A 57671-nucleotide genomic window follows, 5' to 3' on the forward strand; every position below is an offset into this window, starting at 1 on the left:
ATATTTATTCAGAAACAGGCTCCGGCATTTCACAAATTGACAAACCAATCAGGCGTGGGTGGAACTCTGGGAGCGCCTGTGCATAAGGGCTTGAAAGCCCGCACTGAAGCGAGCAGAGTTGTACCCATGCCTGATACAGCGAAAGATCAAAGATTTACGAAAAAGCGTCAAAAAAACGCAATTTAATTTGTGATAAAGTATCCAAAATACCGGAAGAACCTTTTTTTAGACTAAACCCAGGTTCCGTTTTTTTTCATTCTGGCAAATCAGCGGGTCACGCCCAGGCCGCGTAAATACTCCGCGAGCGGTAAGTGCTTTTCAGGGAACAGGGTCTCGTTCCATTGATTGGTGATGTTGATTTTTGCGCCTGCGTTGATGAGCGCCTTCGCGACCGCCAGATAATCGCCTTTCGGGTTCTGGCAATTGTCGGCGCCATGCGCCGTCCATCCAAACGGCGAACAACCATACGCAATGCATTTCGCTTCAAGCGGCGAATTGTGCTGGAGAAGCAACTCCACTAGATTGACCAATCCAAACCAACACGCCCAATGCAGCGCGGTCGCGCCATGTTCGCCGCGCGCGTTTAAGTCGAAGCCGATTTCCGTCATCAATGCGAGCGCGTCCCAATTACATTTCCAGCCCGCGTCCGATACGGCGCGCATTTCACGGGCGGGCAGGTCGCGCACGTAGTGTGGATTGTCTTTCATCATTACAAGCGCCGCGTCCCGGTCGCCGCGCATACAGGCGGCGATAAAGTGGTCTTGTTGGGCCATCGCGTCTACGGCGCCGCGTTGCAATAAATATTCCGCCGTCGTGGTCGCTCCCATGCGCCGCGCAAAAATATACGCTGTTTGTCCGCTGTGATTTTTGGCTTCGAGTTTTACGCCGTGTTTGAGCAACAGCTCGACCAGGTCGCTGCTGCATCCACGTTTGACCGCCCAATGCAACGCTGTTTCATTCTCGCCCAAGGTTTCGTTTGGATCCGCGCCGTGTTCTAACAGCAGGCGTACGCCCGCCGCGTCGTTGCGGTCGATCATGTGGGGCAGGGCGTTTGTGCCTTTGATCGTCGCCTTGTGTTCCAATAATAATTGTAAGCAGGCGAGGTCTTCGAACTCGGTCGCGTGATAGAGCGATTCGTTGTCGTTCGGGTTCGCGCCGGATTCTAACAAGAGTTTCGCCAAGGCGGCGTTGTTGGCTAGGCCGCAGGCGCCGTATAACGCAGTCGGCGTCCAGTTGGCTTCTGCTTTGACGGAGGCGTTGGGGTTGGCGCCGTGTTGCAACAGCATTCGGGCGATATCTAAAATGCCCTGCGCCTGCGCTTCGCTCTCGCGGTGAAAGCGCGAGTAGCATAAATAAAACAGCGCTTCAGCATTGCGCGGCCCTAAGGGTTTCACGGCGAGAGACGCATCTTGTTGCAGCATTCGGGCGACGAGGTCTGTTTCTCCTAGAATACAAGCGCAAATAAAATCAGATTGGATCGTATCGCTGTATTCATTCGCAATTTGCCGCGCGGTTTTCATATCGCCGTGAATTGCGGTGGATAAAAACATAGCAATGGGATCATTGATAATTTCGATTCGGTGTTTGAGTTTTGGCCAACTCGAATAGCCGTACTCACGCGCCAAAATAAAATAGGCGTCGTTAAGCGAATAGTTCCAGGCTGCGTTTGGCTGGTGAGAAGGCGCATGTTCCGGTTTCGCATCAGAAAAGCGTTGCAGCGCATCGGCGTCGCCTCTTTTCAGGGCGCGGTGAAGTTCTTTGGCTTGTTTTTTGAGTTGGTCTAAATTGGGGCGCGATGGCAATTGCTTGAAAGACATAACGATCCTCCTTGGGTTGCGCCTGCCGTCCGCAATTTCAGGCGGGAAGAATCGTGTATGGTCGTCATTCCATTCGGTGGGACTCAGCCCCTTTCCGCGGACAGGACGCGCCCGAACAGCGCAGGCGTATTGTAACGGCGCTGCGTCGCGAAGCAAGTAAGTTATTCAAAACGGAAAAGCCAGATCGAGCCGCCGACCTCGCCGATGGGTTGATATTTTTCTAGCCAGTCGAAATAGGCGGGTGAACGAGGGCTGATGCGATGACGGATCGCCCAGTGTTTTCCGACCGCGATAATGCCCGAAGGCGGGGCCGCGATTTGCTCATCGAGCAGGCGTTGCGCACTGAAGCCATAGGCCGCCGGGTCGAACATCCAATTGGTTGCAATATATAACGTTTCGTCAGCGTGCGCCTCGGCGATGGTTCGCAAGCGTCCCAGGTCTTGCCCCCAATCCAGGTTCGAGTCGTCGAGAATGGCGTGTCCGTTTTTTGTACCGCCCGCGAATTCATTAAAGTAGGGCAGGTAGTCGGGAAACGTAAAACAAGATGAGAGAACAAACCATCCCAGCAAAATCAACAACCCGCCTTTTTGCCATTTCTGTTGAGGCGCCAAAGCCAGTCGGCCTAGATACAAAAATAGCAGTGGATAGACCGGCAATATGTGGCGCAGGCCAATGTCGACGCGATTGAAGACCGACGCGATGAACAATAGCGCGATGGTTCCAAGCAGCAGTCCGTCCGTCCAACTGTTCCAGCGGCGTTTGCATGCAAACGCGACAATCAGCGCGAGCAGAATGGCGGCGGGGGTTTTGGTCATAAATGCGACCAGTGAATAGTAGGGCCAGCCTTGGGTTGAATAGTCGCCAAGTAAATAGAAGGCGTAATTTAAGTGAGGCATCCCCGGGACGTCGACCGCGCCTTCGCCGCTGTGCAGTGATTTATAAAACACGTTTTGTAATGTATCCCAGTAGTAGACGGGTTTGAGTGGGAACCCATACGTTAACAATAAAACGATGATCGCTGTTGCAATCATCATGAGTCCGCTTTGCAACGCAGAGCGGACCCGTTGCGCGTGGTTTAAACTTGAAAGCCTCGGGTGGAATGCAAGGCCCGCGAAGAAAACGGGCAGCAACAGAACCCCTGTCGCTTTGGCGGATAGCGCCAACCCCAACGCGGCGCCGACCGCCGCCGTCCATCGCCAGGGTAACGACGTGCGCTGGAGGCTAAACAGATATAACGCCAGCATAATGAAGAAACAGGCGCCCAGGTCAAGCGTCGCCAGCCGCGCATGGGTCAGCATATTTGGCGAAAAGCAATAGAGCGCGAGCGTGAGTAATCCGCCGCCGTTTCCATACAGGCGTAGGCCCCAACAAAACAGCAGAAACGCGAGTCCGCATGAAAGCAACATCACTGGCAGCCGCGCCCAAAACAAGATGCGTTGCGGATCATTCGAGCCGTCGAGCAGCATCTTCCAGCCAAGGTCATACCCCAATCGCTGGCTGACCGGGTCGCCCCAGCGGTCTTGTTGCAGCGGCGGCGTGTTGATGTCAAGCCATTGCAGTGGGGTGCCAATCAACAGCCTCACCAACGGCGGGTGAGTGTGGTCGAGGCGAAAGTCGCCGGTTTTTACATAGAGATAGGCGGTAGAGACATAGGTGTATTCATCCGCCGTGGGAGATTTGAGCCGGGCGCTGGCGAGCGCAAGGGCGAGATGAACGGCGATCAGCGCCGCCGCTGTGAGTAGTAGCCAACGCGGCGCGGCGCTTAACTCAGTCATAGTCGCATACGGTTTGGCGGTTGTAGTAAATTACGCGCTGTGAGAAGCCTTTGAGAGCAATGAGACAAAACCAAGAATGACGCCAACAATCGCGCCGTAAAAAATATTGGTCATAAATAACACAAAGGCCCCAGGCAGCATTAACCCGATCATTTGACCGCCGTTGTTTAGAACCGGGACGTTATAGAGTGCGCTAAACGACGACGATATCGAGGCGAACAAAAACATGAATACAATTAACACCGCCGCGTGCATCCCGCTAAATAGCGTTGAGAAAAAGATCGCGCTGTCGCGTGATTGTGCGCGTTTGGGTAAAAAATAAAAATAAAAGAACGAACAGCCTGCGGCGATGACGAGAAATGGGATCCAAACCAATACGCCTAAATAACCGGATTGAAACTCAAGCGACCAGTGAAACGCGTTGGTGATGGTGTAAATGTAAAAACCGGTTCCAAGCACGCCGATGTCTTTTAGATAATTGGTTTCGGAGGCGAAGTGGTCGTCTTGGGTCACATAACTAAAGCGCCTCATCCCGGTATACTGCGCGCCAAAATACTGGTTGCCTTCATTGTCGGTTTGGACGGAGCCTTTGTTGGGCAGTGCGCGAAACTGCTTGGTTTCTGTGACAATGGTTGTCAGCAAAAACCCGATGAACAACATTCCTGCCAGGGTGATGGAAATCGAAGCAGCCAGTTGGCGCAGCGGCGGCAGGTCGAGCGGTTTGTCTTCAGCGCTTTGAGCGGCTGCGTTCTCAGCCACTTCATTCAGCGGGGCCGCTTGGTTGGGTGCGTCGTTCGTTTCGGTTTCTATCGTATTCCGCGCCACGTTGGTTCCTCAGAGAATAGAATTATTTTCGACGTGCTAAGGATAAAAGAGTTCTCCTTCAAAACGAAGAGCCAGGGCAAAAGGTAATCCTGCAACTGCGGTTGAAGGTGTTTTCTTTATGGAGTTTCAATGGTTGCGACCAGCGCCAGACCTACGCCCGGCGTAGTTTGAATTAAGTTCTCGGGTTTACGCCCCAGTGCGCGTTCGACGCGTTTATAAATCTCATTTTTTTGGCGGGATATCTGTTTTCGTTCGCCGATGCTCTCCGGCCACACGTCGCTTAGCAGCGTTTCATAATCAACGCAGACGTTCGCTTCGCTCGCTAAACGCTTGAGCAGTTGCGCTTGTAAGCGAGTCAGTTTCACGTCAACGCCGTTAATGCAAACGCAATTGGGTTTCGCTGCGTCAAAACGGATGCGGAAGGCGCCAGTCGCATTCTGCTGAGGCGCGGGGGCGGACGGCGTCTTGAACAATGATTGAATCACCGCTTCGGGCAGCATAGGTTTAAGCGCGTCCGCGCCGTGTTGCTGCGCAGATTCTGGCGAGGCTATGTCCATCCCGGTCAGCTGCAACGCCTGGGTTCGAGTTACGTCTTGCCGTTGAATCGAGTCGGCCCAGCGCAGCGAAGCCGAAGGGAGGCCGTGTTGAATCTGTTCTTGGAACGCGCGAAGCGCTTGTACGCTCTCGACAGAACACGCATGGCTGGCGGCGATATCGGCCAGACATCCTAACAGCCACGCCGCTTCTTCGCCCAAGCGCTGGATCGCGCCTGAATGCGCGTGGAAACGGCTTTCGAGTTGCGCCGTCGGTTCGCCCCGGCTCCATTGCCAAAGCAGCAGCGCTTTTTTGCAGGCGCGGTGGTGCGCGTCGCGCATGCGTTGGGGTTGGCCCGCCCATTCTTGAATCAACGGGTGGAGCCACACGCCTTCTTCTTCACACAAATCCAGCATCGCCTTGGGCCAGACGTGCGCGGCAATCTCGCGTCGCGGGACGGACAGATAGGCGTCGTCCATTTCTTGCAATTTCACAATGCGCCATAACAGAATGAGCGCTTCGGGGCCGTCGCTCCAATGCTCTTGGATGAACGCGCTCATTTGCAAAACGGAATGCAGCGACAACCCGCCGCTGGCGGCGGCGCGTCCCAATGGGGTGAGATAGTCGCGACCGTTCTCCGTAATCAACAAGCCGTCGCGGCGCAGTTGCGCAAAGGCGCGTTCGAGTTGCTCCGGCAAATCATCCGGCATTAGCCCCCAGCGCGCGGTCAGAGTGCGCGATAGTTCGTCCAACACGTCCTCTGGCGACAACGCGCGTTCGCCGCTGGCGCATTGCAGCACCAGGTTCGCCGCTGGCAGATGATGCAGCAACGGCGCGGCGGGTTGGGGCTTGGCGCGGGCGTAGAGGTTTAGCAGTCCCTCGGCGTCGCCTTCGTTGACGCACAACACCATGCCGCGTCCAAATTCGCTCAGTCCCAGGCGCCCGGCGCGGCCTAGCATGTTCCATAAACGGTCGGGCGGGATCGGCGCAGGGGAGGGCGGCTTACCGCTGCGCGCGTCTTCGGGCGTGGTGGCGTACATGCGGCGGGTGGTAAGCGCATTCACCACCGGAAAGTTGAGGCCTTCCGCCAGGGTGCTGGTGGCGCAGACGATCACCGCGTCGCCGCGCAACACCGACGCTTCGACCCAGGCGCGTTCGGCGGGATTCAGGTCACTGGTGTGCACCGCCACCCGGCGCGGTAACAAGAAGCGCAGCAGGTCCGACATCGCGGTCGCTTCCAGATGCTCTGCGTCGGGCATGGAAATGGTTTCGTCGGGTTCGTAGCCCTCCGCCAGCTTGCGCGCGGCGGTATAACACAAGTCGCGGCGCGGCCAAAACAGCAGCGTGGTCTCGCCGCGTTCGGCAAAGCAACGCGCCGCCTCCAACATAGCCTCGCCTTCATCCTCCAACGGCGGCAGCGGGAACTCCTCCGTCCCCTCGTCGCCGGAGTTGCATTCCTGATAAATAAAACGCCCGTTGCACAACACCCCTTGGCGCAGTTCAACCGGGCGCGATTCTTCGACGATCAGTTGCCCGCCCAGCCATTCGGCGGCGATGGGGTCGTTGACCATCGCTGACAGCCCCAGCATTTGCAACTTCGGGTTGGAGCGCAGCCTGTTGAGTAGTAGTTCGAGCATCGGCCCGCGCTGGGCGTCATAAAGGTAATGGAGTTCATCAATCAGACACGCCCCCAGCGACGCCAGCGCCCCGGCGTCGGTCGCCAGCAGCGAGCGCATTTTTTCGTAGATGACGATCGCCAGGTGAAAGTCGCCCCGGCGGACGTCGTCGTCGTCGAAGCGGTGGTCGCGGGTGGAGAGCGTAATCTTGTAGCCTAGCGGTTCGTAGCGGGCTTTCCACTCGGCGTAGCGTTGATTGGCGAGCGCTTTGGTGGGAACCAACAGCGCGGCGTTTCGGCCTTGCAGCGCGTGATGAAGAAACAGCGTCTCAGCCAGGAAGGTCTTGCCCGACGAGGTGGGGCCGCACAGCACCAGATTGGCGCCGTCGAATAGTTTGCCTTCGCTGACCGCCCGTTCTTGCAGCGGCAGCAACTGCGGGCCATAGGCGGCTTGCAGCGTCTGGATGTGTTCGGGCTTGAAGCCAAAGTGGCGGAGAAATTCGATTTCCATGATTGCTTTATTGACAGAGTATAGTGGGGCGCCTTAAGCAAAGCGACGCCCGCCGGTAAAAAGGCCCCGCCTTCTCTCTCCTAAAGATAGAGAGTGATGTATTCGCGCTGCCTGCCGAATAGATTGTACCGCCTGAAAAACGTACCGTGAGCGAGTTCTCTCATCATTCAATGGAGAATTTGATCGACAATGTAAAAGAGATCATCTCAACAATACAAGAGAGGTACATCCGGTAATTGTGTACCTAACATTGATGGATGGTCATGGTTTAGATTACGAAAACGTATTCCTGTATATCAAAAATAGACATACTAAATCAGGTATGGGTGTAACTCTGGAAGCGCCTGTGCATAAGGGCCTGAAAGCCCGCACTGAAGCGAGCAGAGTTGTACCCATGCCTGATACAGCGAAAGATCAAGAATTCACGAAAAAGCGTCAAAAAACGCAATCCAATTTGTGATAAAGTACCCAAATACCGGAAGAACAACAATAGATAACGCACCTCACCCGCCGCGGACGCGGTAGCCGATGTCTTTGCGGTAGTAGGCGCCCTCGAACGAAATCGCTTCAACCGCCGCGTAGGCATTAGCGCAGGCTTCGTCGAAATTCGCGCCGAGTCCCGTCACTGCGAGTACGCGCCCGCCGGAGGTGACGATCTGGTTGTCTTTCATCTCCGTCCCCGCATGAAACACAATCGCGCGGCCTTGAAACTCGTTCTCCACCACGTCGAGGCCTTCGATGACTTTGCCTTTTTCATAGGAACCGGGATACCCGCCCGACGACATCACCACCGTCACCGTACTCCGCGCCGCAGGGATAATTCGGTCTTCGCCCATCTTGCCCTCAGCGGAAGCGAGCAACAACGCATACAGGTCTTCGTCAATGGCAGGCAGCACCGCTTGGGTTTCAGGGTCGCCGAAGCGGCAGTTGAACTCGATGACGTATGGCTTGCCGTCGACTAACATGATTCCCGCATAGAGCAGGCCTGAATACGGGCAGCCTTCTTTTTCCATGCCCTCCAGCGTGGGGCGCAGAATGGTATCTTGAATTTCTTTCATCAGTTCATCGGTGGCGATGGGGACGGGGCTATACGCGCCCATGCCGCCAGTGTTGGGGCCCGTGTCGCCTTCGCCGATGGGTTTGTGGTCTTGAGACGGCGGCAAGATCGCCATGTGCTTGCCGTCGGTGATCGCGAAGATCGAGAGTTCCGGCCCGCTGATGCGCTCTTCGATGAGCACCTTCGCCCCGGCGGAACCGAAAGCCTTCTCTACCATGCACTGGTCGATAGCGGCGTCGGCCTCTTCGGGCGACGAGGTGACGATGGCGCCCTTGCCTGCGGCGAGGCCGTCGGCTTTGACGACGCACTGCTTGCCTTTCTCCGCTAAGGCGCGGACGTATGCTTTGGCGGCGGCGGGGTCGTCAAACGAACCGAATTCCGGTGAGGGAATGTTGTATTTCTTCATCAAGTTGCGCGCGAAGATTTTCGAACTCTCGATGCGCGCAGCGTATTGGGTGGGGCCGAAAACGGGTACGCCTTCGACCGTGCAGGCGTCGGCGAGGCCGAGCGCAAGCGGTTGCTCGGGGCCGACGACAACCAGAGCAAGCCGTTCAATCAGAGAGAAGGACGCCAGGTTGCTGACCGCGTCCGCCGCCATGGGCATGCGCCTCGCCAGCGCAGCGGTTCCTGCATTACCAGGGACGCCCCAGAACGAATCAATTGCTTCGCTTTGGTTGAGTTTCCACAACAAGGCGTGTTCGCGGCCTCCAGAGCCGACCACCATTACGTTTTTTCCCCGCTTTTTGCGCATCTTGCTCTCCTCAATTACGAATTAGAGCCTATCTCATAAACTTTTGTGTCATCGCGAGAAGCCTGCCTGACGCAGGCAGGGCCGAAGGTCAATTCGGCGACTTATTAATTGGGGAGGGCGAACCTCCTGGTGAGCCACTATGACGTAAAACCATATCGCACATTCGCGGCTCGTCGGGAGGCTCGCCCTCCCCGTATTTCATTCGTTACGCTTCATTCGCAATTACACAGAAGGAGATTTATGAGATAGAACCTTGTATCAACAGAAATGAAACACGCGGCGCAAGTCTTGTGCAAGCCGTGGGATTCTTGATGAATAGTAAAAGAGAATTGCGTTAATGTATTTCAGAATGCCGCACTGAAGCGAAGAGAGATGCACCCGCGCCTGAACTATGTGTTTATATTAATGGCATTGTTGTTACATTCCCTCCTCGCCCTAGTTGAATTTTGCTTATGCGGCTACAAATGAAGTCACTCTGATTGACCTTTTTGATAAAGATACGCATGAACCAACGCCGCACGCTGTTTCTCGTCTTTTTTACCGTATTTCTTGATCTGCTTGGCTTCGGCATTCTGATCCCGCTATTGCCCTATGTGGCGGTCGATTATGGCGCGACTTCGTTTGAAGTCGGCCTGTTGATGGCGATCTATTCGCTGGCGCAGTTCATCTTTTCGCCCATCTGGGGGCGCTTGTCCGACCGTATCGGGCGTCGGCCCATTATGATCCTCAGCCTGGTTGGCTCGGTGGTCGGCTACTTGATGTTCGCTTTTTCACACACGCTGGCGTGGTTGTTTGTTTCGCGCTTGTTGTCCGGCATTGCGGCGGCGAACATTTCGACCGCCAACGCGATCGTCGCGGATGTAATGCCGCCCGAAAAACGCACCAAAGGCATGGGGCTGGTCGGCGCCGCGATTGGCCTGGGCTTCGTCTTCGGCCCTGCGCTGGCCGGGCTGTTCGTCGGCAAAGACGACTACATGCTGCCATTTTTGATTGCGGCGGGGCTTTCGGCGCTTGATCTGGTTCTTGTCATATTCTTCTTGCCTGAAACCCGCAAAGTCACCGGTGCAGACGTACCGGGACGTCGGCGCTTTTCCATCAAACTTCTACGCGACGCCATGCAGGCGCCGTTTATTCCTTCTTTGTTGATTATTTCGCTGTGTTATTACACCGCGTTCTCAGCGATGGAGAGCACTTTCGCGTTGTTTGTATTTAGCGAATACGGCTGGTCGGCGCGCACCAACGGCTTGGTGTTGTTTTGCGTCGGGCTGGTGTTGGCGTTTGTGCAAGGCGGACTGGTGGGCCGGGTCGCCAAATGGCTGGGCGACTTTAATGTGCTGACCTATGGTCTGGCGGGACTCACCGTCGGGCTGTTTTTGATGTGCCTCTCCTATTCACCGACGCTGTTCTTGCCTGCGGTGTTTATCCTGTCGGTTTCGGCAGGCTTCGCCACCCCCTCAATGACCAGCCTGATCTCGCAACTCAGCGCCGACGATTTTCAGGGCGGGATGTTGGGCATGCAGCAGTCGATGGCCAGCATGGGACGCATCATCGGCCCGTTGTTGGGCACATTCGCCTTCGGCGCTTTGGGCCATCATTCGCCATTCGCCATCAGCGCGGTTATCGTACTGGCGGCGTTTCTACTGATGTTGCCGATGCGCTTTCGCGGCGCAACCGCCCTGGTTCGGCCTGCCAATTTGGCCCAGCCAGAAGAGGCTGAATAACTCCCTGTAATATTTGATCCGCTGATTCGTATAGAGTTATTGAATATCCGCAAAAAAAAGCTCTTTTTGCATGGATATTGCGTTAAATTGTTGGGTAAGTTTTTCGTTTTTATCCGTTCAACGGTATAATGATTTCAACACGGATACACTCAACAAAACGAAACCAAATTTATTGATTGAGGTATAAAAAAATGAATGGATTACTACTCATGTTAGGCGTGATGGCATTGATGGCCTTCGCGAGCCGGGGCGTACAGGCGTCGTTTCGCAAATATAGCCAGGTACCCATCCGCAGCCGCATGACTGGCGCACAGGCGGCGCGTCAAATTCTTGACGCAAACGGGCTGCAAGACGTCGCCATTGAGCGCGTCGCGGGTGAATTGACAGACCATTACGACCCGCAGAAGCGCGTCTTGCGGCTGTCGAGCGTGGTTTACGATCAACCCAGCGTGGCTTCGGTCGGCGTCGCCGCCCACGAAGCGGGCCACGCGCTGCAACATCAAAATGGCTATGCGCCGTTGATGATTCGGCAAGGCATGATTCCAATCGTCAACTTTGGTTCAGCGTTTGGCATGAACATGATTATGGTCGGCATGTTGGCGTTATTTTTCCTGAGTCAACAACTGGGATTTATGATTGGCATCATCGGGCTGGCGCTCTATTCTCTCGCAGTTCTGTGCAGCATCATCACCTTACCGGTTGAATTTAACGCCAGCAGCCGCGCACTGGCTTGCTTGAACCAGTACGGTATCGTTTCGTCAGAAGAGCATAGCGGTACCAAAAAAGTGCTCAACGCAGCGGCCTTAACCTACGTCGCAGCCGCTGTCGGTTCAGTTCTGACTCTTCTGTATTACGCATCGTTTTTCTTGGGTGGAAGCCGCGACTAACACCGTCCGCATCACTTCAATATTTCACGGGGGATTCGTAAACCACGAATCCCCCTTTATTATGTGTTGAGATAAGAGTTTTACTCTCCCCAAAAATTACGGGAGGCCGAGGCTCCCGCCGAGCCGCAAAAAGAGAAAGGCAATCGGTTTTATCCGGCTCACCAGGAGGTTCGCCCTCCCCGTGAATGTACAAAATAAAACGCAATCCCCTCTCTCAAATGGAGAGGGGATGAATTGTGCAATGATTGATAGATGAATCCTATGTCGAAAACTTCACAACCATCGCCCGCCCGTAGCGCAGCCCTGCAATTGCTGGACGCCTGCCTCACCCATGATGAGACCATGATGGACGCGCTCGATGAGATCGAAGACCCCGACATCGACAAGCGCGACGCCGCATTGGCGCGGGAAATTGCGCTAGGAACCTGCCGCCGCCTGGGCGCGGTGCGGTTCGCAATTCGGCGGCTGGCGAAGAACTTTGAGAATTTTCCCGGCGCGGTGCAACGCATTCTTGAACTGTCGGCCTATCAATTATTGTTTCTTGACCGCACCCCGGCCTACGCGGTCGTCTCTGATGCGGTCGAACTGACCCGCGCGGCAAAATGCGGCGGGCTATCGAAAGCCGTGAATGGAATTCTACGCAACCTCGACCGCCAAAAAGATGAGATCGAGTTTCCACAGCCGACGCCCGATTTGCAGTCGTATCTCTCCATCACAGAATCGCACCCGGCCTGGCTGATCGAACAATGGCGCGCCCAACTCGGCGAATCCAAGACCCGCGAACTCTGTGAATATAACAATACCCGCGCTCCGTTGTCGCTGCGCTTGCGCGACCGGGAGGCGGCGTTGAAGGCGCTCGATAAACTCGGCGTTGCGTATTCGCTTGACGAGCGCTTTGGCGACCGCGTCGAGATTGAATCCAACCCGGACGCTTCGCTGTTTGATGAAACCTTTTGGACCGCCCAGGACGGCGCCGCCCAACTGGCCGCCGCCTGCGTAGGCGCTGCGCCGGGTATGCGTATCTGGGACGTATGTTCTGCGCCGGGCGGCAAGACGTTTTACATGGCGGATCGTTTAAAGAATGAAGGCAAAATCATCGCCGGGGACCGCAGCCGCAGACGCTTGAGCCGATTGACGCGCTTGCAGGCGCATTTGGGGTTGCATTGCGTCGAAACCCATTTGCTCGACGTATTGAGCAAGCCTGTCAAATTTGACGAGCCGTTTGATGCGGTCTTGTTGGACGCGCCTTGTACGGGTTGGGGCGCATTTCGCCGACGTCCTGATTTGCGCTGGCGGTTGCACCCCGCCGACGCGCAGCGCCTGGCGGAAACGTCGCTGGAAATGATGGAACGCGCATGCGTCGCGGTGAAGAAAGGCGGCGTGTTGGTGTATTCTACTTGTACGCTGTCGCGTGAAGAAAACGCGGGCGTGGTGCAGACGTTTTTGCAGCGGCATCCACAATTTGAACGGGATTCGGTCGCGCCGTTTCTGCCGCCTGCGTTTGAGACGGCGGTTAATCCTGACGGCGCGTTGGAGTTGTTCCCGCCCCAATGGGGGCTTGACGGCGCCTTCGCCGCGCGGCTAAAGAAAAAAGCATGAACCCTTTATCTGAAGTTTTTGGTTTCCCGCCCTCGGACTGTAGTCCAAAAGCCATTCGCTACAGAAAGAACAAACTTTGCCCTTACAACAATATCATTCCAAATTGTACCAAAGATAAAGCGAATGACCCGCTTGGCGTATGTAGTATAAATCACGAGGGGGCGCCAGTCATAACATGCCCGGTACGGTTTCGAGAAGATTGGCTTATCACAGATGATGCGGCCGATTTTTTCTTCCCTGATTGCACGGATTGGACGTCATTAACAGAAGTCCGTTTAGTTGATTATTATGAAAAGTCAGCGGGCAATATTGATGTCGTCCTCGCAGCATATAATAGCGATGGCCATGTTTATGATTTTTGTTCGCTTGAGATACAAGCGGTTTATATTTCAGGCAATATTCGCGATCCGTTTAAGGCTTATATGGCCGATTATAAGAACCAGTCAAATTTTGACTGGTCGGGCCAGCCAAAATATCCAAGACCTGATTATTTGTCGTCTTCCAGAAAAAGGCTTGCTCCTCAATTACTATTCAAAGGGGGCATACTACACGCGTGGAACAAGAAAATGGCCGTCGCACTCAATAAAGGTTTTTTTGAAACATTGCCAACTTTAAAGCCTGTAAGTAAAGAGGAAGCGGAAATTGCCTGGCTGATTTATGATTTAGAACCCGATCAAACGAAACTTATACTTAAAAAAGTTGACATTATCTACACCAAATTTAAAAATGCTCTCGATTCAATCACAAAGTCCAAGCCGGGCAACATTGATGCGTTTATGAATATATTGCAAAACAAAGTTGATAAAAAACTTGAAACGCCGCCGGTCAATAAAACAATTGAAAACCCAATTGAGTCGGAATGATGCAAACCTATCTTTTTCAAGACGCCGAAAACCAGCTGCATCACAAAGCGGTGAATGTCGCTTCGGTTCCACAGCGCAGCCCGTTCCGGTATCCAGGCGGAAAAACGTGGTTTGTTCCCCGTTTTCGAGAATGGATTCGAAGCAAACCAACTAAACCAACGTATTTAGTTGAACCATTTCTTGGCGGCGGCATCATTTCTCTTACTGCTGCTTTTGAAGATTTAGTCGAACAAGTCATCATGGTAGAAATTGATGAAGAAGTTGCGGCTGTATGGAAATGCATCATAAACGGAGATTCGGAGTGGTTAGCAAACTGCATTCTTAACTTTCAAATCAATAAAGACAACGTCTTAAAAGAACTTGCGAAAAAAAACAGCGATATCAAAAGCCTCGCCTTTAAAACGATTCTGAAAAATCGAACCTTTCACGGCGGCATTTTAGCGGCGGGTTCCGGGCTATTAAAAAATGGTGAGAATGGCAAGGGAATTCAATCGCGATGGTATCCTGAAACCTTAGCTCGACGACTCCGCCAGATTGATCAGATCAAACATAAAATTACTTTTATTCAAGCAAATGCATTTGATATTTTGAATGAATACTCCAATCAAGGAAATGTTGTCTTTTTTATTGATCCTCCCTACACCGCTGGCGGCAAAAAAGCAGGAAAAAGGCTTTACACGCATTCTGAGTTAGATCATCAAAAACTTTTTTCTTGTTGCGCAAAGTTAAAAGGTGATTTTATTATGACCTATGATAATGCAGACGAAGTAAAAGATTTATCTAATGAATATGGATTTTCATCAAAAACAATACCAATGAAAAATACGCATCACGCGAACATGACAGAACTTGTTGTCGGGCGTGATTTAATGTGGCTTTAGGGTATTAACGGGTAATTCAACCTCAAAGAGAGGCGCATCCATCCGCATGATGGCGATACTTCGATTTTTGTTTCGGCTGGCGGGCAATTTTGTCTTCATCTTGTTTCTGCTGGCGGTTCTCATGGCTGGCATGGGGCTGGGCGGGTTTTTTCTGCTTGATTATCTCATCAAGGGCGAAACCGTGGTGGCGCCCAACGTGATGGGCATGTCCAAATCCCGCGCCATCGAGACGCTCACCGAGAGCGAACTGCTGGTTAAAGTGCCTATCGAAGAAGTTAGCGACGAAGACACCCCGCCCGGCATCGTCATTGAACAGCGCCCGTTCCCGAATACCGTCGTTAAAAAAGGCCGCCGCATCAGCGTCAAAATCAGCAAAGGCCCGCGCCTGGCGATGATCCCAAACCTGATCGGGCGCCCCGACAAAGAAACCGTCTACGACTTGCGCAGCGTTGATCTGCAAATCGACCAACGCAGCAACGTCTTTCATTCGACCCAGCCCGAAAGCGTGGTGGTCGCCCAAGACCCGCTGCCGGGCGCGCGTCTGGTGCCGGAAAAGTCGATGGACATTCTGGTGAGCCTCGGCCCCAAGCCGGTCGATTACATCATGCCCAATTACACCGGCATGGATAGCAAAGACGTGTTGAGTTCCGCTTCGCCCAAACCATTTATTTTTAGCGAAGATGAAATTGAATATAAAAAAAGCAGCGACCCCGCCGAATGGGGGCGCGTCATCGAGCAGCGTCCTGAACCCGGCGCGCGGATTGCGGCGGGCGAGCACGTAACCTTTACGGTCGCGTCTAGCGGAATGACATTGGGCGCGATCCGTTTTGTGAACATTCGCTTTGATGCGCCGCCGGTGATGATTTACCCCCGGCGTCCTGCGCTGCTGGTTTGGGACAACGCCTCTAAACTCAACGGCGCTCCATCGGTGTTGCCCTTGCGCCTCGATACGCAATTCAGCCCGGTCAATGTATGGATGCCCGTCTACGGCGACGCCGTCGCAGCCTTGTGCGCCATGCGCGACGACCAGTCGCTGCCTGAGTATGAGATCATCGATAAACGGTTTTATCCCGCCGTGTTTGAACCAAGCGATCTGTAATAAAGACGTTCAGCCTTCATCTTTTGACAAAGGCCGTCAACAAGCGGCAATTGTTTTATGATTTGAATATTGACAAAATTTATATAGATTATAGTTTGTATGGTAGACGCAGCTTCACAGAATGCTTGCTTGGATGGATCAATGTCAGAAACTACGAACCAACGTCCGACACGGATGACCATACTTTGCCTACTCAAGAAAAACGGCAAAATGACCGCCAAGCAGATCGGCGAGCTGCTGGGCGTGACCGCGATGGGCGCCCGGCAACACCTGACCGCGATGGAAAAAGAAGGCATTCTGCAATCCGAATTTGTCCGTCAAAAAGCGGGGCGGCCTGCGTTGTATTTTAGTCTCGCTCAACCGTCGGAAAAATTTTTCCCTCAGCAATACAACGATCTCATCGTCAGTCTGCTCAAAACAATGGAAGAGGTGGACGGGCGCGACAAGATCGGGCAGTTGCTTGAAATTCGCCGTCACAAATTAAAAGAGCAATATGAAGGCCGCATGAACGGCGACGCTACGCCGGATCGCATCAAGACATTGGCCGACTTGCGCGACAACGACGGCTATATGGCCGATTTGAACGAAAACGCCGAGCAATTTGAACTGGTCGAACACAATTGTCCGATTGCGCAGGTCGCGCGTGAGTTTCCCGAAGTCTGTCAGCATGAGTTGGAACTATTCAAAGAACTGATTGGCCTCCCGGTCGAACGGGTGCATCACATGATGAACGGCGGTCACGCCTGCGTTTATAAAATCATCAAAACCAAAAACAAAAAATAACTCATTGATAGAATGAAAACCCAAGAGGCCGGATGAACTCATCCGGCCTTTTTTTATCTATATGGAAAGCACGCTAATTAAACCGAATCGGAACATAGTTCAGATAATCATTGGCGGGGCTTGTTTCTATTCCGACCGCCGCATTCATCAACCACACTGGCTTTTCAACAAACGCTTCGCGAACCGGTTCCAGTGAGATGACCGCTTCGAGCGTAACCAAACTGCCGTCCTGCTCAATGGAAGCCTTCCACGGAAAGCCTTCATCGGGTTCTGGTTCATTTTCTGCGAGCAGTTCTTTCGGCAGCCAATCAAATTCCTGTTTGGTTAAGTCTTTCATAATTGATTGAAACGTCTTTAAAATATCGTCGCCGGAAGGCGCTTCTGTTGCATTCAATTGGAAGTCAAACGGATCGTCATTGATCTTGTTCGCGGATTGCCGCAAGATCGACCACCCATCGCCGCTGTTGTGGGCCATGACCGAATAATCAACCCGGCTGGCGTAATCGCGCGATGGACTCAGCGAAATGCGAAACTCCACTTCATCGGATGCGACCTCTGCCCCCGGCAGTTGAATGGCGACGTATAATCCGTCGTTGGATTGGGCGACCATCGCCTTTGCGTTTGGAGGCGACAGCAAATCAAACGATGGGGCGTCGCTCCACTCGGCGTCATTCTCATTGATGGCTGGAACTAGAATCACTTCATTTGTATTTTCATTTTGCAACAACTGAGACTCGAATTTCGCAGACGCTGCGACAGGAGATTGCCCATACGTAGTCGTGATTTTTTGCAGAAGCGATTGGGCCGCTTCGATTCTGCCTAAGTCGCGCAACGAAGTCGCGACGCCAAACAAGACCATGGCGGCGTCAATCTTTGAATTTGCCTGAGCGAACGACTGAATGCGCTGCCGAATTTCATCGGCGGAACTGGAACCCAGCGCGACTTCGCGGGCGATGAGCAGCGACGCGGTCGGGCTGGTTTTTAACGCCAATGCGTAGGCTTCTTCCGCCGCCTGTGGATTGCCCTGGCGTTGATAGGCCGAAGCCAGGCCGGTGAGATAATCGAGATGAGCGGGGCGTTGTTTGAGTAAGTTTTGATACAAGCGTACAGCGCGTTCGTCGTCCCCACGCTTGGCGCAACTTTTCGCCCAAGTGAAGACCAATTCTTCCATGCCAACCGAAACCGGGCGGCGCTTGATGTTGGCGGTACTGGGCGTGGCGCGTAAATCCTTCGACACCACCCATTTTTCTGTGTGGATTTCTTCTTTAGAGAAGTTTGACTGCTTAGCCGATGCGCGATAAATCTGCATACACCCTAACCAATAGGCGACGCGGTCAATGACGGCTTCGGCCAGCGCAATCTCATCGGGGTTAGAGTCATTCGCCAGTTGAGTCAGCGAGGTGATGCGCAAAAGCGATTCGCGGGTGGTATAAAATTCGGAGGCGATATCTTGAAAGGCAATCTTGTGCGCGGGCTGTAAGATTTTATCTTGCAACGCCTGATAGTCGCGGCTTTTCTGGATGCTGGGGCGGCGCCCGTTGCGCACGTCAATCATCTCGCGAATGAAATTCACGTTAGTGGACAGAATAAACCGGCCTTCGTCAATGCACCAACTCGGCGTGACGGGAACAAACGGCAGGTCGGAGCCAATCGAGGTAATGGCAACGCCGCGATGGGTTTCTTCATTCACGCCAATGGGGATTTTAAATTGCAGCATGGCGTTGACGAACGCGTCTTGAATTTTGCTGAGCGATTGCCGCAAGCGGGCTTCATCGTTCGCTTCAATGATTAAAGCAACGTGGTTGGCGGGCGCGACCGCGTTGAGGTCAGCCAACGGACGCACCATGCATAATGAATCGCCCATCCACGAGAGCAAGTCGCGCTCAATGTCGACGCCGATCTCATTCATAAACCCGGTCATGTCGGACTTCATTTTTTCGCCTTGCGGCAAAGTCGCAAGCATCTGGTTCGACAGCGCCCAAAGGTCTTTGAGATTAAAGACATTGCTATACCAAAACGAACCGGTTTGCCTCGGCAGTGACTCTTGCAGCGGGAACGCCGCCTGCTCGCGCTCGAAAATCTCAGCGAGAAACGAGTCTAAGCGCTCCGGGTCGAGCTCGACGATTGTGGTGGTTTGTTTGACGCCGCCTTCTTGAACAATCGACGCCATGCCGTTGGCGCGAACGGCGCGCACGGCGTTCAGCCCGGCCTGAACGCCGCCGAACAGCGATTGGCTCCATTCGCTATCGTCGCCTTTGCTGGAACCCATCTGAGCGAACCCTTGCGCGGTTTTTGCAATATTCGAGACGCTCTCGACCATCCCCGCGACCGGCATGAACGACATCCACGAATGGGGGTTGGGCAAGCGCCCGATGATGGATTGATAATCTTCGTCGTCAACCAAGACATCGTTGGGGTAATCAAACTGCTCAATCAAATCAATCACCAACGGTTTGCTGGTGGTGAGAACCAATTTGTTTTCATAAACCGTGTATGACAAACTCAAGCCGGGAATGCGCCCCGGCCCCAACAACGACGTGAGCGATAAGCCGTCATAAAAATCTTCTTCGACTTCTAACGCCGGCAACACGCTGGCCACGCCGCTGAGCAGATGGTGCAAGTAGAGGTTGGCTTGTTCTTCGTTCTTGAGTTCTGAAATAAAGATCAGCGTTGGGATGCGGTTGAATTGCTGCCCGAATCCAGTGATCGCCATACACCAGCGGTCGCCAAACACGCCCTCGAGATCGCCGATGTCGGCGGATTCGAGCGCTGCGTTCCATTCGTCCATGAGAACGCGCCATTCCAACACGTCGTTCATGGTGTCGCCCAATTGGCGCATGGCTTCGTCAAAATGAGGGAACGCTTGCTCTGCGTCGAGCGAGGCGTCGCCTTCCATATAGAAAATTATGTCCGCAGGAACGATCTGGTCGAATTGGATCTGCTGGCTAAAGGCTGTCGACCCGGTCAAGACCGCGATTATGAGTAACGCAAGACGAATTGGCTTCAACATCTTCATGGCTCCGTTGGCGTACTGCGCCAGTTTTAGGCTATATAATCGACATAAAACTAAATAAAGACGCACCCAGCCCAATCACGGCTTGGCGGCGTTTGAGTTCTTCTAATTGATTGACGGCCTCAGTGGCTTCGGTTTTGATTTGCGTTTGTTCGTCGTTAGCGCGCAACGAAGTGATGCCCTCGCGAATTGCGCTGAGCGCGATTGAGGCTTCGGATTTCGTTTCGATGGCTTTGTAGGTCTCAGCCAATGCGCCAGAGCGTTCGCTGATGGCGTTGACGCCGGACGAAATCGCACTGCCTGCGAAACTGGCGGTCGCGAGAAGGGCTTGTTGTTGAATGGGGTCGAGTTCCGCCGTCGGGTTGTCATCCGCCGGGGCTTCAGCGATTCGTTGGCTGCCGTCGTCAACGGGCGCTTGCATCTGCGGGACGATGACAATTGAAACCAACGCCAACACAACGCAAGCCGCCATCATAAAACGCGGCGCCAAAAGCCAACTCCAACTGGCGTTGACGCGCCGCGTCGGCATCGCCAGGCGCTGATGGACTTGCTGCACCGTGTCCGACACCAGGCCGTCGATTTCTGCGTCTGATAAATCAGGTTGCAGCGCATCGTCAAACAGGGCGTAGGTTTCCAACAGCTGGTGCGCTTCGGGGTCGCTTTCAATGGACTGCGCGACGCGCCGGGCTTGGTCGTCGTCGAGCAGGCCGTCGTAGTAGCGCGAAAGCATGTCGGGCGTAATGGGTTGTTTCGCCATAATCTTTTTCCTGTGTTGCTTGTTAGTCCGCCGGGCCGTAAACTTCTTGCAAGACCGGCTGGAGCCGTTTGGTTAATTTTTTTCTCGCGGCAAATAACGTCGTGCCGACGGTTTGTTCGCTGCATTCCATTACTTCGGCGATTTCTTTCATCGACAGGCCTTCGCAACTTCTCATCGTCATCACCATGCGTTGGTTTTTCGGTAATGACTGAATCGCCTGCATGATTGTTTCCTGCTGCGCCGATTGCATGGCGGCTTCGTCGGGGCGCAACGTGGTGCGTTCGTCGATTGAGGCCGCTTCGATCACAGCAAGAGTTTCGGGCGCCTGATGGTCGAAGGCGGTAACGCGCCCGGGCTTATGTTTGCGGAAGTAGTCGATGCACAAGTTGTTGGCGGTGCGAAACAGCCACGACTTCAGGCTTTTATCTTCGCGCAACGACGCCAGCGAGCGGTGGAGACGGACGAAGGTTTCTTGCAGCAGGTCTTTGGCTTCGTCGCGGTCGCGCAACATCCGGTAAATAAAGTGAAACAAGGGTTTTTGGTAGCGCTCCACCAACTCATTGTACCCCCGCTGGCTGCCGTTTTTCCAAAGCCGCAACGACTGCGCATCAATCTCCCGGTCGGAGACAGGTTCTTGGGCCTCTTTCGCCGCTGGGGGCGCCATGTCTAACACGATCACTTGTGACTCCCAGGTTTGAACAATTTGGCTACTGCCTCCATCAAGTAATACGTAGCCCGGCCTGAGAATATTTATAAAAAAAACAATTTTTGATAAAAGAAAAAGCGCCATGGTTCGTATAGACCAGTATGCGGTTTTTTGGGAAATAAAATCAACGCCTAAATTGCATGATAACGGTTTTCGATCAAATGTCACGAAAAGCCTGAACGCGTCTATACTACAGCAGGTTTTTCATGCAATTTTATGGGGAATACGCAGTTTAAAGGGACCAATTCAAATAAAATGACGACTGAACAAGCCGCCGTTGCGCTCGACCGCCTCACCGTATCGTTTGGGACGAAAACCATTCTGCAAGATTTGTCCGTCCAGTTTCCATCGGGCGGGATCGGCCTCTTGGGGCCGAACGGCGCAGGCAAAAGCACCCTGCTCAAGACGCTGATGGGCTTTTTGACGCCCGATCAGGGAACGGCGTCTATCTTTGGCTTGAACCCGGCCCGCGAAGGCGCGGAGGTTCGCCAGATGTTGGGGTATATGCCCGAAGAAGAGGCCTATATTCCAGGCATGACCGCTGTCGAGTTTGTCTCGTATAATGGCCGCCTTTCGGGCCTGCCGCCGAACGAGGCGGTGCTGCGCGCCCATCAGTCGCTGCATTATTGCGGGCTGGGCGAAGCCCGTTACCGTAAAATCGACACCTATTCGACCGGCATGAAACAACGCATCAAACTCGCGCAAGCGCTAATCCATGACCCCAAATTAATGCTGCTCGACGAACCGACCAACGGGCTTGACCCCGAAGGCCGCAAAGCGATGCTCGATTTAATTGAAGATATCACCGTCAACAAAGGCATTTCCGTTATCCTGTCGAGCCATCTGCTGCCCGACGTCGAAGCGGTGTGCGAGTCGGTGATGGTGCTCTTTCAAGGGCGAATTGTCGCTTCCGGCAAAATTGACGACCTCAAGCAACTCGCGCAACGGGCGTTTGAAGTCAACATCAAAGGAGACGAGACGCGCTTTCGCGAGGCGGTGCAACGCTTCGGCGGCAATTGCGTGATGAAAGAGAACGGCCTCTTGCGGGTGACGTTGCGCGAAGGGCTGGGCCAGCGCGAGATTTTTGTCGCGGCGCGTGACAGCGATGTGCAGGTACGCCGTATGACCCAGGAAGAAATGACCTTGCAGGAAGTATTCGCCAAAGCGATTCAGGCGGCGTAAACCAGAAGGGAGCCAACAGTGCCCGTATATCCACAGACCTACCGCCACTATACTGGCCAATGGCGTCCGCGCTCGCTGGGCTGGACGGTGATTGCGCTATCCGGCATCACCCGCTTGTGGCGCAACAAAGGCATCCGATTTATCTTGATGGCCGTCGGGGCCATGTTTATGTTATCGGTGGCGCGCTTGTATCTGGCGGCGAATATTGAATTATTAGACTATTTGGGAATCAACCTAAACAATGATTCAGGCTTTCGGATTGATGATTTTCAAACAAACCGCTTCAAGGCCATATTCGCGGTTAACGACGCGTTTTATTTCAACTTTTTCCAATCGGTGTATTTAGGCTTTTTCTTTATCGCCCTTCTTGCGGGCGCAGGGGCCATCGCTTCTGACCGCCGCAGCAAAGCGCTGATTTTATACCTTTCCAGGCCGCTGACGCCGTTGGATTACTTGTTCGGTAAATCAGCGTTCATTCTGTTTTATTTATACGTAGTGTCGCTTGTCCCCGCGTTATTATTGATGTTTTTACACGCATTCTTTAATGAAGACTGGGGCTACCTGTTCACCCATATTCCATTGGCGATGAAAATTTTCGCCTACGCCAATGTGATTGCGATTCCGCTGACCATTTTAATTCTGACGCTATCGTCATTGTTTAAATCCAACGAAGCGGCGGGCGCATTTTTCGCTGCGCTCTATTGGCTGCCGGACGTTCTCGTGCAGGCGATTCGCGGCCTGTTGGGACGCTGGTTGTGGGGTTCAAACGACCCCGAATGGTGGTCGCTGTTGTCTTTATCAAACATCTGGCAGCAGATCGGGTCGTACTTATTCTTAGAGGAAACCACATTTCGATTGCCCTGCGTCTTTCATCTTATTGCGCTGATCGTGATGTGCGTGTTGCTCTCGGTTGTGTTATACCGCCAGATTCGCGCAGTGGAGGTGATAACCTGATGGCGATTGTTTCCCTGCAAAACGTATCAAAATGGTACGGCGAAGTCATCGGCGTCAGCGACGTGACTTGTGAGATCCGCCCCGGCGTGACCGGGCTGCTCGGCCCCAACGGCGCGGGCAAGACAACGCTGTTCAAAGTGTTGACCGGACTGATGCAAGTCGATACCGGGCGCATCAGCATTGACGGTAAGCCCGTTTGGAACAACCCCGATATCTATCATCTGATCGGGTTGTGCCCCTCGTCGGAAGCGCTGTACGAGCAACTCACCGGGTTGGAATTTTTAACCTACATGGGGCGGCTGCATGGAAATTCTGACAGCGACGCCCGCGAACGCGCTATGCACACCCTAGGCGAAGTGGGGCTGACCGAAGCCGCCCACAAACCCATCGGCGCCTACAGCAAGGGCATGCGCCAACGGGTCAAATTTGCGCAATCCATCCAGCATGATCCACGAGTGTTGCTTTTGGACGAACCGCTGTCCGGCATGGACCCGATCGGGCGCCACGCGGTGGTGCAGCGCATCAAACATTACGGCGAAGAAGGCAAGACGGTCATCGTCTCCAGCCATATTTTGCATGAAGTCGAAGAGATGACCAACCGTATTATGTTGCTTAATAACGGCATGTTGCTCGCCGAAGGCGTCGTTCAGGAAATTCGTGAACTGATCGAAGAACAACCGCGCCAGGTACAGATTGTTTCGCCGGAGATGCGGCGCTTGTCGAACCGCTTAATCGAATTTCCCGAAGTCAAAACCATACGCTTCGGCGAAGACCCTAACGAACTGATCGTACAAACTCATTCGCCGGATCTGTTCTTTCCGCGCTTGACGGAACTGATTTTAGAAGAAGACATCCCCGTGACGCAAATGAACACGCTGGACGATAACTTACAATCCGTATTCGAGTATCTAGTCAAATGAACGAACCGATGAGCCGTCTTTCACAATATGGAAACAGCCTGGCCGCGCTGATCGCGGTCAACGCCAAGATGAAACTATTGGGCCGCAGCCCGTTGTTTCCGATTATCTTAGTTTTGTTGTCATTGATGCCAGTGATTTTATGGCGGCTGGTGTTCGCCTGGCTATCGAAGGCGGCGTCGATTGAGAGCATCTGGGTCGACGCCTACACGGTATACGCCATTTTTTGCAGCACGCTTTACATGCAATTTTACGTCCCCCTGCTGGCGATCTTTTTGGGCATGTCGGTCTTTAGCGAAGAGATTGAAAACGAGACAGTGGTGTTTCTGTTGTTGCGTCCCGTGCCGCGCACCATTCTCGTGCTAGGAAAATTCCTCTCCTATGTCGTGGTCTCGTCGTCGTTGTTGGGCGTGTCGCTGGTGTTGTCGTATCTCATCATCGGCAGCATCCCCGAAGCGGGTTTGATTACCGCAAACCTCGACATGCTGGTGCAAGACTGGATGGTATTCACGCTGGGCTTGGCGTCTTATGGCGCGGTGTTGATGCTCATCGGCGTGTTCACTAAACACCGCTTAATGACGGGCATCTTCTTGTTGTTTGTGTGGGACCCGATGGCGGCCTATTTTCCCGGCAGCGCCTATCAACTGACAGTGCGCCATTATCTGTTTTCCATCTTCTCGCATAGCGACGTACAAACGGGCCAAGCCTCGCTTAGCGACGCGCTCTTGCTTTTCTTAAGCGACCATCCGTCGGCGTCTGGCTTGATGTCGGTGATTGTGTTATTGCTACTCATTGCAACATGCATCGCGCTGACCACTTATATTGTGAAAAACCGCAACCTGCGGTTAGGACAAGCGCAAGAAGCATAAACAAATTGAGGCGACCTGCGTTTAGATAATCTCTTACAATCTCTTACAAGGACCTTATTTTTCCGGCTTGGGGCATTGGTCGACGAATTTTAACGACTCGTTGATGAGAATCTCACCGGTTTTCTCTCCTAAACTTGTCCGGGTGATGTAGGCATAGCGCTCGAAACTGTCGTAATCTTCCTTGGTCAGAATATAACCGAAGGCGTCATTGGTCAGACCAAACAAGAAATTATGCTCGCCGTGCATTTTTCGCTTTAAGTAATAGCCGATGTTGGGCAACGCCTCTCCGGGGATGGTCAGAATTTGGGCGTTGCCAAGATTGATGACGTTCACCTGAGTGGAAATTGATTTTTCGCTTTCCATGTCATACCCAAGCGGCGAGGCGGACACGATGGCGCGTAAGAGGGGCGAGTCAATCGGAAAGGTAATCGCCGTCGCGGCGCAAAACAGGCCGGGGTCTGCAACGGCTTTGGCTTCGCCCGCTATGCGAAGCGCTTCGTCGGCGAGCCGGTTTCCGATACGGATACACTCGTCCCAGGTTTGAATGTCCTTGCCGTCGGCGCCGCGACAATCCGCCGTCACCATGCCGCCCTGAGCGCTGTTCATAAAGACGCCGGTCCCGCCGCCGTTTGCTTGAATGCGGTCATAAAGCGGGCCGATCAAATCGGGGCTGATGACGCCCTGGCTGGAGCCGATCACTTCTGGGTGAATCGCGTAATTGACCAATGTTGAAATTGCTTGACCGTCATCAGCGATGAATTGCATAACGTGACAGCGCGGATCGTATAACTTTGGCGCATAGTAATTGTAAGCGATTCCCTCTACGGTTTCTCCGGTATTGATTTTGACCTTGGCGGGTTCCAGGTTCGATACCGCATCGTTGATCGCGTCCACCATTTGCGCGCAGACAAAATCGAGATATTTCAGGTCCGTCGAAAAATTGCCTTGTTCATCAGGGAACCCATAACAATCAGGCGCGCTATGCGTATGCGTAACGCCGATGAGGATGTTCTCCGGCTTAATATTTTTGATTTGCTTACGGACGCGGTTTCCCAACACGGCGGGGAACCCCAAAAAGTCCGCGCTGACGATAGCGACGCGGACATCGTCGTCTTCAACCACCAATGCGCGTACGGACAATTCGCCCAGCGCTTTTGTCGCCGGGTTCGATGGGCCGATTCCGCCGGAGACGGGCAGCAGCGGATCGGGCATGACCGAACGGACGGCGACGCCCGCTTTAAATTCTGCAAAGGATGTTGTCGCGAACAAACAAAGCGCGGCAATAATGACTATGATTTGCTTCATTATTCTTCCCCGTTCTAACAAATTCACTTGAATCAAGATTTAAATTGAAGTGAATAGTTTTTGTGATGCTATGCTGACACAAAAATCCCCGCCTCTCAACCGAGAAGCGGGGATTGTCTTTTTAAATCAATGCCCAGGATTACAACTTGATTTTTGCGTCGTATTTCAAGTTTGATTTCATCATCTCGTCCCAGGTGACTTCTTTGTTGCCATAGGCGGCCATGCGGCCCAAGACGCAAGTCAGCGTGCTGGTCGCGCCGATTTCAGCCTGGTTGACGAAGTTACCGCTGCGGATGCTTTCTTCGAGTTTCTTCACTTTGCTTTCTTCGGCGCCGCCTAAGAGGCTCTTGCGTTCCGAGTGCCAATCGTTGGGGCCGGTGATGTGTCCGCCGCCGCCGTATGATGCTTCGCCGACCCCTTTTGTCCCGAAGACGCGGTCGAGACATTCGCCCCAGCCGGTCAGATATTGCGACGACCCGAATGAGATTTTTACCTCGCCGGGGTAGTCGTAAATCACTTCGAAATGGTCCCAGCAATCGCCAACGTCAGTACGCGCTTTGCGTCCGCCCGTTCCAACGGCTTTGACAGGATGCCCGTCGAGGAACCAGTTGCATACGTCGATGACGTGGACGTTCTGCTCAGTAATGATGTCGCCGGAGAGCACCTGGTCGAATACCCAGTTGCGCAGGCGGAATTCCTGTTCGCTGGCGTTGTCGAGTTTCTTCACGCCCAGGCGCCCGGAGTGATAATGGACCATGCCCGCGACGGGGTCGCCGATGTCGCCGTTTTGGATGCGTTTTTGCACTTCTTGATATTCGGGACTCTCGCGAATCTGGAAGCCGACCATCAAACTGACTTTGCCGTGGGCTTTTTTGCCGATTTCCATCACGCGCTTGGCGCCCGCTACGTCGACCGCTACCGGTTTTTCGCAATAGACGTGTTTGCCTGCGTTGACCACTGCCTCCAGGTGTAAGGGGTGATAATAGGGCGGGCTGGTAATCAACACATGGTCGAGGTCTTCTTCCAGCAATTTCTTATAGCCGTCCATGCCCGCAAACAGTTTGGACGACTCAATTTTTTTGCGGTCCATCGCAAGCAGGCGCTCGCCGAGGCCTTGCTGGGTGCTTTCCAAACGGTCTTGGAAGAAGTCGGCCAGGCCGATAATTTGCGAATTGGTGTTACGGATAAACACGCCCGATACGTGGTTGCCGCGTCCGCCGCAGCCAATCACGCCCATGCGCAGGGCGCTGTTTGCGGTTGCGGTAAATGCGGTCTTCGAACTCACGAGCATTAAACTTGCGGTAGAGGCCGCGCTGGTGGTGAGAAAGTTGCGGCGCGGCACAGCGGTTTGATCGCTTGATTGGTTCATGCTTGCCTCGTTTGATTCAGATTTGTTTTTTTTATTTATTGCCAAAATTGTGTGCGGATTGATTTGGCAACAATCACGTTGCCCGTGTGATTCTTGCCGATTGTACCTGAACTCATTATAAATACACTTTTTATAACCGCACTTCAACTCAGCGCCTTATTATTAAGCAAACATAATAAAAGCGCAACCTGGAAATAAAATAATACCAAGTTCATCCGGTCAGTGAGTACTTACAGTGATGGATGACCATGATTGTATTACGAAAACATATTCCGGCATATCAAAAATTGAAAAACCAAATTAGGCATGGGGGCAACTCTGGGAGCGCCTGTGTATGAGGGCCTGAAAGCCCGCACTGAAGCGAGCAGAGTTGTACCCATGCCACATGCAGCCTGGTAGGGTAGGCTCGCGGAGCAGCCCACCGGAAAACGAACAAAACGAAAATTGGTTTCGCGTTCTTTGATAAGTTGAATGAGGAGAGGTGTTCCTAAAAAAACGCCCCACCGAATGTTCGATGAGGCGTTGTAGCGGCTGATCTTGTCGTGTGGGTTTATGATTTGGCGCGGGCGGCGCGCTTTTCTTCTTTTTTCTTCTGCGCGATGTAATACTCCGGCAAGTCGTGCGAAACCGGGACGGTTTTCTCTTCTTCTTCCTTCCACGTCATGCCTTTACGGAACCATTCGTCTTTTTTCTCAATCGGAACCAGCAGGCGGTCTTTGGTATAGATGAAGTCGTCGCGATGGGTGCTGGCGGCTTCCCAATTGGGGCCCATGACAATGGCGTCTTCGGGGCAGGCTTCTTCACAAAAGCCGCAGAAGATGCAGCGCAGCATGTCGATCTGGTAAAATTTCGCATGACGTTCGCCGTGCGACACCATGTTATCGGGCGTGTTTTCGCAAGCTTCGAGATAGATCGCGTCTGACGGGCAGACCACCGAACAAAGGCCGCACCCTACGCAGCGTTCTTTTCCATCCTCGAAGCGCTGTAAGCGGTGCACCCCGCGAAAGCGCGGCGATTGAGAGCGCTTCTGGTTGGGATAGTTAAACGTAACTGGTTTACGGAACAGGTGGCGAAAGGTCAACGACATGCCTTTGACGATCGCCAAAAAAATCTGGAACGAGCGCGACCAGCCAAGGGTTTTGATTTGCCCCGCCGTGACATGGACTTTTACGCGGCCTTGTTTGGGTTCCGCAGGAATCTGTTTAAACACCGCTTCTTGCATCGGACAGTATCCTTAAAATAGGGTGGACATTTTTTTTGAAGCGCCGAAGGTGCAGGTCGTCACATGAGCGTATATTTAACCCGAAACGAGAGTAAATTCCAGTGTGTCTTGGTTTTTTTCCTGTTGTAGTCAAATGAGTTACATCTGGCTGGCTGCGGCAATTTGCCGCGCAAGAATGCCGCAGTTAAGTCACGAATGGCTGCGGCATTATTGCTGAATTGTAGTATGTGTAACATGAATATCAGATAGGAAAATACGATTTAACGCGCTGTTTTATTGAGGTTTATTGAGTAGGGTGTTAAAACTTACTGGTTCGATCAAACTCGCATGGTAATTGCATGTTTCCTACATAGCTGTATAACGATTTATTCAAAAGCCCTGACTTTAATGAGGAAGAGAGCCAACTTAGGATGATGGATCAACAACGCGCCGAATCTTCTTCCTGCCACTTTATCGTTCTGAGTTTTAACCATCAGAATCTCGCGCTGCCTGACTTACGCCAGTATCTTTTTGAGCAAGATGAACTGGACGCATTTTTAGCCAGCCTGAAAACGCGATGCCACATTGACGACGCGATCGGGTTGTGTACGTGTAACCGCGCTGAAATCTATATCATTACCAATTCCGTTCGCGAAGGTATGACCACAGCGTTACAAGCGCTGGCGGAACGCAACCATGTTTCGGTTGAAGACTTGCTTTCGATCCTGACCGTGAAGGTCGATTCAAACGCGGTGACCCATCTCGCCCGGCTGGCGTCCGGTTTGGAGTCAATGGTGGTGGGCGACGGGCAGATATTAGGGCAACTAAAAAAGTCTTACCAACAGGCCAACCAAGATAATGGCGCCCATCGGGCGACCCATATTCTCTTGCAAAAAGCGTTTTCCATTGCCAAGCGGGTGCGCAACGAAACCGGGCTGGGCAAAGGCCGGGTGTCGGTCAGCGCCTTGGCGGTCGAGTTTGCCAAAGAGCATTTCGGCTCCATGCACAAAGTACGCGCCGCTGTAGTCGGCGCTGGCAAGATGAGTTCGCTGGCGGCGAAGTATTTATATCAGGCGGGCGTGAAAGAACTGCGCATCGTTAACCGCACCTACGAAAGTGCGCAAGAACTCGCCCAGCAAGTCAACGCGACCGTGTTTGGGTTAGACGAAATCGAACGCGCCCTGCAAGGCTGCGACTTGATTATCTGCGGCACCGCCTCGACTGAGCCCGTGATTACTCCCGCATTGTTTGAATCCGAACGCCTGCGCGGTCAAGCGCCGCAGATGGCGATTGATATTGCCTTGCCGCCCGACATCGACCCCGCCGTCGCTGAAATGGACTGCGTTGAAGTGGTCAGCTTAGAAGACCTGCGCGCTTGCGCCGAACGAAACCAGGCGGGCCGCGAAAGCGAACTGGCTCACGCCGAAGAAATTGTAATGAGCGAACTCAAACAACTCGGTCCTTGGCCGCAACCCATTCAACTTGACCAGATCGCCAAAGACCTGGGCGTTTATGCAGACCGTATTTATCAAGAAGAATTGCAAGGCTTGTATGATCTGGTTCCTGATTTAACGCCAGAGCAGCAAGAAGCCGTCGCCGCCCGCATGAAACGCATGGCGGAACGCATCGTGCTCGCGCCGCGCCGCAATTTGCGCCGGGGCGAAACCATTAAATCATGCCCCGAAGCAGTCAAGTGTCTGGCGGAAGTATTTCGCGAAGCCAGCGGCGCGCGTTCGCTGGCAGCCGTGACGCTTGAACCTGCATCCACCAACGAAAAATAATCCAATTTAGAGAGAGCATTCGATGACGCAAGCCTCATCCCCAAAACCGACAACGCAGCTGACGAAAAAACAACGCTTCATGGGGGCCATCGAACACAAGCCCATTGACCGCCCGCCCGTATGGCTGATGCGCCAGGCGGGACGTTACCTGCCCGAATATCAGGCGGTGAAGGCGAAATACACCTTCCATGAAATGTGCCGTATGCCCGACATCGCGGCGGACGTTTCCATCCAACCGATGGACCGGTTTGGTATGGACGCGATCATTGTGTTCAATGATATTTTGATTCCCCTGCAAGACATGGGCTTCACGGTGGAATACAAAGAAGGCGGCCCGGTGGTTGATCCGCCTGCGCGTTGCCATGGCGATTTGTCGCGCATTCAACCCGCGCGTTTCGATGAAACCCCGGCGGTGTTTGATTCGTTGACTGAGATCCGCCGACGCGTAGGCGATGACGTCCCGGTGCTCGGTTTTGCGGGCGCGCCCTTCACCATGGCGGCCTATATGAGCGAAGGCGTGACCAGCAAGAACCTGCGCCACATCAAAACCCTGACCTATGGACAACCGGATTTGCTGCAGCAGTTGCTGGAGCGGGTAACCGAAACCGTGATCGACTACCTGCGCATCCAAATCAAAGCAGGCGTGAACGCAGTGCAGATTTTCGACACCTGGGCGGGCGCGCTCTCGAAAGAGGCGTACCGCAAATTTGCGCTGCCATACCAACAACAAGTCATCAAGACAATTCAAGACGAGGGAACCCCGGTTATACTCTATGTGAAGAATTCACCGCATGTGTTAGATGAACTGGGCGACAGCGGCGCCGCCGTGGTCAGCGTCGATTGGCTCACGCCGCTCAACGAAGCGCATGTGCGTTTAGGTAAATCGGTTGCGCTGCAAGGCAACATGGACCCGACGGTGTTGTATGCGAATCCCGAAGCGGTCGCGCAAGAGGCTCAACGCATACTCGAAGGCCTCGACCGCACCACCGGACACATCGTCAACTTAGGACACGGCATCTTGCCCGAAACGCCGGTCGAGAGCGTGCGCGCATTTGTAGAAACGGTCAAAGGATATGAATACGCTTCCCACAGCGCCTAAACCCGAGATCGACCGCGATCTCATCAATAAATACAGTATGCGCGGGCCGCGCTACACCAGCTATCCGACTGCGCCTGAATGGAGCGACGCCGTCGGCGAAGAGGCCTATTGGCGCCATATCGAAGCCACCAATCCCGGCGATTCCACCCAACCGCTGTCGTTGTATATTCACATTCCATTCTGCGGCGAACGCTGCCATTTCTGCGGCTGCAACGTCATCATCACCAGTCGTGAAGATATTCACAATAATTACGTCGATCTGGTTTGTATGGAGGTCGAGCGGGTCGCGGCGAAAGTCGACAAAACCCGCCGCGTGATTCAGTTTCACCTCGGGGGCGGAACCCCAACCGAAATTTCGCCCGCCGCGCTGGAACGGCTGCTCAAGTTTGTGAAGGGGCAATTTAACTTTGACCCCGCCGCCGAACTCTCCATCGAAGTCGACCTGCGAGTGACCACGCCCCAACATCTCGACGTGTTAATTGGCTGCGGCTTCAACCGCATCTCGATGGGCGTACAGGATTTTTCAAAAGAAACCCAGGAAGCCATTAACCGCCTTCAGAGTCGCGAACAAACAGAGGATTTCATCAAACTCTGCCGCGAAAAAGGCTTTGTCAGCGTCAATGTTGACTTGGTCTACGGCCTGCCGCATCAAAGCACAGATACAGTTAACAAGACGCTGGATGCGATTTTTGAAATTGACCCCGACCGCATCGCGTTATACAACTACGCATTTTTGCCTGGCAAACTCGGCAACCAGCGCCGCATGGAAGAATCGTGGCTGCCGTCCGCCGAAGAACGCTTTAACATCTTTCAACTCGCGATTGACCGCTTTACCGAAAACGGATTTGTCTATATCGGCATGGACCACTTCGCCAAGCCCGACGACGAACTCACCATCGCCCAGCGCGAAGGTACGCTTCAGCGTAACTTCATGGGCTTCACCACCCGCGCCGGGGCCGATCTCTATTCGTTCGGGGTGTCGTCAATCAGCAGCCTGGACGCGATTTACACGCAAAATATCAAAAAATTACACACGTATGAAAAACTGGTTCGCGGCGGCGCGTTGCCAATCGAGCGCGGCATCGAACTTACGAAGGACGACCGCATGCGCCGCTGGGTCATCATGGAACTCATGTGTAATCTGCGCCTGCCCGTTGAGCGCTTCAACCAGACTTGGGACGAAAACTTCCATGACTATTTCGCCGATGAACTGACGCGCTTAAAACCGTTTATCGACGATGGGTTGATCGAGCCCAATATCACCAAAGAAATCCATGTGCTCGAATTGGGACGCATTATCATTCGCCCCATCGCCATGGTGTTTGATTATTACTTGCAACAGGCGCAACAAACCGGACGCAAGACGCCGACGTTTTCAAAAACTTTATAAGCAATATTCTTTAGACGATTAGAAGCCATCTCAAAAATATGTGAGCCAAACATAGTGAGGAATCAAGGCGACCGAACCGAGGGGGAGGGCGAGGCTCCCGACGAGCCGCGTCGTATCGAATCGCTTTCTTTCTACCTCGGCTCACCAGGAGGTTCGCCCTCCCCGCATTTTGAGATAGATTCTATCTAAAACCAATTAACGCATAGTGAAAAACATCATGTCAAAAACCATCATTATTGGCGGGGGCGTCTCAGGCCTGACCGCAGCGCACCGATTACAACAACAAGGCCGCGACGTTTGCGTTCTTGAATCCAGCCCGCGCGTCGGCGGCGCGATCGAAACGAGTCCGCAAGACGGCTTTTTGTTTGAACGCGGCCCTAATTCATTCATGGACAACGAACCCGCCATGATGGATCTGTGTCATGAATTGCGACTCGAAAACCGCTTGCTCAAGCAGTCCATGCGCGGCAACAAGCGTTACATTTTTCTCAACGGCGCATTGCAAGAGGCGCCGATGGGGCCGGGCGGCTTATACAAGACGCCGTTGCTGTCCGGGGCGGCCAAGCGGGGTTTGCTGGCGGAACCGTTTCGCCGCTCCAACCGCAACGTCGAAGACGAACCGCTGGCCGATTTTGTCCGGCGGCGCTTGGGCAAAGAGGTGCTCGACAACATGGTGACGCCCTTCGTTTCGGGCGTGTATGCCGGCGACCCTGAGAAACTCAGCCTGCGTTCGAGTTTTTCGATCTTATATGATTTAGAACGCCAAAGCGGCAGCCTGGTTTTGGGCGGCCTTAGCAAAGCGTTTGCAAAAAAAGACCCCAATAAACCCAAGAAGCCGCGCTCGAAAAATTTGTGTTCATTTATCGACGGCATGGATGAATTGCCGCGCGCGTTGTCGGCGTCGTTGGGCGAAAGCCTGCGGGTCAACGCGCCCGTCAGTAAGGTTGAACAGAACGAAAACGGCGGCTGGCGCGTGTTTGTCGAAGGCGATGCGAATCCCATCGAAGGCGGCGCTGTGATCGCGACCGCACCTGCTTACACGTTGGGCGAGTTGCTCAAAGAGCAACTGCCCAAGACGGCGGACTATTTCAAAACCATAACCTATAACCGTATGGTGGTGATGGGGCTGGGCTTTCAGCGGGCCGACATCGAACACCCCTGCGACGGCTTCGGCTATCTTGTGCCGCGTCGGCAAGGGCCGCGCTTTTTGGGCAGCATTTGGAGCTCAACGCTGTTCCCGCTGCGGGCGCCGGGCGGTTGTATCGCCTTTACCTGTTTCATCGGCGGAGGCCTCGACCCTGAGGCCTATGACATGAGCGACGACGACCTGCGTTCTACCGTCATGCGCGATCTTCACCTATGCGTCGGCGTCAAAGGCGAACCGGTCGCCGAACAAATCGTGCGTTGGCATAAGGCCATCCCACAGTATCCCGTTGGACACCATGACCGCTTGGAAACCTTAGCGCAAGAATTGAAAAAGGCGCCCGGCTTATTTATCACGGGCAACTTCACGCGCGGCGTTTCGGTCAATGACTGTATCCGCAACGCCCGTCAGACCGCCGATGCGGTCGCCGCGTTTTTGCCGTCGGCGCCTGCCCGGGAGGCTGTTACATGAAAATTGACGTATTAGTAATGACCTACGGCGAACCGCCGGAGCGAAAATTTTTCCAGCAATGGACCTATTCCAACAAAATTCTCTATAAACTCACGCGCATGGTTGCGCCCATTCCCAAACTGATTGTCCCGATTATTGGCGCGATGCGTGGATGGGGGCGGATCAAAGATTGGCGCGCGTTAGATTATACGTCGCCGCTCGAAGCGATTACTGAAAGACAAGCCGCTGGCGTTGCGCGCGAGTTGCAGGCGCAGTTTCCTGATATCGAATGGCGTGTGCATATTGGTTATGAATTTCGCGATCCGTCGCAAGCGGCCATGTTGGAGAATATCCGCCAGTCGGGCTGCGAAGAGTTGGTGATCGTTCCCATGTACGCCGCTGAGTCGGATTTCACTGACGGTATTACTAAGAGCGATTTTGAAGCCTATCAATCCAAAAACGGGCGCCCGCTGCCCGAAGCCAAATTCGTTACCTTTCATCCCCATCACGCTGAATTGGCTGACGTGATGACGCAGTATATTCTCGCCGAAGCCGAAACCTTGGGCTATAGCGAAGAAGACCGCAAGAAAACCGGCTTGCTGCTGGGCTGCCATGGCACGGTCATCAACCCGCCGCCAGGCATTTTTGATACGGGCTATTGCGGCACGAGCATGGTGTATCAATTGCTCAAAGAACGCCTGGAACCTCACTTCGCCGCAGCGCCCATCGGTTGGTTTAACCATCGCCTCGGCGGAGACTGGACGCAGCCCACAGCGGATATTTCGCTTAAAGAAATGATGGACGCGGGCATCGAGCGCTTTCTTTATTTCCCCTTTGGCTTCGTCGCCGATAACGCCGAAACGCAACTCGAACCCAAAGCAGTTTTCGAAGGTGCGGGTAAAGAGTACGATCACTTGTTGTGTGTGAACGACAACCCGGCGTTTCTACAAATGCTGGCGCGCGTCATTCACTATCGTCTCGATCACGAGCCGCCCCAACACGAGCCGTTGCCCGAACATCAAGCGGCGTGATTCGATTGGAAACCAAAATACGATGACGGAAGACCGGACTTTTATTTTAGGAACGCGCGGCAGCCCGCTTGCGCTTTGGCAGGCGGAGCGCGTCAAAACGTTGTTGGCGGAGGCCCAGCCTGGCTGCAACGTCAAAATTGAAATCATCCACACCATCGGCGACAAAATTCTCGACAAGCCGTTGGTGCAAGTCGGCGGCAAAGGCATTTTTACCAAAGAAATTGAAAACGCTTTGCTCGACAAGAGCATCGACTTCGCCGTGCACAGTTTTAAAGACCTGCCGACGATGTTGCCGGAGGGCCTCGGCGTGACCGCGATTCCCGAACGCGACTCGCCGTTCGACGCGCTCATTTCGCGGCGCTACTCGTCATTGTTAGAAATGCCCGAAGCGCCCGTCATCGCGACGGGGAGCCTGCGCCGGCGCGCCCAGGTTTTGGCGCTACGTCCGAATGCGCAAGTGATCGACCTGCGCGGCAACGTCAATACGCGCTTTCAAAAATATAACGACGCCGATTGGGACGGCATGATTATGGCCCACGCCGCCATTCGCCGCATGGAATGGGAAGACCGTATTGCAGGCGTGATCCAACCCGGCGAAATGTTGCCCGCGCCCGCCCAAGGCGCCATCGCGATTGAATCGCGCATCGACGACGAAGAAACCCGGACGCTGCTACAAAGCATCCATGACGCCGAAACCGCAATTAGCGTCATGGCGGAGCGCTCGTTTCTCGCGACTTTGGAGGGCGGGTGTCAGGCGCCGATGGCGGCCTATGCGACGGTGAAAGACGGCCTTGTTACGTTGGAAGGGATGACATCGGCGCTCGACGGCAAGCCGATGTTGCGCGAGTCAAAACAGGCGCCATGCAAAGACGCCGAAGCGCTGGGCCGCGAGCTGGCGCAGTCGCTGCTCGACCAAGGCGCCGACGAAATTATCGAAACGCTCAAATCCCTCAATCAAAAATCCTGACAAGCATAATAGCGACAATGTTTGCAGCGCTATGTCTTACGCGCAGCCTTCGAGAATGATGGTTCCGCCCTCGCCGATTGTCTCATATTCGCCGATGCGCTTCACCAGGCATTTTGCCAAAGCGGCGTCGTCTACTGCGACCCACTTGGCTTCAGTCACTTCACTGAAATTCGGCGTGACCGAAGGCGGGAACGAAGTCGGCAGCCCCAACTGAAAATAATGCACCATCAACATACGGTCGGCGCTATCGTCAATCGCGTATCCATAGGCGAATAGCGCCGTCTTGCTGACTTGGACGGGCAGCGTCGCCTGTGAGTGCGCATAGCGGGTGACTGCGGTGACCAGGTCGGCGTTGGCGGCCGTTTTGAGGCCGTGGCGGTTGGGGTCGACAATGCCGCCGGGAAACGACCAGCCCAACGGCGAGCGATGGCGCACCAAAACAAACCCGCCGCCAAGATGCACAACCGCGAAGACCATCTCGTCTCCCGTCCATTCCATGCGGCGCGCTGCGTGGGCTTTCGCATCGACCTTGATGTCGCCCATTTCTTCAAAAAATTTAGATGTGGTGCAGCCTGCTAGCGCAATCGGGGCCGTCAGTAAAAAACGCCGACGGTTGAGCGTGATGGTTTGCGGGTCCATTTCAATTATCCTCACAAGAAGTATGCAGTACAGACAATAATAAGCCAAAAGCGGCCCGGCGTCGACTTGCGCCTTGCCCAAGCGGCGCGCTTCCGTTTCAATGGCGCCATGAGCGAACGCGCAAACCATTCCCGTGAGAATTGGCAATTCAGCCCCCGTCTGGCGCAAAAAATCCTCCTGGGTTTTGGGGGCGGCTTTGCGTTGCTATTGGCCGGGTTGATGATCGCCTCGTCGCATTTGCGCTATGCCTATGGAGACGCCGAGTATTTGACGGCGTTGTTTGCGCGCGGGTTCTTTCATCCAGGCGACGACCTCAACCCGTTAGTCCCGTATTCGCAAATTCATTTTCCCGCAGCGATTGTGATTTGGCTGTCGCTGCGTCTTGGCCCGTTGGGCGGATTATTGTTGTGGGCGGCGCAATCGCTGGTCGCATTCATGCTCATTCAGCGTATCTATCAGCTGGCGCAACGCCTGACGTCGCAAGCGCAAGCGTCGGCGGTTCTTGGCGTCGCGCTGGTTCACCCGGGCGTTTGGGCGGCGATGCTCTATGCGCCCACTCAAGCCGCGACTGCGTGGCTGGCGCTTGAAGCCATGCGGCGCGTCATGGACGCTCCGGTAAAGCGCAATCAAGCAGCCGCCATGTTTGCGCTGTTGGTGTTGTCGTTCTGCGGCGGCAATGGTTTCTTCTGGGCGCTAGCGATTAGCGCGTTTGGCGGCTTCATCTGTTTTCATGCGAAGCGGTATGCGTCGGGTGGGATGTTGTTGGCGGCATTGGCGCCTGCGTTGTCGATGTACTGCGTATTAAGCGCCGCTTGGGGAACCGTTGGCGGGCCGGGTTTGTTAAACCTCCCCCGATTGTGGAACACCGTCGGCTGGACGCCGTTGATGAACGGCCTCTGGACGCAAAACGCGCAAGCGGCGTTGGTATGGTTGGGGCAGGGCGCCTTGCTGCTGCCGCCCGCGATGATTGCATTTGGCGTGTTGGCGCTGCTGGGCGTCTCGACGGCTCGCGGCGCAGCGGTTTTCTTTTGCCGGTTTGTATTGATTGCGTGTATTGCGCACCTCTGCGTGGGTGCGTTTTCTCCATTGGGCGACTATCAAACCTTCGCGCTGGTTTCTCAGCTTTCTTTGTTGCTTCTTGCGGTGATGGGGCTTGGCTGGCTGGCGCAGCAATTTCACGCCGATTGGCTCTTGCCCGCAGGCGTAGCCGTCTTTGCATTGACGCTGCTGGTTTCGGTATTTTTTGAATTGCAACCGAAATGGGACCGGGCGCGCTTTCGTCAATCTCTCATTGAGGCGACGCGATCTGTGCTTGATGAACGCGGGGGCGGCGGCATGATGCAATTTTCGCCCGCGTTATTTGCTCACTTACCGGCGGATGTCGAAGTCGCTCCGATGGGAATGCACTGGCGTGTACGCTATCAAGAAAATTCAGTCCGCATGGCGCCGCCGACGATTGAAGCGGCGCTTCGCGTTCCCTGCCAATGGTTGGGGTTTTATCAACCGTTCGATGCTTCACAAACAGGGATGCTGGATTCCGCCCAAGGCCCGCTTCTCGACTCAGTCCGAGAAAACTATACGACGGAACGCAGCGGCGCCCTCGAACTTTGGCTGCGCTCACCAACCCGCTCGATTGCGTCAAGCCTTGATGCAGCCGGACAACAAACAACAGATGAAAAAGAATATTTCTCAAATGGGGGCGAAACTGCGCTGCAATCATTGGGCGAGCCGGTCGGGTTCGTCTGGGATTTTGAACACGGGTTTTCACGCACCCGGCAGGTCGGCGCTGCTTTTGGTTTGGAGCCGGACGTGAGCCAGAGCGCCGTCGGGTTCGCGAGCGCGGGGCCGGGCGGGGGCGGCGCCGGGCGAATGATGGGGTCGATTGCGTCTGAACCGTTTGTCATCGAAGGCGATGAACTGCGCTTCTTTGCTGACATCCCCAAGAGTTCCACCCAGACATTTTTTGCGTTGGCTGTCTACGATGAAGAACCCTGGGGCAACGCTGCGAAAATACAAACGGCCAAACATCTTTATGACCGCGCGCCCGGTGAAGTGTTGATGGGCGGCGCGTTTGTTTATATTCAGCCTGCGCAGTTGTCCTATGATGACGACAGCGTTTCAGGATGGCGGGTGGTTCGAACTTTGCAGAACTTCTCCAAACCGGGGTGGAACGAGTTTCGCTGGTCGATTGGAGCCTGGGCCGGGCGGCAGGCGATATGGTTGGCGGCTGACCGCGACCCGAACGCTGAGTTTCGGATAGACCATATCCAACAATGGAAGCGCGCGCCGGGCCGCTATTGGAACTTTGAAACCGGGGATTACGCGGGGTGGCAAGTTGAAGGCGAAGCCTTTGGCGACGCGCCTGCGATTGCTTCGCTCGGCGCACAAACGACTGTCTCCGGCTTTGAGGGAAACTACTTCGTTAATTCGTTCCATCAGGGGTCTGACGCGGCGCAGGGGCGTTTGATTTCGGAACCATTTTTGATCGAACACAACAAGTTATCTTTTTCTGTCGGCGGCGGTGATGATTTGCAGCGTACGTTTATTGGGTTGGACATCGGCGGCGAATTTGCGCTTCGCGCCAGCGGCGAACGCGACGAAACCCTGCGCCCGTTGGTATGGGACCTGACGCCGTGGCTGGGGCAATCGGCCCGGATCATCATCGAAGACAAATCCAGCGGTGCATGGGGACACGTTTTGGTCGATGATATCCAGATGACGAATACGCAATAAAAAACGACAGCAAAGAGATTTTCAGATCATGCGTTGAGAGAGGTTCAAAAATCAATCGAGAGCGGCTTGCTCTCAAACAAAGATATCGAGTTGAGCGCCGAGGCCAGCGGGGCGGATGCGTTCGCGTAATGACGCGCGCTGTTGTGGTTCTTCCAGTTTTGGGGCGTCGCTTTCCACTTTTTTTGCGGTGGCTTCGCGCATCTCTTGGAAATTCTCGTCGACAAAATCGGCGGTGCGTTGAAAATGTTCGGCCAGGTTTTGTTGCAGCTGCGACGCCGGGACGGGCCGGAACAATGATGTGCTTTGCAAATTTGGGTTGATCGCATTGAGTGCCATAGTCGTGTCCAATCAATGAATTGCTCTATCAAAAGGGCAATTGATATGCCAAACTCCATCAATTCGCATCATTGATCTTCAACACGTTGTAATAATTGGATTTACCTTGGCGCGAGACCGCAGCGGCGTGATTGATTTCGAGGCCGCTTCAGGCACTTTTTGCCGGAACGTCTTCGTTGTCAGTAAGCCATTTTTGCCCTTGGGTTTGGAACCCGCCTCCGGTATTGTTATAAACTCTGCTTCGATCATCGAAGTAGGGGTAAATGATGAATTGTTTTTTTGCCAAATGAAAAAAGGGGAGATGATCAAATGGAAGAAGCCGCTGGAATTCGGACAGGCGACTTAATTACATTACTGGCGTATTTTGCCGTCACCATCGGCATTGGCGTTTGGTGTGCGCGCCGCATGAACTCGACCGAAGGCTACTTCGTCGGTGGACGCGCCATGCCCGGCTGGGCGGTGGGCATCTCCATCATCGGCACCGCCATTAGTTCGGTCACGTTTCTGGCGTATCCCGGTTCGGCCTTCGTGGGCGACTGGAGCCGCCTGGTTCCCAATTTTACCATCCCCATCGGCGCGATATTTGCGGTGTTGGTGTTTGTTCCGTTCTATCGCCGCGCCCGCATCGTCAGCGTCAATGAATATCTCGAACTGCGTTTCGCGCCCTGGGCGCGCGCCTATAGCTGCGTCATGTGGACCATCATCCAGTTTTTCCGTATGGGCGTGATTTTGTTTTTGATCGCGCTGGCGGTGAACGCCATGACCGGCTACAGCATTTCGTTTCTGATTGTCGTCTTAGGAATTTTAATCATCATTTATACCGTCATGGGCGGGATCGAGGCCGTCATCTGGACGGACGTGATCCAAACCATCGTGTTGATGCTGGGCGGGTTGGTTTGTATTGCCGTCGTGTTCCTGGAAGTGCCGGGCGGCGCATCGGGCGTGTTCAACCAGGCATGGGACGCCTCAAAATTTCACCTGTCCGCCGACCTCGATTGGAACTTCACCCAAATGACCATCTGGGTCGCGATTCTGTTTGGGCTCAATCAAAACATACAGGAATTCGCCTCTGACCAGACCAAGGTGCAACGCTATTGCGCGGCAAAGAGCGACAGCCAGGCTGCGCAGGCGACCCTGTTCGGCGGCTTCGGCTGCATCCCGGTGTGGATGATCTTCATGTTCGTCGGTACCTGTCTGTGGGCGTTTTATACGGTTGCGTTCCCGGCGGTATTGCCGGCGGGCATTCTCGAAGACCAGGTGTTCCCCTATTTCATTCTCACTGAATTGCCGATTGGCCTGGCGGGCTTCGTCATGGCGGCGGTGATGGCGGCGGCGATGTCGTCGATTGACTCGAGCCTGAATGGTACCGCAGCGGTCATCACCAGCGATTTGTACAAGCGCTTTTTTGTTCCAGGAAAAGACGATTCGCATTATCTCAACGTCGGGCGGACGCTCACCATTATTTGCGGCGGATTGATGATTTTCAGTTCATGGGGGCTATATAACATCATCACCGCAGGCATGATCGAGCAGAAGACCTTTCTCGATTCGATCTTCTTCTTCTACGCGTTGCTCGCGGGCGGAGTTGGCGGATTGTTCATACTCGGCTTCTTCACCACCCGCGCCAATAGCCAGGGCGTGTTGGTTGGAATCATCTTTGCAATCATTGTGACTTTGTGGATGAGTGCCAGTTCGTTGGGGATTTTAACAGGCGAATCGGCGTCGACGTTTCATAAGCTGATGATCGGCGTGGTCAGCAACATCGTCGCGTTTGTGTTGGGATACGCGTGTAGTTATCTGTTTGCGAGACCGACTCAAGATAAACTCGATAACCTGACCGTATGGACGTGGAATAAAGAGGCTACTGATACATCATCCAATCCGTAGCCGATGAAGCGGGTGCGCGTTGGTGTGAGAGCATCCACTGAAAGAGTTCTTCGTTGTAGGCGAACGGCCCGACGTCGTGCAGCAGCCCGTTGATGACGGTCAGGCGCGTATCGCCGCCCGCTGCCTGGATATCAGCGACGAAGTCCTGCACCAGTTCGAGTGGAATCAACGGGTCGCGGTCGGCGACGAAAGCCCAAACGGGCGTTTGAGCAAGCGCGACCGCATCGCCGACGAAGGTCTCTTCAGGATGCGCATCGCGAAAATCGAAGCCTCGTTTTGCGCCTTCCGGCCCGAAGATAATTTGAAAGATCAACTCGCGTTCCTGATAGGCGAGTTCGAGGTTGCCGTTGGCCGCTTGCGGCGCAATCGCGGCGAAGCGCTGTGGATAGGCCGACGCCATCGCCCACGAACCAAAGCCGCCCATGCTGAACCCCGTCAGGTAAATCCGCGTCAGGTCAATTGGATAGTGCTGACGAATTTCGACTAACAGCTCATCCAGTTTGGTGGAGCGCCACAGCGGGTCAGTTCGCAATGGCGTGACGATGATGAACTCGTTCAAACTCGGATATTGCGCATCGACAACGGCGGGCAATTGCAATAAGCCGGGAATGTTTTCGTTCAGCGTTGCCCCCATGTCGCTATCCAGCCCTTCGCCGCCGTGCAGGTAAATCATCAGCGGCCAGATCATATCGACGTCAGGATTATAATTCGGCGGCAGCCAGATCAGGTAATTGAAATAGCCCGGCGAATCAACGAACGCCTGCCGCCCGGCAGACGGTTCCTGCGCATGTGCGATGTGAAATAAAAACGCCAGACCAAAACAAATACCGAAGATATATTTTTTCATTTTCAATTCAATCATAAAATTCTCTGGGTGCATTCACGCTTATGTGTTCTGTTTTATTCTAGTGTTCCATGATTTTTTTCTTCAAGGTGGTCAGCGATTTCATGAATCGCGAAAACGATGCGCCTCAACACGGATAATCCATAAACGACAAGAAAGAAAGCAAAAGCGATATACAGTATGGGAAATATCAGACCAACCAAACCCGTCAGCATGAGGTCGCCGCCTTTCTTCTTTGTTGATTGATTGATTTAACGCTTTCTCAACACGCTCTAAGCCATGCGCAAGACGCACCAATAAATAGAGAAAATAGAATGGCATGACTAACCAGAACAATAAAAATATGAGTTCCACCGTCGTCTCCTGTTTGCGTTCAATCTAGTATATTTTCAAATCGAGACTCTAATAGATACCCTAAACCACAATAAAACATTCATGCCTGGAATTCTATGATTACTTTTGATTTACCCACTATGTTTCCGCCGGGGACAATGATTTCGTTGCTGCAATCGAGTTATCTGGAACTGCCCGCGACGACCGAAGAGACGGCCTATCATCACGCGCAATGGCGGCGGACGGAGCGGCTCGCGCTTGAAGACCCCGACGTTGCGGCGTGCGTGTTCATCACCTGTCTGGACGGGCAGCCGATTGGCTTTGGTTCGTTTGATCCGCGAGGAAAAATCGGAGCCGTGGGGCAGAACGTGATTCACCCTGACCATCGCGGCGGGGGCTACGGGCGCGAGCAACTGCGCGAGATTCTGAAACGCTTGCGAGAACGCGGCTGCACGTTCGCCCGCGTCAAAACCGGAGAACACGCATTCTTCGCGCCTGCGCAGGCGATGTATCTATCCTGTGGATTTAAAGAACGCCGCCGCTATTGGCGCGAGGAAATCGACTCGTTCCGCATGGTGGAGTTTGTGGTTGATCTCGAAGCAGCGCTCTAATTGTCTGAATTATTCTGCTTCATTCATCCGCTGCAAGAGGTAATGGTCGGTCAACACCAGCGCCGCCATGGCTTCGACAATCGGCACCGCGCGCGGCAACACGCAGGGGTCATGGCGCCCGCGCGGTTTGAGCACAGTTTTCTTCTTATCGGATGTGATAGTTTTTTGCGGCTGCAAGATGGTGGCGGTCGGTTTGAAGGCCACACGAAACACAATGTTCTCGCCGTTGCTGATGCCGCCCTGTACGCCGCCGGAACGGTTGGTGCGGGTGCGCACCTTGCCGCGTGAGACATAAAACTCGTCGTTGTGCTCCGAGCCTTTCATCTCAATGGATGAAAACCCCGAACCGATTTCGAACCCTTTGGTCGCGGGCAGCGACATCATCGCTTTCGCCAGATCAGCTTCGAGGCGGTCGAACACCGGGTCGCCCAATCCAACCGGGACATTGCGCACCACGCATTCGATGATCCCCCCCACCGAATCGCCTTCGCGCCGCATTTTGTCCACATACTGGTACATTTTTTCCGCAAGCACGGGGTCGGGGCATCGTACGTCGTTTGCTTCTATATCTTTCATGCGCACTTTGTTGGGGTCTACTTCGGCGACGAGTTTGTGAATCTGCTTGACGTAAGCGATCACCTCGACGCCGCAGCGCGTTTTTAAAATGGTCTTGGCGATCGCGCCCGCCGCCACCCGTCCGATGGTTTCGCGCGCGCTGGTGCGTCCGCCGCCGCGATGGTCGCGAAAGCCGTACTTGGCGTCGTAGGTATAGTCGGCGTGTGAAGGGCGGTAGGCCGCCGTCATTTCGTTGTAGTCTTTCGAGCGGTGGTCTTTGTTGCGCACCATCATCGAAATGGGCGTACCCAGCGTCTGGCCTTCAAACACGCCGGAAAGAATTTCGACCTCATCGCCTTCGCGGCGCTGGCTGACAATCAGGCTCTGGCCGGGTTTGCGGCGGTCGAGTTCGCGTTGAATGGTTTTAATTTCAACCGGGACCTGCGGCGGACAACCGTCCACCACCACGCCGACCGCGCCGCCGTGCGACTCGCCCCAGGTTGAGATGCGAAAAACATGTCCAAAAATATCGCCCATAATCTTTTATCGTTCTTGAAATAGATTTAATCAATATCCAGTCTATCGTCTCAAACAACATTCGTGAATGTTTTCGCTTGATAGTAAGCGCGGTTGTCTTTACGCTAGAGGCTTCGCATTGGATGAAAGCCTTTTCACATCGAGTCAGTCGTTCATAATACCCAACGGTCAAATAAATTTGAACAGACGAACGGATCCCGCATGAAACGCGACGCGCTGGCGTTGGCGATGGTGTTCATCGCTATTTTATTGTTTACGCATGAAGCCTGGCTGGGCGGACAAAGCCCCTATGGCGGCGATGTCGCTGAACAATTTTATCCCTGGAAAGTATTCGAACGCGCCCAACTCGCGCAAGGCGAAATTCCCTATTGGAACCCGTACGCCTATGCGGGCGCTCCGTTTCTCGCCAACGTGCAATCGGCGGTGTTTTATTTGTTTGACTGGATGTTGTTCGTCTTTCCAATGGAACGCTTCTTCGGCCTGTCGTTGGTACTGCATTTCTTGATCGCGGGCGCGGGGGCGTATTGTTTCGCCCGTATCTGCGGCGCCACCCAGTTTCCGTCAATGATCGCGGGCGCGGCCTATGGGCTGAACGGCTTTGCGATGATCCACATTCCGTTCGGCAACCATCTGACCTATGCGGGCGCGGCCTGGGCGCCGTGGATGTTGTTCGCCGCGACCGGGTTTCTGTTCACCCGCGAGCGGCGGCTGGCTTGGGCAATGGCTGCGACGGCGATCACGTTTTTGCATTTCACCTGCGGGCATCCGCAGATGTTATTTTATTCAATCGTGTTTAGTTTGGTCTTTGTCTTTACGCTGCAAGCCTGGCGGGTGCGCCGCGACGGCGCCTTTACCTGGACGCAGCCCCTTTGGATGACGACGTTATTTGGGTTCGCCCTGTTGTTGGGCGTATTGATGGCGTCATTTCAATTGTTCGCTACGTTGGATTATTTGGCGCTGGCCAATCGCGCCGCCTCGCTCGACGTGAATGCGGCCACCGAGTTTTCGTTCGCGCCGCACCGTTTGATTACGCTGCTGTTCCCTGAATTTTATGGCAGCCAAATCGCTTTTCATTATGATTTCTACGTGTATTGGTCGTGCGCCTATGCGGGGGTGATCGTTCCCTTTTTGGCGTTGTCGATGTTTCGCAAGGGCGAGCGTCCAGTCGCGGCGGTCCCGCTGGCGGTGATTGCGCTGTTGGGTTTATTTCTCGCCTGTGGACGCGGCAACCCTATTTACACGCTGTTGCTTCAAATGCCGGGCTTCGGTTATTTTCGCGCGCCTGCGAAGTTTTTGCCGTATTATCTTGTTGCCGTGAGTGCGCTGGCGGCGTTGGGGCTTGAGCGTCTCGCGGCGGAAGCGTACCAGAAATTCACCTTGAAGACGCAAAGCAAAGCAGCGAAAGAAGCCGAGTTTGTCGGCTTGGCGCCGTCAGACAATACCGTCGGGTGGATGCGCATTTTCGGCTTGGTTATTGTGCTGGCCGTTGTGTTTTTCTTTGGCGTTCCGCATTTGTATGGTTTGGTGGATACGTTACGAACTCAGATGTTGGTCAACATAGCCGGGCCGGAGAGTTTGCGCCAGGCGATTAGCAATATTCGCGCGTATTCGATGTCAATCGGCGGCGTGTTGATGTTGAGCGGGTTGGCGATTTATTTGTATGCGAAAAAAGTCCCGAAGGCGCCGCGCGCGGTGATGTCGTTCTCGTTGATGTTGTTGTTATGTTTAGACCTCTTTTTATTCGGGCGGCAATATTTTTTGGCGACCTTGTATTCCGCTGATGAAATTCAAGCGAACGCTTCAACGCCCGCCGCAGTGAAGTTCATCAAATCCATGCCCGATTTTCAGATCGAAGACCGCTTGCAGACGCTCGCGAATTACCGTACGCCCAACCACGCCGTCATGTGGAGAGTTTCAAACACGGCGGGCTACGACCCCATGAGTTTGAAATCATACAACAGCCGCATGGCCGTGATGGAAGGCTGGCAAGACGGCGACTATCACGATGACATTGACCTCAAGCAGTATGACCATCCTGTCCTCGATGAATTGAATGTGCGTTTTATTTTAACGACGGAACCAATCGACGACCCTGCGGTCAAGCCCTTATTTACCGGCCCGCGTTTACGCGCCTATGAACGCGCCAGCGATCAACGCAGTTGGGCGGCGATTGCGCAGCGGGCGGCAAGCGACGAAGACGATGCGCTGTCGGACGAGGTTGCAGAAATCGCTGACTGGGCGCCGACCCGCGCGACGGTGCAACAATATGAACCCCAGCAGATCGTTTTTGATGTTGACGTTGCTTCGCCGGGCTGGCTGCGGGTGTCCGAGTGGAACTATCCCCATTGGCGCGCGCGCATTCGTACGGGTGAAGAGCGGTGGCGCCCGCTGAGCGTTTATGCAACCGCAAACGGCTATCGCGCACTGGCGCTAGACGCGGGGCATTGGACGGTTGAGTTGACTTACAATGAACCGTGGGGACGCTGGTTGTTGACCGGCCTCGCTTGGGTGGTTTTCATCAAACTGGCGGCGCTCGCGTACCTGCTGGCTACCGGGAAATTCTGGACGTTTATCCAACGCGCATTTGGACGCTACTACTAATCCCTATATTTCTATATTCAGGCTGCGTGAGTCGGGGCAGGCGTGGGTACGTCTCTCTTCGCTTCCGTGCGGGCTATCAGGCCCTATGCACAGGCGCTCAACGCCACCCTACTTGAAACGCATCATTCATCTGCGGTAGGGTGGGCTCGCGTTAGCAGCCCACCATGCAATGTTTCAACAATTCAAACGGGTGGGTTTTTAATCCACCCTACAAAAAGTGAATGAAAAATCGCCGTCTTATTTCGTTAGCGCGAGCAGCGGCAAGCGCCCTGAACCTTTGCAATGCGCACAGGTGTAGGTCAATCGTTTGGTCAGGCTGCGGCCCGAACGCTGGCGCGTGATCTGCACCAAGCCCAGATCGGTAAACTGCTGCAAATCGGTCGGGGTGCGGTCTTTGGCGAGCTCGCGTTCGATGGTTTTAAATACGCGGTCTTGGTTTCGTTTGAGCCGCATGTCGATGAAGTCCACAATGATGATGCCGCCCAACTGGCGCAGCCGCATCTGACGCGCCACTTCAACCGCCGCTTCCTGATTGGTCGTCGAGATCATTGCTTCGAGGTCTTTGCCGCTGACGTTTTTGCCGGAGTTTACGTCGATGGCGGTGAGCGTTTCCATTTCTTCGATAATGATGTAGCCGCCGCAATCCAGATAAACGATATTGCTGAATAAATGGTCGATGTCTTTGGTGAGGTTGTACGCCTTCCAGATCGACTGGGTCGGGTCGTCAAAAAAGCGGATGAAATCGTCAGCGTCGCGTCGCGGCGAGACCAGTTTCATTGATTGAGTGATGCGGTATTTTAAACGTGGATGATACAGCACCACTTCATCAACTGCAGTAGAGAAGTGATCGCGCAGCACTCGCTCGAACAGATGCAGCTCGCGGTGAAGGCACTTGGGTTTCGAGCCGGATTCAAACTCGCTCTGTATTTCTTTCCAACTGCGGGTGAGATATTGCAGGTCCTGGCGAATTTCGCGGGCGCTGTTTCCCGCGGACGCGGTGCGGAAAATCAGCCCGCCGTCGGTCCCGATTTCTTGCTCGGCCAGTTCGTAGAGCGCCTTGCGTTCTTTATCGTTTAACTGGCGCGACATGCGTACCACTTGGGTGTAGGGCATGTAGATCAAGAAGCGGCCTGGCATGGAAATTTTCGAGGTCAACGCCGGGCCTTTGTCGCCGATGGCTTCTTTGGCCATTTGCACCAACACTTTATCGCCGGGGCGCAGCGCGTCTTCGATTTTGTCGATGCGCTTCTTGCTGCCGCTGCTCTTGCGCTGCCGATAGACCTCCGGGCCCATCTCTTGAAAACTAAGAAAGCCTTCTTTATCGAGACCGATATCAACAAACGCCGCCTGTAGCGCGGGAATCACTTTCGATACCACCCCGCAATAGATGCTGCCTGCTGAGCCGCGGTCAACGCGGTGTTCTTCTTCGACCCAAAAGTCGGTTACATTCCCGTCTTCGGTAATGACGGCGATGCTGTACGAAGATTCTTCCGCAAAGATCATGCGGCATACTGGCTTTTTAGACGCAGGCGCCCGTTTGGTCGCGCTGCGGGGCCGCGACGTCTTGGTTCGATCTTGGACGGTAGTTTTTGCTGGTTCAGCGCTGGGTGTTTTCGAAGCGGCAGCCGCTTGAGGCCGCGCATTACTCGTGCGTTTTGATGAACTTCTACGCCTGGAGGCCGGGCGCTTCGTTTCTGTGGGCGCTTCGTCGGTTGTTGCTGGAGCCTCAACGGTCGGTTCGCTTGGCGCTGCGCTTTCGGCTACATCGGTTTGTTCAGCCGCTGCGGCCTTGCTTGCAGGACGCTTACGTCCAACGCCGCCGCGTCGACCCCGACGCGAGGGACGTTTTTTCTCTGTGGTCGCTTCGTCGGTTGTTGCTGGAGCCTCAACGGTCGGTTCGCTTGGCGCTGCGCTTTCGGCTACATCGGTTTGCTCAGCCGCTGCGGTTTTGCTTGCAGGACGCTTTCGTCCAACGCCGCCGCGCCGACCCCGCCGCGAGGGACGTTTTTTCTCAGCGGAATTTTCGTCTGTTGTTGCCGGAGCCTCAACGGTCGGTTCGCTTGGCGCTGCGCTCTCGGTCGCAGTTGTTTGCTCAGCCGCTGCGGTCTTGCTTGCGGGACGCTTTCGTCCGACGCCGCCGCGTCGACCCCGCCGCGAGGGACGTTTTTTCTCAGTGGAGGTTTCGTCGGTCATTGTCGGAGCCTCAACGGTCGGTTCGCTTGGCGCAGCGCTCTCTGCAGCAGTTGTTTGCTCAGCCGCTGCGGTCTTGCTAGCAGGACGCTTTCGTCCGACGCCGCCGCGCCGTCCACGACGGGTTGGACGCTTTTTTTGCGTCTCGTCGCTGCCTGCGGACGCACTTAACTCGGCGCTGTCTGCGTTTTGGTTACGGGATTGACTGTCGGGGGTTGTTTTACTTCGGGTGGTTTTTTTTGTTGTGGTTTTCATAAATTCCTATGACCAATTGATTTGGCCTCTAAATTCATTATAGAGGAATTTACAGAGAATGCAAAGAACACATTTTCTCTATAAAATTGCAACAGTAGTTGAAAATTCTAATCTAGTATGAGATAGTTGCACTAGATTTATTGCATTGTTTTCTTTTCCGTTCCAGCAAATGTTTCATTAAGTGTAATATTTCAAGAACCTTAAGTTGTTTAAAAGATGTGAACCCCGGTTGAATAATTTCACTTTTATGTTAAAAATATGAGTATAGAGCCGATAGTAGAAGGTAAGATATCTTTCTTCGTCTATGTGAACAGCAAGACAAGTAGGTGCCAAATAACTAAGTTTGTTGATTCGTTAGAGCAGGATCAACAAATTAAGTTCAGTAAGCGGATACAGCGCTGGGCTGCCAAGGGAATACCGAATAATGATGAACAATTTAAGCATGAACAAGGAAAAATCTTCGCTTACAAACAAGGCCAAGTCCGAATCTACGGTTTTTATAAGTGCAAAACAGAATTTGTATTCACGAATGGCTGCTTAAAGAAAACAGATAAAGCGGATCCGAATGAGCTGTCCCGCGCCGAAGAATGCAGACTGCAATGGGAGAAAGAAAATGAACAATAAAGATCAATCGTTCAAAGATTGGTTTCAAAATCTTGAAGATGAGTTTAAAGACGATCCCCGCTATGCGCTTGAGGACGTCCTTCTCGATTTTTCTGAAATGATTTGCAAAGCAATGGAAGAACAAAGAATCAGCAAAAGTGAACTCGCCAAGAAAATGGGCAAGCAGCCGTCTTGGCTTTCCCGTATTTTGGGCGCAGAACATAACCTGACGTTTCTGACCGCCGTTGAAATTGCAATGGCGTTAGATATGAATTTAAAAGTAAGTTGGAAACCGACAAAGCAAGCAGCAAGTAAATCTTCATCGAAAAACGGTAAGCAGAATCGCGTTATTCAAAACGTAGCGTGAAGTTTTATTTATAAGAGATGAACTCGCTCCGCTCGTTCTTGCCCTTGGTACCCAAACACATTCTAAGGAAGTATTTAAGATTTGATAATCGCAATTAATCCTGTTAATGCACCAAGCACTCCGGTGAATGCCGCTATCCAAATTAGATATACTTCCCTCTCTTTTCTCACCAATGTTCTTAGTTCAAGAACTGCTTCTTTAGTGAGACATCTTTTTCCATTGTACTTTCCCTCCGTCCACTTATTAGCCTCTCTATCGATTGCCGGTATTGGCAAACAATACCTTCGGGCTAAATCAGTCCAGTAACGAGTGTTGAGGTCGTCTATTTCTTCATCAATGCAATCTGTTTCAAACCATGCTTGTGATCTTATTCCTGAAATTTCATCTCGACTTTTATTATTGTTTTTGGCATTTTTAATATCTTTCTGAAAAGAATTTGTGGTACTGTTGCGGCTATTTTGTAATTTCCACAGACTATACCTATAATGAATATAATTCATTATACACACCTCGTATTTAATAATGAAACTAAAATGGTAAGATATTGTACTATGTTTAATTGCTTGTAATAAGATATGTTTTGGGTGCCAAGGGCAAGGCAGCGCGAAGCGCCGACAGCCCTTGATGAAACCTATGAAAAAATAAAATCAAATCACACGACACTCATTCGGTGGGCTGCTTCGCGAGCCCACCCTACCCTGGAAGTGATATACATTTCACAAAACTGTATTGTTTATTTCAACAAAAAAACGGAGCGACCGTTCAGCCGCCCCGTTCGATAATTCTAAATTGTAATACTCCCTTACCCCTTCAACTTCAGCCCTAATTCTCTCAATTGGTCGGCGTCAACGGCGGAGGGCGCGTCTTCCATCACGGCTTGTGCGCGTTGGTTTTTGGGGAACGCCATCACCTCGCGAATGTTATCCAAGCGGCGCATCAACATCATCATGCGATCAAAGCCAAACGCGATGCCGCCGTGAGGCGGCGCGCCGTAACGAAAGGCGTCCAAGAGAAATCCAAACTTCTCCTGCGCCATCTCTTCGTCAATGCCCAGTTCAGTGAACATCTTGTATTGGATGTCGCGGCGATGAATACGAATGCTGCCGCCGCCCAGTTCGATGCCGTTCAATATCAAGTCGTAGGCCAGCGAGCGAATCTTGAACGGCTCCTTGCCGAACAGGTCCATGTCGTCGGGGTGCGGATGCGTGAACGGATGGTGCGACGGCGTGGGGTTGCCGTTGTCGTCTTTGTTATACAGAGGGAAATCAACCACCCACAGGAAGTTGTCTTCGTTCGGATCAAATAGTTGCTTCAGCCCGGCGATGTGCAGCCGCAGGTGCGCCAGCGCAGCGTAGACCACTTCTGGCTCATCGGCGACGAACAGCAGAATGTCGCCCGGTTCCGACTCCAACCGCTCGATCAATTTGGCCTGCAAACCTTCGTTGAAGAATTTGACGATGTTCGATTCAAGGCCCGCTTCGCCGTGCTTCATCCAGGCGAGACCCTTGGCGCCATAGACGCCCGCCTCTTTGGTCAGGTCTTCGATTTCTTTGCGGCTGAACGAAGCGCCGCCTTTGACGCAGATACCAGAAATCTTGCCGCCGTTTTCTACAATCTGGCGGAATACTTTGAAATCGCTTTCGGAACCAATGTCGCCCACGTTGCGCAGTTCCATACCGAAGCGCACGTCGGGGCGGTCGCAACCAAAACGCTCCATCGCTTCCCAATAATCCATGCGGGGGAACGGCAGCGTTAATTCGACGCCCATCAGTTCCTTCCACAGTTTGGCCATCAAGCCTTCCATGAGGGCGTAGATGTCTTCGGGGTCAATAAACGCCATCTCGACGTCGATCTGGGTGAATTCGGGCTGGCGGTCGCGGCGTTGATCTTCATCGCGGAAGCACTTCACGATCTGGAAATAGCGGTCGAGGCCGCCCACCATGCACAGCTGTTTGTAAATCTGGGGCGACTGGGGCAGCGCGAAAAACTCGCCGGGCGAGACGCGGCTCGGTACCAGAAAGTCGCGGGCGCCTTCCGGCGTCGATTTGCTGAGGATAGGCGTTTCGACTTCGACGAAGCCCGTATCGAAGAAATAGTTGCGCACCACCTGGTAGGCGCGGCTGCGGAACATCAACGTATCGCGCAGGCTGGGGCGGCGCATATCGAGGTAGCGATATTTGAGGCGCACGTCCTCGCCGACGTCCACATGGTCATCAATCGGGAACGGCGGGGTCTCGGCTTCGCTGTAAACCAGCAGTTCGGTCACGACGACTTCGACCATGCCAGTCGGCAGTTTGGGGTTGACCGTGCCCTCCGGGCGATGCCGCACCACGCCCGTAATTTGAATGCAGAACTCGCTGCGCAAGTCGTTGGATTGCTTGTGCAGTTCCGCGTTTTCTTGTGGATCAAACACCAGTTGCGCATGTCCGGTGCGGTCGCGTACGTCAATAAAGATGACGCCGCCGTGGTCGCGCCAGTGCCAGACCCAACCGCACAGGGTCACCGTTTCGCCAATATGTTTGTCCCGCAAGTCGCCGCAATAATCCGTTCGTTTCATGATTAACCTATCGTTATTTCTATCAGTTTTCAGACGTTATGTTCGTGTCAGAGAAGACGCCGATTGTCCAGAGCTTCCCTAATACATTGAAGGCAAATAATATATCTTCTTTGCCGGATTGGGCGAAGGCATACCTGCTCGCGCCATTTTCAAGAAAATGTTCGGTTGAAAGAACTACAGAATCGCAACGCTTTGATGCGCCGCGAGTATAAACCCGGCGCAGGGCGCAACTCAGCACCCACGAAAACATTTTCCGAACAAGACGCCCGCGCCTGAGTTCCGGTGGATTGCGTCAAACCAAAGACGCTTCGTTTACGTTAGCCGTATAGATTCGTGAGCGGAGGTAAGGATATGGCCACAATGGCGGACAAACGAGATTATTACGATATTTTAGGCGTCTCCCGCGAAGCCTCAGCGGAAGAGGTCAAAAAATCTTATCGCAAGACAGCGCTCAAATATCACCCCGACCGCAACCCCGGCGATGCGGCGGCGGAAGATAAATTTAAAGAAGCGACCGAAGCTTATGAAGTATTAAGCGACACTCAAAAACGCCAACGATACGACCAATATGGTCATGCGGGCGTCGGCGGCGCAGCAGGCGGCTTTCATGATTCCGCCGCCTATCATGATTTTCAGGATATTTTTGGCGGTTTCGGCGATATTTTTGAAGAAATTTTCGGCGGCAGCCGAGGCGGACGCGGCGGGCGTTCACGCTCTCGCATGAGACGCGGCGATGACCTGCGCTACGACATGGAAATTACCCTGGTCGAAGCGTTCGGCGGCGTTGAAAAGCAGATCGAAGTCCCGCGCCAGGACGCCTGCGACACATGCACCGGCTCGGGCTGCGCCAAGGGCTACCAGCCCGAAACCTGCCCGCAATGCCAGGGGACGGGGCAGATCAACATCACCCAAGGGTTCTTCAGCATCTCCCGCACCTGTAACCGCTGTAATGGCAACGGACGCATTATCACCAAACCCTGCGTTCAATGCCACGGCTCGGGGCGCGTACTCAAACACAATCATGTCCGCATCAAAATCCCACCGGGATCAATGACCGGGCTGAAACTGAAGGTTTCCGGCGAAGGCGAAGCCGGGTTTAATGGCGGGCCGTCGGGCGATTTATACATCGTCTTACGCGTAGCGGCGCATCCGTTGTTCAAGCGTGAAAACGACGATTTGATCTGCGAAGTGCCGATCTCAATCACTCAAGCGGCGCTGGGCACGGAACTCAAAGTGCCTACCCTGAGCGGCAATATCAATCTCAAAGTGCCGGCGGGAACCCAGACAGGCAAAATCTTTCGCGTTGCGGGCAAGGGAATGCCCAGCGTGCGCGGCTATGGAAACGGCGACTTGCTGGTGCGGGTGGTGGTTGAAACTCCAACCAAACTCAGCGCGAAACAAAAAGAACTTTTAGCCGAATTCGCCAAAATCAGCGGTGAGGAAACCAATCCGCAATCAAACGGATTTTTTGAACGCGTGAAACAAGCGTTCGGCGGTTGATCCCGCTATGATTGTAGGGTAAACAAGGAGTCACGCGATGAAAAGTGCTTATGAACTCGCCATGGAGCGGTTAGAAAAAGATTCACCCTCCGGCCCGGCGTTGTCTGATGAACAAAAAACGCAACTGGCTGAGGTCGATAATAGAATTGACGCCAAGATCGCCGAGCGGAAAATTCTCAGCCAGAACGAAATGAAACAAACCATGGGCAACCCCGCTGAGATGGAATCCATCAATGCGCGGATGCAGCAAGATATTCATCGCCTCGAAACCGAGCGCGAAGAACAAAAAGACGCGGTTCGTAAGGGCGCGTAGAGTTCCTCTCTTTCAACGGATGATTGGAGCAATGGGTGGGCGAGACTCCCGCCAAGCCAAATAAAGTAGGGTGGTTCTTAACCCACCAAAAAAAATTAAAGCAGGGTAGGGTGGGCTCGCGAAGCAGCCCACCGGATGAAACCGCCCCTCACCCCAACCCCTGCCTGCGGCAGGCAGGCTCTCCCATAGGGAGAGGGAGCAGATTGTGGTTTAGCCGTAGGGTGGGTTCTTAATCCACCAAAGAAAATGTAGGGGCGCAGCGCGTTGCGCCCGCAATTAAAGAATGATTCGCAACAAGAAGGAGTCGGCAATTGGACAAATGTTTTGAAGGCGAATGGGCTTTAATTCTCGGGTCATCCAGCGGCATGGGGTTGGCGTCCGCCAAAGCCCTGGCGTCTCATGGAATGAACATACTCGGCGTTCACTTCGACCGTCGTTCTGCAATGAAAAAAATCGAAGAAGAAATTGCCTGGATGAAAGACCAGGGCGTTGAGGTGGAGTTTTTCAACCAAAACGCCGCCGACGAAGAAAAACGCCGCGCCACTGTTGATGCGATCAAAGAACGCACCGGCGGCAAACGGTTGCGTACGCTATTACATAGCCTCGCGTTTGGAACCCTCAAGCGATTTATCAACGAGAGCGAAGACGGCGAGTTGACCCAAAAACAAATGGAGATGACCCTCGACGTGATGGCCAATAGCCTGGTCTATTGGGTGCAAGACCTGCGCCGCGCCGGGCTGATCGCCTCCGGCTCGCGTATCTTTGGCCTGACCAGCGCGGGCAGCCACACCGCATGGCCCAACTATGGCGCCGTATCCGCCGCCAAGGCCGCGCTCGAGTCGCACATTCGTCAGATCACTTTCGAAGGCGCCAAAGACGGCGTCAGCGCCAACGCCATCCAGGCGGGCGTCGTGGTGACCCCCGCGTTAGAAAAAATCCCCGGGCATGAGAAACTGATTTCTGAGGCCTTGGCGCGTAACCCATCAGGCCGCATGACCACAGTAGAAGACGTGTCGAAAGTGGTGTGCCTGCTGTCGCGTCCTGAAGCGGATTGGATTCGCGGCAGCGTGGTCTTCTGCGACGGCGGCGAAGACATCGTCGGCTAGGGCGCCGCAGGCGCCTTTTTGTTTGAACTTATTGAAGTATTAGAAGCACAACCGTTACCTGTCTCTATCGCTGAGCCGTTCCGGCGCGCTGACACTCTGCTTGTCAGTATGACCGGGCTGCCTCGCCATCTTATAGCCGGGTAGGGTGGGCTCGCGAAACAGCCCACCAGAAAAAACTGAAGCAAGCAGAGTTGTACCCATCCCACATGCAGATTTATGAAAAAGTATCCAATTAACCAAAGAACCCAAATGAATGTAATAACGCCCGTCAGGAATCCCTCTTCATCTTGAGCCGGAGCGAATTTTTCGTTCTAATGTACGAGTTACCTCAGCCGAGTGAATTCAAAGGAGATTGTCCATGAGTGCATTTTGGGGACGTGTGCAGACCGCACCGTTTTTATTGGTATTATTCGCTGTTTTATTTACCGCTTCAGCGTTTGCCGACATCCCGAGGCCCGAACATCCGCGCCCCGACCATTGGCGCGACCAGTGGGTCAACCTGAACGGGCAATGGAACTTCAAGTTCGACCCGGATAATACAGGCGTCGAAGACGAATGGTTTAAAGCCGACTATAACGACTGGCCGAAAAAGAAAATCACTGTACCTTTCCCCTGGGAAAGCCGCCTGTCGGGCATTGAACAACCCGATTACAAGGGCGTCGCCTGGTATCAGCGCACCATTGAACGCCCCGCTGGCTGGGAAGGCAAAAATATCCTGCTCAATTTCAGCGCGGTTGACTGGTCGTTTGACGTGTGGCTTAACGGCAAGAAGATCGAACCCGAAAAGGGCGGCATGTCTGACTACCCGCCGCATGGCTATGTACCCGTGGTCTTCAACATCACCGATGCGC

At 53.7% G+C, this 57671-nt stretch carries 48 protein-coding genes (1 of these 48 running past the window's edge); 29 read left to right on the forward strand and 19 right to left on the reverse strand.

Features of this window, described 5'->3' with window-relative positions; genetic code table 11:
* A partial coding sequence (locus P9L94_11815; protein ID MDP8244762.1) for a hypothetical protein occupies nt 1–186 on the forward strand: 186 nt, incomplete at its 5' end.
* Between the two features lie 80 nt (nt 187–266).
* Here the strand turns inward: P9L94_11815 and P9L94_11820 are convergent.
* The 5 genes from P9L94_11820 to purD all read right to left on the reverse strand — a co-directional run bounded on the left by P9L94_11820 (nt 267) and on the right by purD (nt 8885).
* Nucleotides 267–1817 carry an ankyrin repeat domain-containing protein gene (locus tag P9L94_11820; protein MDP8244763.1) on the reverse strand — a complete coding sequence of 517 codons (1551 nt, stop codon included), beginning with the start codon at nt 1815–1817 and terminating at the stop codon, nt 267–269.
* 161 nt (nt 1818–1978) lie between these two features.
* Entirely contained in the window at nt 1979–3592 is a 1614-nt protein-coding gene (locus P9L94_11825) for a phospholipid carrier-dependent glycosyltransferase (protein MDP8244764.1), read from the reverse strand.
* A gap of 30 nt (nt 3593–3622) precedes the next feature.
* Nucleotides 3623–4417 (reverse strand): hypothetical protein, encoded by a 795-nt coding sequence (locus P9L94_11830; protein MDP8244765.1) that lies wholly within the window; start codon nt 4415–4417, stop codon nt 3623–3625.
* 116 nt (nt 4418–4533) lie between these two features.
* On the reverse strand, nt 4534–7077 hold the full coding sequence (locus tag P9L94_11835; protein ID MDP8244766.1) for a DEAD/DEAH box helicase: 2544 nt from the start codon (nt 7075–7077) through the stop codon (nt 4534–4536).
* A 503-nt stretch (nt 7078–7580) separates the two neighbouring features.
* Nucleotides 7581–8885, reverse strand: coding sequence for a phosphoribosylamine--glycine ligase (purD, locus tag P9L94_11840; protein MDP8244767.1), 1305 nt, complete (start codon nt 8883–8885; stop codon nt 7581–7583).
* Between the two features lie 503 nt (nt 8886–9388).
* Between purD and P9L94_11845 the strand changes: the two genes are divergently transcribed.
* From P9L94_11845 to P9L94_11875, 7 genes are all read left to right on the forward strand, one after another.
* Complete coding sequence (locus tag P9L94_11845) at nt 9389–10606, forward strand: MFS transporter (GenBank protein MDP8244768.1); 1218 nt, start codon at nt 9389–9391, stop codon at nt 10604–10606.
* Between the two features lie 191 nt (nt 10607–10797).
* Nucleotides 10798–11493, forward strand: a complete 696-nt coding sequence (locus tag P9L94_11850; protein MDP8244769.1) for a zinc metallopeptidase — start codon at nt 10798–10800, stop codon at nt 11491–11493.
* Between the two features lie 261 nt (nt 11494–11754).
* Nucleotides 11755–13092 carry a 16S rRNA (cytosine(967)-C(5))-methyltransferase RsmB gene (gene rsmB / locus P9L94_11855; GenBank protein MDP8244770.1) on the forward strand — a complete coding sequence of 446 codons (1338 nt, stop codon included), beginning with the start codon at nt 11755–11757 and terminating at the stop codon, nt 13090–13092.
* Nucleotides 13089–13955 (forward strand): NotI family restriction endonuclease, encoded by an 867-nt coding sequence (locus P9L94_11860; protein ID MDP8244771.1) that lies wholly within the window; start codon nt 13089–13091, stop codon nt 13953–13955. The genes rsmB and P9L94_11860 overlap by 4 nt, the downstream gene beginning before the upstream one ends.
* Nucleotides 13952–14836, forward strand: a complete 885-nt coding sequence (locus P9L94_11865) for a DNA adenine methylase (protein MDP8244772.1) — start codon at nt 13952–13954, stop codon at nt 14834–14836. The genes P9L94_11860 and P9L94_11865 overlap by 4 nt, the downstream gene beginning before the upstream one ends.
* Nucleotides 14837–14882: 46 nt before the next feature.
* The gene (locus P9L94_11870; GenBank protein ID MDP8244773.1) at nt 14883–15935 is read left to right on the forward strand and encodes a PASTA domain-containing protein; all 1053 of its coding nucleotides are present in this window, start codon (nt 14883–14885) and stop codon (nt 15933–15935) included.
* 141 nt (nt 15936–16076) lie between these two features.
* Nucleotides 16077–16718, forward strand: coding sequence for a transcriptional regulator (locus tag P9L94_11875; protein MDP8244774.1), 642 nt, complete (start codon nt 16077–16079; stop codon nt 16716–16718).
* A gap of 73 nt (nt 16719–16791) precedes the next feature.
* On the opposite strand, the gene P9L94_11880 is transcribed toward P9L94_11875, so the two are convergent.
* From P9L94_11880 to P9L94_11890, 3 genes are read right to left on the reverse strand one after another with little or no spacing between them, the layout of a single operon-like run.
* Entirely contained in the window at nt 16792–19728 is a 2937-nt protein-coding gene (locus tag P9L94_11880; GenBank protein ID MDP8244775.1) for a DUF3352 domain-containing protein, read from the reverse strand.
* Between the two features lie 37 nt (nt 19729–19765).
* Entirely contained in the window at nt 19766–20488 is a 723-nt protein-coding gene (locus tag P9L94_11885; protein MDP8244776.1) for a hypothetical protein, read from the reverse strand.
* Between the two features lie 22 nt (nt 20489–20510).
* Nucleotides 20511–21167, reverse strand: a complete 657-nt coding sequence (locus tag P9L94_11890; GenBank protein ID MDP8244777.1) for a sigma-70 family RNA polymerase sigma factor — start codon at nt 21165–21167, stop codon at nt 20511–20513.
* A gap of 282 nt (nt 21168–21449) precedes the next feature.
* Here P9L94_11890 and P9L94_11895 point away from each other — a divergent pair, with 282 nt between their 5' ends.
* From P9L94_11895 to P9L94_11910, 4 genes are read left to right on the forward strand one after another with little or no spacing between them, the layout of a single operon-like run.
* Nucleotides 21450–22376, forward strand: coding sequence for an ABC transporter ATP-binding protein (locus P9L94_11895; GenBank protein MDP8244778.1), 927 nt, complete (start codon nt 21450–21452; stop codon nt 22374–22376).
* An 18-nt stretch (nt 22377–22394) separates the two neighbouring features.
* Nucleotides 22395–23330, forward strand: a complete 936-nt coding sequence (locus P9L94_11900) for a hypothetical protein (GenBank protein MDP8244779.1) — start codon at nt 22395–22397, stop codon at nt 23328–23330.
* Nucleotides 23330–24250 carry an ABC transporter ATP-binding protein gene (locus tag P9L94_11905; GenBank protein ID MDP8244780.1) on the forward strand — a complete coding sequence of 307 codons (921 nt, stop codon included), beginning with the start codon at nt 23330–23332 and terminating at the stop codon, nt 24248–24250. Before P9L94_11900 ends, P9L94_11905 begins: the two co-directional genes overlap by 1 nt.
* The gene (locus P9L94_11910) at nt 24247–25116 is read left to right on the forward strand and encodes an ABC transporter permease subunit (GenBank protein MDP8244781.1); all 870 of its coding nucleotides are present in this window, start codon (nt 24247–24249) and stop codon (nt 25114–25116) included. The genes P9L94_11905 and P9L94_11910 overlap by 4 nt, the downstream gene beginning before the upstream one ends.
* Nucleotides 25117–25170: 54 nt before the next feature.
* On the opposite strand, the gene P9L94_11915 is transcribed toward P9L94_11910, so the two are convergent.
* The 3 genes from P9L94_11915 to nuoI form a co-directional block, all read right to left on the reverse strand.
* Nucleotides 25171–26421 (reverse strand): hypothetical protein, encoded by a 1251-nt coding sequence (locus P9L94_11915; protein ID MDP8244782.1) that lies wholly within the window; start codon nt 26419–26421, stop codon nt 25171–25173.
* Between the two features lie 139 nt (nt 26422–26560).
* The gene (locus P9L94_11920; protein MDP8244783.1) at nt 26561–27790 is read right to left on the reverse strand and encodes a Gfo/Idh/MocA family oxidoreductase; all 1230 of its coding nucleotides are present in this window, start codon (nt 27788–27790) and stop codon (nt 26561–26563) included.
* Between the two features lie 550 nt (nt 27791–28340).
* Nucleotides 28341–29012: an NADH-quinone oxidoreductase subunit NuoI gene (gene nuoI, locus P9L94_11925; GenBank protein ID MDP8244784.1), complete on the reverse strand. Its 672-nt coding sequence runs from the start codon at nt 29010–29012 to the stop codon at nt 28341–28343.
* Between the two features lie 410 nt (nt 29013–29422).
* On the opposite strand from nuoI, the gene hemA reads away from it, so the two are divergent.
* The 6 genes from hemA to hemC all read left to right on the forward strand — a co-directional run bounded on the left by hemA (nt 29423) and on the right by hemC (nt 36853).
* On the forward strand, nt 29423–30772 hold the full coding sequence (gene hemA, locus P9L94_11930) for a glutamyl-tRNA reductase (GenBank protein ID MDP8244785.1): 1350 nt from the start codon (nt 29423–29425) through the stop codon (nt 30770–30772).
* A 22-nt stretch (nt 30773–30794) separates the two neighbouring features.
* Complete coding sequence (hemE, locus tag P9L94_11935; protein ID MDP8244786.1) at nt 30795–31871, forward strand: uroporphyrinogen decarboxylase; 1077 nt, start codon at nt 30795–30797, stop codon at nt 31869–31871.
* Entirely contained in the window at nt 31846–33261 is a 1416-nt protein-coding gene (gene hemN / locus P9L94_11940; protein ID MDP8244787.1) for an oxygen-independent coproporphyrinogen III oxidase, read from the forward strand. The genes hemE and hemN overlap by 26 nt, the downstream gene beginning before the upstream one ends.
* 217 nt (nt 33262–33478) lie before the next feature.
* Entirely contained in the window at nt 33479–34876 is a 1398-nt protein-coding gene (hemG, locus tag P9L94_11945) for a protoporphyrinogen oxidase (GenBank protein MDP8244788.1), read from the forward strand.
* Nucleotides 34873–35886 carry a ferrochelatase gene (locus P9L94_11950; protein ID MDP8244789.1) on the forward strand — a complete coding sequence of 338 codons (1014 nt, stop codon included), beginning with the start codon at nt 34873–34875 and terminating at the stop codon, nt 35884–35886. Before hemG ends, P9L94_11950 begins: the two co-directional genes overlap by 4 nt.
* Before the next feature lie 22 nt (nt 35887–35908).
* On the forward strand, nt 35909–36853 hold the full coding sequence (hemC, locus tag P9L94_11955) for a hydroxymethylbilane synthase (GenBank protein MDP8244790.1): 945 nt from the start codon (nt 35909–35911) through the stop codon (nt 36851–36853).
* Between the two features lie 36 nt (nt 36854–36889).
* On the opposite strand, the gene P9L94_11960 is transcribed toward hemC, so the two are convergent.
* The gene (locus tag P9L94_11960; GenBank protein ID MDP8244791.1) at nt 36890–37639 is read right to left on the reverse strand and encodes an NUDIX hydrolase; all 750 of its coding nucleotides are present in this window, start codon (nt 37637–37639) and stop codon (nt 36890–36892) included.
* On the opposite strand from P9L94_11960, the gene P9L94_11965 reads away from it, so the two are divergent.
* Nucleotides 37601–40225: a hypothetical protein gene (locus P9L94_11965; GenBank protein ID MDP8244792.1), complete on the forward strand. Its 2625-nt coding sequence runs from the start codon at nt 37601–37603 to the stop codon at nt 40223–40225. The genes P9L94_11960 and P9L94_11965 overlap by 39 nt on opposite strands.
* 72 nt (nt 40226–40297) lie before the next feature.
* On the opposite strand, the gene P9L94_11970 is transcribed toward P9L94_11965, so the two are convergent.
* A complete protein-coding gene (locus P9L94_11970; protein MDP8244793.1) occupies nt 40298–40561 on the reverse strand; it encodes a hypothetical protein in 264 nt (87 codons plus the stop codon).
* Between the two features lie 106 nt (nt 40562–40667).
* Between P9L94_11970 and P9L94_11975 the strand changes: the two genes are divergently transcribed.
* Together P9L94_11975 and P9L94_11980 are read left to right on the forward strand one after the other, a co-directional pair.
* Nucleotides 40668–40907: a hypothetical protein gene (locus tag P9L94_11975; protein ID MDP8244794.1), complete on the forward strand. Its 240-nt coding sequence runs from the start codon at nt 40668–40670 to the stop codon at nt 40905–40907.
* Nucleotides 40871–42448 carry a sodium:solute symporter gene (locus tag P9L94_11980; GenBank protein MDP8244795.1) on the forward strand — a complete coding sequence of 526 codons (1578 nt, stop codon included), beginning with the start codon at nt 40871–40873 and terminating at the stop codon, nt 42446–42448. Before P9L94_11975 ends, P9L94_11980 begins: the two co-directional genes overlap by 37 nt.
* Here P9L94_11980 and P9L94_11985 read toward each other — a convergent pair.
* Together P9L94_11985 and P9L94_11990 are read right to left on the reverse strand one after the other, a co-directional pair.
* Nucleotides 42423–43310 (reverse strand): alpha/beta fold hydrolase, encoded by an 888-nt coding sequence (locus tag P9L94_11985; GenBank protein ID MDP8244796.1) that lies wholly within the window; start codon nt 43308–43310, stop codon nt 42423–42425. The genes P9L94_11980 and P9L94_11985 overlap by 26 nt on opposite strands.
* A gap of 84 nt (nt 43311–43394) precedes the next feature.
* Nucleotides 43395–43646, reverse strand: a complete 252-nt coding sequence (locus P9L94_11990) for a hypothetical protein (GenBank protein ID MDP8244797.1) — start codon at nt 43644–43646, stop codon at nt 43395–43397.
* Nucleotides 43647–43741: 95 nt separating this feature from the next.
* On the opposite strand from P9L94_11990, the gene P9L94_11995 reads away from it, so the two are divergent.
* Nucleotides 43742–44236, forward strand: a complete 495-nt coding sequence (locus P9L94_11995; protein ID MDP8244798.1) for a GNAT family N-acetyltransferase — start codon at nt 43742–43744, stop codon at nt 44234–44236.
* A 9-nt stretch (nt 44237–44245) separates the two neighbouring features.
* Here P9L94_11995 and aroC read toward each other — a convergent pair whose 3' ends face one another.
* The gene (gene aroC, locus P9L94_12000; GenBank protein ID MDP8244799.1) at nt 44246–45328 is read right to left on the reverse strand and encodes a chorismate synthase; all 1083 of its coding nucleotides are present in this window, start codon (nt 45326–45328) and stop codon (nt 44246–44248) included.
* A gap of 201 nt (nt 45329–45529) precedes the next feature.
* Here aroC and P9L94_12005 point away from each other — a divergent pair, with 201 nt between their 5' ends.
* Nucleotides 45530–47929, forward strand: coding sequence for a hypothetical protein (locus P9L94_12005; GenBank protein ID MDP8244800.1), 2400 nt, complete (start codon nt 45530–45532; stop codon nt 47927–47929).
* A 237-nt stretch (nt 47930–48166) separates the two neighbouring features.
* Here P9L94_12005 and P9L94_12010 read toward each other — a convergent pair whose 3' ends face one another.
* On the reverse strand, nt 48167–50374 hold the full coding sequence (locus tag P9L94_12010) for an Rne/Rng family ribonuclease (protein ID MDP8244801.1): 2208 nt from the start codon (nt 50372–50374) through the stop codon (nt 48167–48169).
* A 258-nt stretch (nt 50375–50632) separates the two neighbouring features.
* Between P9L94_12010 and P9L94_12015 the strand changes: the two genes are divergently transcribed.
* On the forward strand, nt 50633–50998 hold the full coding sequence (locus P9L94_12015) for a type II toxin-antitoxin system RelE/ParE family toxin (GenBank protein ID MDP8244802.1): 366 nt from the start codon (nt 50633–50635) through the stop codon (nt 50996–50998).
* Entirely contained in the window at nt 50988–51344 is a 357-nt protein-coding gene (locus P9L94_12020; protein MDP8244803.1) for a helix-turn-helix transcriptional regulator, read from the forward strand. The genes P9L94_12015 and P9L94_12020 overlap by 11 nt, the downstream gene beginning before the upstream one ends.
* Before the next feature lie 74 nt (nt 51345–51418).
* Here the strand turns inward: P9L94_12020 and P9L94_12025 are convergent, their stop codons facing one another.
* Together P9L94_12025 and aspS are read right to left on the reverse strand one after the other, a co-directional pair.
* Entirely contained in the window at nt 51419–51844 is a 426-nt protein-coding gene (locus tag P9L94_12025; protein MDP8244804.1) for a hypothetical protein, read from the reverse strand.
* A 302-nt stretch (nt 51845–52146) separates the two neighbouring features.
* The gene (aspS, locus tag P9L94_12030; protein ID MDP8244805.1) at nt 52147–53901 is read right to left on the reverse strand and encodes an aspartate--tRNA ligase; all 1755 of its coding nucleotides are present in this window, start codon (nt 53899–53901) and stop codon (nt 52147–52149) included.
* Nucleotides 53902–54261: 360 nt separating this feature from the next.
* On the opposite strand from aspS, the gene dnaJ reads away from it, so the two are divergent.
* The 4 genes from dnaJ to P9L94_12050 form a co-directional block, all read left to right on the forward strand.
* On the forward strand, nt 54262–55401 hold the full coding sequence (dnaJ, locus tag P9L94_12035; protein ID MDP8244806.1) for a molecular chaperone DnaJ: 1140 nt from the start codon (nt 54262–54264) through the stop codon (nt 55399–55401).
* Between the two features lie 37 nt (nt 55402–55438).
* Nucleotides 55439–55714: a hypothetical protein gene (locus P9L94_12040; protein ID MDP8244807.1), complete on the forward strand. Its 276-nt coding sequence runs from the start codon at nt 55439–55441 to the stop codon at nt 55712–55714.
* Nucleotides 55715–56025: 311 nt separating this feature from the next.
* A complete protein-coding gene (locus P9L94_12045) occupies nt 56026–56820 on the forward strand; it encodes an SDR family oxidoreductase (protein MDP8244808.1) in 795 nt (264 codons plus the stop codon).
* 358 nt (nt 56821–57178) lie between these two features.
* Nucleotides 57179–57671: the start of a glycoside hydrolase family 2 TIM barrel-domain containing protein gene (locus P9L94_12050; GenBank protein ID MDP8244809.1), read on the forward strand. Its footprint extends 2363 nt past the window's final position; 493 of the gene's 2856 nt are visible here — the first part of the coding sequence; its start codon is at nt 57179–57181; the stop codon falls past the right edge of the window.

The organism is Candidatus Hinthialibacter antarcticus, from assembly GCA_030765645.1.
Taxonomy (GTDB): domain Bacteria; phylum Hinthialibacterota; class Hinthialibacteria; order Hinthialibacterales; family Hinthialibacteraceae; genus Hinthialibacter; species Hinthialibacter antarcticus.

Bases quoted from the DNA above. Each gene is read 5' to 3' on its own strand.
- P9L94_12025 (MDP8244804.1), bottom strand. From the start codon at position 51,844: ATGAATTATATTCATTATAGGTATAGTCTGTGGAAATTACAAAATAGC.
- P9L94_11865 (MDP8244772.1), top strand. From the start codon at position 13,952: ATGATGCAAACCTATCTTTTTCAAGACGCCGAAAACCAGCTGCATCAC.
- aspS (MDP8244805.1), bottom strand. From the start codon at position 53,901: ATGAAACGAACGGATTATTGCGGCGACTTGCGGGACAAACATATTGGC.
- P9L94_11965 (MDP8244792.1), top strand. From the start codon at position 37,601: ATGAGCGAACGCGCAAACCATTCCCGTGAGAATTGGCAATTCAGCCCC.
- rsmB (MDP8244770.1), top strand. From the start codon at position 11,755: ATGTCGAAAACTTCACAACCATCGCCCGCCCGTAGCGCAGCCCTGCAA.
- P9L94_11880 (MDP8244775.1), bottom strand. From the start codon at position 19,728: ATGTTGAAGCCAATTCGTCTTGCGTTACTCATAATCGCGGTCTTGACC.
- P9L94_11995 (MDP8244798.1), top strand. From the start codon at position 43,742: ATGATTACTTTTGATTTACCCACTATGTTTCCGCCGGGGACAATGATT.
- hemA (MDP8244785.1), top strand. From the start codon at position 29,423: ATGATGGATCAACAACGCGCCGAATCTTCTTCCTGCCACTTTATCGTT.
- P9L94_11825 (MDP8244764.1), bottom strand. From the start codon at position 3,592: ATGACTGAGTTAAGCGCCGCGCCGCGTTGGCTACTACTCACAGCGGCG.
- hemG (MDP8244788.1), top strand. From the start codon at position 33,479: ATGTCAAAAACCATCATTATTGGCGGGGGCGTCTCAGGCCTGACCGCA.
- P9L94_12020 (MDP8244803.1), top strand. From the start codon at position 50,988: ATGAACAATAAAGATCAATCGTTCAAAGATTGGTTTCAAAATCTTGAA.
- P9L94_12040 (MDP8244807.1), top strand. From the start codon at position 55,439: ATGAAAAGTGCTTATGAACTCGCCATGGAGCGGTTAGAAAAAGATTCA.
- P9L94_11970 (MDP8244793.1), bottom strand. From the start codon at position 40,561: ATGGCACTCAATGCGATCAACCCAAATTTGCAAAGCACATCATTGTTC.
- P9L94_11985 (MDP8244796.1), bottom strand. From the start codon at position 43,310: ATGATTGAATTGAAAATGAAAAAATATATCTTCGGTATTTGTTTTGGT.
- P9L94_11910 (MDP8244781.1), top strand. From the start codon at position 24,247: ATGAACGAACCGATGAGCCGTCTTTCACAATATGGAAACAGCCTGGCC.
- P9L94_11950 (MDP8244789.1), top strand. From the start codon at position 34,873: ATGAAAATTGACGTATTAGTAATGACCTACGGCGAACCGCCGGAGCGA.
- P9L94_11870 (MDP8244773.1), top strand. From the start codon at position 14,883: ATGATGGCGATACTTCGATTTTTGTTTCGGCTGGCGGGCAATTTTGTC.
- P9L94_11850 (MDP8244769.1), top strand. From the start codon at position 10,798: ATGAATGGATTACTACTCATGTTAGGCGTGATGGCATTGATGGCCTTC.
- P9L94_11905 (MDP8244780.1), top strand. From the start codon at position 23,330: ATGGCGATTGTTTCCCTGCAAAACGTATCAAAATGGTACGGCGAAGTC.
- P9L94_12010 (MDP8244801.1), bottom strand. From the start codon at position 50,374: ATGAAAACCACAACAAAAAAAACCACCCGAAGTAAAACAACCCCCGAC.
- P9L94_11820 (MDP8244763.1), bottom strand. From the start codon at position 1,817: ATGTCTTTCAAGCAATTGCCATCGCGCCCCAATTTAGACCAACTCAAA.
- P9L94_11845 (MDP8244768.1), top strand. From the start codon at position 9,389: ATGAACCAACGCCGCACGCTGTTTCTCGTCTTTTTTACCGTATTTCTT.
- P9L94_11885 (MDP8244776.1), bottom strand. From the start codon at position 20,488: ATGGCGAAACAACCCATTACGCCCGACATGCTTTCGCGCTACTACGAC.
- P9L94_11920 (MDP8244783.1), bottom strand. From the start codon at position 27,790: ATGAACCAATCAAGCGATCAAACCGCTGTGCCGCGCCGCAACTTTCTC.
- dnaJ (MDP8244806.1), top strand. From the start codon at position 54,262: ATGGCGGACAAACGAGATTATTACGATATTTTAGGCGTCTCCCGCGAA.
- purD (MDP8244767.1), bottom strand. From the start codon at position 8,885: ATGCGCAAAAAGCGGGGAAAAAACGTAATGGTGGTCGGCTCTGGAGGC.
- hemE (MDP8244786.1), top strand. From the start codon at position 30,795: ATGACGCAAGCCTCATCCCCAAAACCGACAACGCAGCTGACGAAAAAA.
- nuoI (MDP8244784.1), bottom strand. From the start codon at position 29,012: ATGCAAGAAGCGGTGTTTAAACAGATTCCTGCGGAACCCAAACAAGGC.
- P9L94_11915 (MDP8244782.1), bottom strand. From the start codon at position 26,421: ATGAAGCAAATCATAGTCATTATTGCCGCGCTTTGTTTGTTCGCGACA.
- P9L94_12015 (MDP8244802.1), top strand. From the start codon at position 50,633: ATGAGTATAGAGCCGATAGTAGAAGGTAAGATATCTTTCTTCGTCTAT.
- P9L94_11895 (MDP8244778.1), top strand. From the start codon at position 21,450: ATGACGACTGAACAAGCCGCCGTTGCGCTCGACCGCCTCACCGTATCG.
- hemN (MDP8244787.1), top strand. From the start codon at position 31,846: ATGAATACGCTTCCCACAGCGCCTAAACCCGAGATCGACCGCGATCTC.
- P9L94_11860 (MDP8244771.1), top strand. From the start codon at position 13,089: ATGAACCCTTTATCTGAAGTTTTTGGTTTCCCGCCCTCGGACTGTAGT.
- P9L94_12005 (MDP8244800.1), top strand. From the start codon at position 45,530: ATGAAACGCGACGCGCTGGCGTTGGCGATGGTGTTCATCGCTATTTTA.
- aroC (MDP8244799.1), bottom strand. From the start codon at position 45,328: ATGGGCGATATTTTTGGACATGTTTTTCGCATCTCAACCTGGGGCGAG.
- P9L94_11980 (MDP8244795.1), top strand. From the start codon at position 40,871: ATGGAAGAAGCCGCTGGAATTCGGACAGGCGACTTAATTACATTACTG.
- hemC (MDP8244790.1), top strand. From the start codon at position 35,909: ATGACGGAAGACCGGACTTTTATTTTAGGAACGCGCGGCAGCCCGCTT.
- P9L94_11835 (MDP8244766.1), bottom strand. From the start codon at position 7,077: ATGGAAATCGAATTTCTCCGCCACTTTGGCTTCAAGCCCGAACACATC.
- P9L94_11875 (MDP8244774.1), top strand. From the start codon at position 16,077: ATGTCAGAAACTACGAACCAACGTCCGACACGGATGACCATACTTTGC.